Consider the following 54,485-nt stretch of genomic DNA (forward strand, 5'->3'; position numbering starts at 1 on the left):
GACCGGCAAGAAGGTCATCCCCGTCCCCGAGTACGGACACTGCTACGTCCACAGGCAGTTCACCCTTGAGGATGTCGAGCGCGCGAGAAAGCTCTACCCCAACGCCAAGCTAATGGTTCACCCGGAATGCGAGCCAGAGGTACAGGAGAGAGCCGACATCATAGTCTCCACGGGCGGAATGATAAGGCGCGCCCCCGAGCACGACGAGTGGGTGGTCTTCACGGAGAGGGAGATGGTCTACCGCCTTCAGAGGCTCTATCCGGACATCAAGTTCCACCCGGCTAAAGAAGACGCCATCTGCATCGGCATGAAGGCGATAACGCTCAACCACATCTACGAATCGCTCAGGGACATGAAGTACGAGGTTGAAGTTCCGGAGGATATAGCCGAGAAAGCCAGAAGGGCGATAGAGAGGATGCTGGAGATGAGCTAAGTCTGTAGGGAAAGATTCTACCATTTTTGTTAAGTACAGAGGGAAACTTTTTAAGGATTTTTACCTCTTTATCTAACATGAGCCGCGAGGAAACGATAGCCCAAATTGTGATGGACTATCTCAATCTCAGCGTTGAAGGTGTCGAGCGTGAGCTGAGGGTTTCTGAGGACATCCGAATAAACAAAGCAATAACAATAATCGGCCCAAGAAGGGCTGGAAAGACTTTCTACATTCTTCAAAAGTTTTCCAAACTGAGGAAGGCTGGTAAAGCAGCCGTCTTCTTCCCTCTCGACGATGACAGGATATACCCTCCAACGCCCGATGACCTTTCAACTCTCGTGAGGGTGTTCTACGAGCTCTTCCCGGATGCCGACGAGAAGTACCTTTTTCTCGACGAGATTCAGAACGTCCCCAACTGGGAGCTTTTCGTTAAGCGTGTCATGGAACGTGATGGGTTCAGGGTTTACTTAACCGGCTCCTCTTCAAAACTCCTCAGCAGGGAGATAGCAACGGCCCTTCGGGGAAGAACTCTAACATTCGAGATGCTACCCTTCAGCTTCCGAGAGTTCCTTAGAGCGAAGGGGATTGAGGTGGGTAGGTATCTCTCGACGAGAGAAGAGGCGGTTGTCAAGACTCTTCTGAGGGAATACCTAGAGTTCGGCGGCTTTCCAGAGGTTGTTCTTATCGAGGACACATACCTAAAGCGGAAAACGCTTTCCGAGTATGTGGATGTGATGCTGTATCGCGACGTTGTTGAAAGGCACGGGGTAAAGAATTTAAAAGCTGTGAGGCTGTTCCTGAAGCTTCTCATAACGTCCTTTGCCAAGGAGTTCTCGGTGAACCGAACGGCTAGGTACATGAAGGGCATTGGCGTGGACGTCAGCAAGAACACCCTATACAGCTACTTCGACTACTTTGAAGAAGCTTACGTGATCTTCCCGCTCAAGAAATTTTCCTACAACCTGAGGGAGGTTGAGAAGAGCCTTCCCAAGGTCTACGTCGTTGATACGGGTTTGATAAACGCCTACTCGCTTCGCTTCGGGGAGACCATTGGTAGGCTCATCGAGAACGCCGTTTTCCTTGAACTTAGAAGACGTGAGAAGGAGCTCTACTACTTCAAGGACGAGCGCGGGAGAGAGGTTGATTTCCTCGTGAAGGATGGAAAGGATATCTCGGAGCTCATACAGGTCAGTTATTCACTTGAAGCCCCCGAAACGTTCGAACGAGAGATCTCGGCACTGGTGAATGCCTCGGAGAAACTCGACTGCGAAAACCTAACGATAATAAACTGGAACAGAGATGACATTCTTGAGGTCGGAGGGAAAAAGGTCAGGCTCATCCCTCTCTGGAAGTTCCTGCTTGGAGGTGAAGGTAATGATTCACCTTAGTTATCTCATCCGCTTCATAGAGGAGGACGCCCCCTTCGGCGACGTCACGAGTGAGGCGGTCATTCCGAAGGAGTTGAATGCAAAGGCCGTAATCATCGCGAAACAAGAAGGGATAATAGCGGGCGTTGAGGAAGCCAAGGCCCTCTTCGAGTACTTCGGGGTTAAAGTTGAGGTCAGGAAGAGGGACGGTGAGGCCGTGAACAGGGGTGACGTCCTCCTTGAGCTCGAAGGGAACGCGAGGGCAATACTTCTCGTCGAGAGGACAGCGTTAAACGTTATGGGCAGGATGAGCGGCATAGCGACCGAAGTCAGGAAGCTGGTCGAGAGGGTGAGGGCGGTAAACCAGAAGGTTCGGGTTGCCGGAACGAGAAAAACCCTCCTCAAGCCGATAGACAAGAGGGCGATACTCATAGGTGGCGGTGAGCCCCACCGCTTTTCCCTTAGCGATGCCGTACTCATAAAGGACAACCACCTGGCTCTTGTCCCCCTGGAAGAAGCCATAAGGCGCGCCAAGGCCTTCAGCGTCTACGAGGTCGTCGAGGTTGAGGTCGAGACCCTCGAGGACGCCATCAAAGCGGCCAGAGCAGGTGCCGACGTTGTGATGCTCGACAACATGAAGCCTGAGGAAATAGCCGAGGTTTTAGAAGCCCTCAAGCGGGAAGGGCTCAGGGAGAGAGTTAAGATAGAGGTCTCGGGCGGCATAACCGAGGAAAATATCGAGGAGTACGCGAAACTTGATATTGACGTTATAAGCCTCGGAGCTCTAACGCATTCCGTCAGGAACTTCGACGTCAGCCTCGAGATAGTTGGAAAGGCCTGAGCGGATTTCCTTCTTTTCTCCTATCACTCGATCGAAGGTTTTTCGGAAACATCGGGGCGTTTCTGCGGCAAGGTTTATATTCAAGTTTTTTCTTGAGATTATTGCAAGTTACAGCTTGAAAAGGTGATACCGATGGGAAAGCTCCACGTTATTGAGGCTAAGGGCACGGAGAGGCTGAAGCGCGGTTTTGCCAGGATGGTTAAAGGCGGCGTCATAATGGACGTCACCAACGCCGAGCAGGCGAGGATTGCGGAAGAGGCAGGTGCAGTTTCTGTCATGGCCCTCCATAAAGTTCCGGCCGACATTAGGAAGGCCGGCGGCGTCGCTAGGATGGCTCCGATAGAGAAGATCCAGGAAATAATGGACGCGGTAACGATTCCTGTCATGGCCAAGGTCAGGATAGGCCACGTCGCCGAGGCTAGAGTCCTTGAGGCGCTCGGTGTGGACATGATAGACGAGAGTGAGGTATTAACTCCAGCGGACCCGTTCTTCCACATAGACAAGAGGGAGTTCAACGTTCCCTTCGTCTGTGGAGCGAGGAATCTTGGGGAGGCCGTCAGGAGGATATGGGAAGGCTCCGCCATGATAAGAACCAAGGGTGAGGCCGGAACCGGCAACATCGTCGAGGCAGTCAGACACGTTAGGCTCGTCGCCGACAACATAAGGCTTATCCAGCGCATGACGGACGAGCAGGTTTATGCCGTGGCTGAAAAGTTCGCCGAGCCGTACCTCAGACTGGCCAGACAGATAAGGGAAATAAGCGGCCTGCCGGAGCAGATTCTCGAGAACGAGCCTGTTTACGGCCACTACACCTATCGCGAGATAGTTGACGGTCTCTACAAGATTCTCCTGGAAATAAAGAAGCTCGGAAGATTGCCCGTGGTTAACTTCGCCGCCGGAGGAGTTGCCACTCCAGCCGACGCCGCCCTGATGATGCAGATGGGCATGGACGGCGTCTTCGTTGGTTCAGGCATCTTCAAGAGCTCCACTCCGGAGAAGATGGCCAGGGCAATAGTTGAAGCCGTTAACCACTGGGACGAGCCGGACGTTATAGCCGCGATAAGCAAAGAGATCGGCGAGCCCATGAAGGGCCTGGAGATTGAGGAGCTCGAGGTCCGCCTCGAGGAGAGGGGCGTCTGAGCTTTTCTTTCTATATTTATGGGGGTGAGAAGGTGCTCAGAGTCGGAGTTATTGGTGTTCAGGGGGCAGTTAGCGAGCACATCGAGGCGGTGAAGAGGGCCTTCGAGAGGCTCGGCGTCGAGGGGGAGGCATTCTGGCTGAGGAGGCCCGAGCAATTGAATGCTATTGATGCAATAATCCTGCCAGGCGGAGAGAGCACGACCATATCTCGGCTGATGCAGAAGAATGGTCTCTTTGAGCCGGTTAAGAAGCTCGGTGAGGAGGGGCTTCCAATAATGGGCACCTGTGCCGGTTTAATCCTTCTCGCAAAGGAGGTCGAGGGAGCCGTTGAGGGACAGCGCTTTCTGGAGCTCCTCGACGTCAGGGTTAACAGAAACGCCTACGGCAGGCAGGTGGACAGTTTCGAAGCCCCGTTAAAGCTGTCCTTCAGTGATGAACCGTTCCCGGGTGTCTTTATTCGTGCTCCAAAGATAGTCGAGCTTCTGAACGATAAGGTCAAGCCCATAGCCTGGCACGGCGATGAGGTCGTTGGCGTAGAGCAGGGGAACATCATTGGCTTAGCGTTCCATCCTGAGTTAACCGACGATGCGAGGCTGCATGAGTACTTCCTCCGGAAGGCTCTTTGATATTCCTCTTTTTCAACCCTCACTCTTCAGGGGGAGGAGGTAAGTTTACAAATTTCATAATACTCAGAATAAGGAAACTCAGAAGCGGAAGGTTCACTCTGGATACTCGCTGGTGAGGCAGGCGGTGCAGAGCCTCTCTTTCCCACCGCCTTTTTCAGCCCATCGACGCTTAGATAATTCAGACTATCAACCCCAATGGCTTTTTTGACCTTCCTGGTGTTCCACCTCGATAAAGACGACCTAATAAACGCCCATAAGGGGCTCTACGGGTGTCTTATTGGGCGGGCCTAAAGTTAGACTCGTAGGTTATGAAAACTGTGTAGCAACCCTTCTCATCTTCAATTATTTCTATCTTCTTCAGTTTTGGGCCATATTCCCTAACGACGTCTTCCACGATCTTGGGCAGCTCCTCAAGGAAGGCCTTTCTTTTAATGGTCATTTCCATCAGGTTCACCAAGAAAAGTTGGGTGGAGGAATTAAAGCCTTATCCTAGAGCTCTCCACGACTATTTTGCGACTCACTTACAGCTGGCAAGATACAAGGGACATATCAGCACCGGACGAGAGATGTTGATAAGATAAGGCAAGCTCTAGACGAAAACCGGCTCAATGAAATATTGACACAAATTTGGAAAACATTGTGTGAATAGGTTTATAAATTGACAGTATTATGCAGAGCAAAAGGTGGTGCTCATGTGGGAGAGCTTCATTGATGAGAAGGTTAAAGAGATAAGGGAAACGGTTGGAGATGGGAAGGCCATCATAGCGCTCAGTGGCGGCGTTGACAGCTCAACCGCTGCTGTTTTAGCCCACCGGGCCATCGGGGATAAACTTCACGCGGTCTTCGTGAACACGGGCTTCCTAAGGAAGGGCGAGCCGGAGTTCGTCTTGAAGACCTTCAGGGACGAGCTCGGTATGAACCTTCACTACGTTGACGCTCAGGGGAGGTTCTTCGAGGCCCTCAAGGGCGTAACTGACCCCGAGGAGAAGAGGAAGGTAATAGGCAGGGTCTTCATAGAGGTGTTCGAGGAGGTTGCGAGGGAAATCGACGCAGAGTTCCTGATTCAGGGGACTATAGCACCTGACTGGATAGAAAGCAAGGGCAAGATAAAGAGCCACCATAACGTCGGTGGACTGCCGGAGAGGCTGAACCTCAAGCTCATCGAGCCGTTGAGGGACCTCTACAAGGATGAAGTCAGGGAACTGGCAAAGGAGCTCGGCCTTCCGGAGAAGATATACAACAGGATGCCCTTCCCTGGTCCCGGACTGGCCGTCAGGGTTCTTGGGGAGGTTACCCCCGAAAAGGTTGCCATCGTCAGGGAGGCCAACGCCATCGTGGAAGAGGAGATAGCTAAAGCTGGACTGAGACCGTGGCAGGCCTTCGCGGTTCTCCTTGGCGTCAAGACCGTCGGCGTTCAGGGTGACATAAGGGCCTATAAGGAAACGATAGCTATTCGCGTTGTTGAAAGCCTCGACGGCATGACCGCCAACGCCATGAACGTTCCCTTTGAGGTTTTGCAGAGGATAGCCTTCAGGATAACGAGCGAGATTCCAGAGGTTGGCAGGGTGCTGTATGACATCACTAACAAGCCACCGGCGACGATAGAGTTCGAATGAGGTGAAATGAATGATAATCATAATGGATAACGGCGGCCAGTACGTCCACAGGATCTGGCGCACTCTTCGCTACCTCGGCGTTGAGGCGAAGATAATCCCAAACACAACGCCTCTCGAGGAGATAAAGGCAATGAAGCCGAAGGGTATAATCTTCTCCGGCGGCCCGGACATCGAGAAGACCGGCAACTGCAGTGCTATACTCGATCACTACGACGAGTTCAACGTGCCTATCCTCGGTATCTGCCTCGGCCACCAGCTCATAGCGAAGTACTTCGGCGGTAAAGTCGGCAGAGGCGAGAAGGCCGAGTACAGCCTCGTAGAGATTGAGATACTCGAGGAGAACGACATATTCAGGGGACTTCCCAAGAGACTCAAAGTCTGGGAAAGCCATATGGATGAGGTGAAAGAGCTCCCGCCCGGTTTCAAACTTCTGGCAAAGAGCGAGACCTGTCCGATCGAGGCTATGAAGCACGAGGAATTGCCAATCTACGGCGTTCAGTTCCATCCAGAGGTCGCCCACACCGAGATGGGGAGCGACGTTTACCGCAACTTTGCTCAGCTCTGCGGAGAGCTCTAATCAGCTAGTCGATCCTCTCCTCATCTTTTTATCGGCAACGGGTTTAGTCATCATCCCCCAGCTATTCTCCTTCTTTGTCTTAAAGCATTTCCCTGATTACGACAGTACATTGCAAAATCAAAAACTTTTTAAAGTTTTACTTCTTACTCTTTGTGGTGATATTTTGGGACACACGGTATATTATCGCACTCGAATCGAGCGGTGGGATGACTTCAAGCGGTTCATCGAGAGAATCTGCGATGGCCTCGGATACGAATTCGTGGAGATGGGGGAGTCTGTACTTGTGGTCTCAGGGTGTCTTCATGTTGAGCCCCTACAGATAAAAAGAGAAGGGTTCGGGTTTGCCAAAACCAACCTGGTTGAGCCCTGTCACTCGATTTACCTGTTAATCCTTCATTCACTTTCTTCTTTCGGCTCCGTTGAGGTCTGGGAGGACAGATAGACCTCTATGATCTTAGTCGGCACCGCGCCTCTCAGCCGTCTGTCTTCCACGATTAGCTTCACGACCCTCCCGACCTCTAAATCATCGACGGCATCGACCCAGTAGCGGCCTGGCTTGACGTTGGCGGAAATGTCATCATGGACGAATACCTTCACAATGTCCCCACGGATTTCCTCCACAACGCCATAGGTCCAGTCACGTCCGTATTTAGTCTTGAAATACCATCTGAATGCCATGACTGCTATGAACACCAGCACAAGGTAGCCGTAGTAATAGTAGATGCTTGTGGCGATTCTCCTGATGAAGGAGTAGCCAAGGAACGCACCAAAGGATATCAGGGAAATGAAGTAGTAGAAGAATCTGTACGGCTCTGGTTCTATAAAGAATTCCCTGTTTCTTGTGAGCAGGTAGCGAAGGTAGAGGAAGTATATCAGGGCTATCACAGCGAGCCAGAGGGGATTAAGCTTTAGGAACAGGACTGCGAGGTTTGTTAGGAGATATATTAAGAATGCAATTTGGAGCTTAAGGCTGAGGAACTCGTGGGTTGTTAAATCCTTCTTTATCAGCCGTGTAAGGTATCTGAACGTGGGTGGGTCTTCTGATGGGGAGGGGTTGATAAACTCAATTAGTTTGTGAATTCCGGAGTCCACCGCTTCACCTATATTATAAAGGAAATCTTCCAACGACATGATTTCACCTCTTTAGTAGGTCTTGTGCACCCGTCGGTCCCAGTATGGCGGCGGCGGTTTCGTCGTCAATGAAGAAAGGCACCACGCTCAGGTCTCCTGTAAGAGCGCTGGTGCCGTATGAGATGCCCCAGACACGGTAGCCTGTCTTTTTAGCTATCCTTCCAAAGTAGTAGTTAAGGAAGTAGTAGTCCACGCTACTTTGTCCATCTTCTACCAGTATCCCAAGGCTGCTAAAGAGGTCAAAGAGCTTTTGGTCATAGTTTGTGTTTGGAACCATAAAGCTGACCAGCCCGATGGGGTAGTACTCATCCCCGTATTTTATTCCGAGTTCATCCTGCATCTTCTTTGCTAGCTGGAAGTAACGGTCGTGATTGGTTACACTGTTTTCAAGGCGTTCAAAGAAGGACACTCCCTCGTATGTTCCGAAGTACTTCTGACCGATTATACAGGATATCAACGGCTGGAGGTCGTAGGCGCGAGCGTCGTATGCTCCCTTGGTCTCTGGGGCGGATTCGATTCCGCTGCTTCCCACATCTATGGGATCCACAGTGTAGTAGGGCATCCTGCCGATAACTATCCAGTCGAAGTATGCTGTGTTGAGAATGCTGCCCTGGCTGTCTATGACTATTCCCACTTTAACTGGAGAGCTCACCTGCTTGTCCAGAGTGTAGGACACGCTCCTGGCGGTGCTATCGATGTCTTCAAAGCTGAGCTCTATGTTGGTAGTTCCTGGCCTGAACACAACCTGGTATCTATGGTAGTCGGATAGCACCGAGGCACTGCCGGATATTAAGCTGTCCCCCCAGTTCTCCAGGATGGCAAGGGTGTCTCCTCCGTGATCCTCGTTCTTGTAGAATGGGTTGTCATCTATGAATTGAATTCTAGTACTGGAAGCTCCTTTGGTTATTTGGTAAGATAGCTGAGTATCATCTATCAATTTGCGGACAAATATCCAGTCAAACACGGCTCCTCTATTTTTGTCTCCACTGTCTATGACGAAGTATATGTACTCCAGCGGACTGTTTATTGTGATTGGAGTTCTGTCATAGTTGTTTACTATTTTGCGAGTTAGATCTAGGAACTTAACGCTTGTTCCAAACGTCATCTGTATCTCGTAGGTGTGATAGTTGAAGTCTCTGTCTTGCAGTCCTGTATTATCCAGATTGTCGTTATTAACCCACCAATTTTCAAGCCACACGCTTTTTCTGGTATACCCCCATTCTGCCCAATGAATCGCTAGAGGATTTCCATTTCCAATAATGTCGTCAGTAAACAACTGCTCTTCCAGATAGTAAACTATCCCCCGTGATGTACTGTAGTATCTTCTGTCTTCATCCCATATTCCGATCCCAGCATTCCAGTCTTGAGCTTCATTGAAGTTGGGTCTCATTCTGAACCTTATTGCAAAGCTGTAGTCTACATCGAGTCTGGTATTTGTGCGCATTGCAAATATTGAATCTCCCCCTTCTATCGTAACGGTTCCTTCTCCAGCGGGATTAAGTATTGCAGTTGCACCTTGACTGTAGGGATCAATTGCCCATTTTGAGAGTGTTTTATTAAAGTCATCGAAAAACTCAAAGACTTCATCACCATTGCCTCTCTTATATGTCCCAGTGTTGTATCTGATGTAGAACGTCCCAGGTAGGTCTCCCCGTATCCAGATGAGGGCGCCGTTGTCGTTCCAGTACTCTATCCAGAATGGGAGTGGAGACGTCATCTGGGGATCGGAATACACTTCTATCTGAGCCTGGCTCAGGTCGTTGTGGAGTATCATCTGGGCGGTGGTCGAGTCCAAGTAAACGGGTATCTGGACGTCCTGAACATTTGACGGATAGTTTACGGTAACCTGGAGGTAACCTTCACTGGAATCCGTTGAGGGCGCCACCTGAACCCCTGCGTCGAAGTCGGTGACGGCGCTGTCAGGGGCCATTCTGAACCTCACGAAGAACGTTCCGTCTATCGCCTCTGCCGTCTGGAGGGCAAGCTTCTCTGTTCCACCTGGAACTACGAGATGGCCATTTCCATCGAGGTAAGCGTCCGCGAGATCGTTCCAAAGTACTGGGTTGATGCTCGTTCCATCGAAGGTATCTATGAGCCAGAACAGGTACTCCTTATTGTAGCCGTCCGTTGCGTACACGGGATCGTCTGTGAAGTAGATGGTGTAATCTGTACCGCTTGCCTTGATCCACACCCAAACATATGTCGGGCCCCAGTACTCTATCCAGAACGGAACCTGAACGCAGGCTGTGTCGGACTTCTCGTATATCATCATCGAGGCTTCTCCGTCGGTATGATAGATGTTGGGGAAGATGCTAGTGGGAAGTTTAAGTAACACAAGGCTGCCATCGGGAAACTTGGGTATTGTGATGTTGACCCTCCATTTGTAGTTTAGACTGCACCAGTGGACTGATGGTCCAGTGTTCCCAAAGACGAGAACTCCAATGTCGCTATCCTGAAAAACTAGCTTCGGCGAGATTGGAACTCCTTTTAAGGTAGTGTTCACTACTACTGGGGCGGTAATCTGGTTAATGTCTCCTGTACGCAGCACATATCCTGTGGCGCCATCCCCGGGATAGTACTCACCGAAGAATATGAATCCCTCGCTCCAGGTTACGGAAGAATATTTGCCCAGAACATGGTCAGTATCACTGCTTCCGTTACCGTAAAGAACCTTTACCGGCTTGTCTATGAGCTCAGGGAAGGTGTACTCACACGGCTCTATCGAGCGGTAGTATCTTCCGTAGGTTAATGCTGAGAAGAGCGGGTCCTCGAGGTTTTCCAGTGTGATTATTGAGTACACGTGTCCTTCCCTAGGTATTGGGCCGGTGTAAACAACCTTCCCCGCCAAATCAGATATAGTCACATCGTTCATCTTGGCCTTTATCACAATCCTGAATGAATCGAGGGGAGCAACGACCAGCTCAACATTCTGCCTCAGGAAATCAGCCCGCTCGGCGGGGCTCATGGCTCTTATCTGGGAGACGCTGATATTCGCTATCTTGAAGTCGTATCCCTGCTTTTGGAGCTCTGCTGACATGTTGCCGAGCCATCCAATGATGGTCTGATCCTTCATGAGATTATCAGAGTAGTTTTTCGCTATCTCATTGGCCTCTCCGAAAAGGACAAGGTCACGTATGGTAGCGTTCGCCATGTTGTCGGGGTTATTTGGGTCTAGAAAGTCACGCGTGTTTGCTATGTAGTCGACTATCGTGACTATAGCCCTCTTTCCGGATATCTCGAGAGTTCTCTGGAAGTCCATCTCAACGTAGGATACTACCCTGTAAGTTTTTTCAATCTGTATTCTCTCGCTCTGAGAGATGATTATCTGTGATGATACGTCCTCATACGTCGCGAGAAGAAGCATAAGGGGGATTAGAAGAAGGATAACCGTGGAGTTAAGAACGAATGCGCGCCGCTTTCTCATCAGTCTTCCCTCCAGATCCTCAGGGTTATTGTTATCGGTTTAAAGAGACCCGGAATGTTGCCCATGGAAACAAAGACTACGTTGACGGTTGGGGGCAGCTTTATCAGTATTGGGTTAGTCTGGGTTCCATCGCCGCCGAGGTTGCGGAAGAGCCTTATTATCGCGTCGTCAACGGCGTATCGCTCCATTCCATCGAGGAGATCCTGGGCGGTGATATCACAGTATGGGGCATCTCCTGCGGTAACGTAATGCGGAGAGCTGTCTCCGGTCCAGTAGTAGGTGATGTTGTATCCGGAACAGCCGCTCCTCAAGAGTTCTGGGAAGACGTTACCGTATCCAGCAAAACCCTGAATAACGTAGGTTAGTTCTCCGTCTCCATTTTGGGGTTGTATCCAGTATCCGTATTCATCTCCATTTTCGTCTGTGTCCTTTCCTAGGCTTATGTGGACTTTATTTTCTCCGGGAATAAGAGCGTTGTTTAGGAGTCTAAATTGACTGTCAAAGGTGTTTCTAGTATACCCTATTCTTGCAAGGGCATATATGAACGGATTGGGTGGATGCTGGTATATATATTGGCTTCCGATGTAATCATTAGTTATTTCAATTTCTTGGGTGGGAGTCTTTTCTGAGGAAGTATCTAGATAATACCAGGGGAACTGGAACTTTACCCAAAGAGGAGTGGTTCCATAAGGAATTTCAAATGTCCAAGTAACATCTCTGCACCAGCTAGATGGATCGTCAACATCCGATGCATCACAGAGAGATGCAGTGTACTGATTTATCGGTTCGGTTATGTCGATGGTGTAAGAAGTAAGCAGCACGCCGGGTGTGTAGTCCGCATAAACAAAGGATTCATTGCCTATGAGGTGGATGTTTGGAACGTACTCAGTATTCTCATAGCCTGCCCTAACTATTATCGTGGTATATCTGCTTGAGATGTGGGTATAGTTGTACCCAGCGTTTTCAAGGGCAGTTGCTATGGTGGTGTTGTCCCAGTAGCACACCTTCGTCATCGTGGTGGCGTTATACTGGCACGGTGCGCTTAGAGGTATGGGTATTTCTTCGTTGAACATGAACGATAATGAGACTGGAGTCTGAGCGGAAACGTTTCCAACGGCGATCTGAATACTCAGGGCATTAAGTTTTCCAGGGATGAAGAGATATTTCCATGCTGTTATTCCGTGTTTGGCCGTAACGTCCTCGAAATAGAACTTGTCGTTAAATTTAAGCGTGGAGGGAATTGATGTGGTATACTTTATCTTAATGTATTGGGCACCTTTTTCACCACCATCGTACCCGCTCTTGTAGACCCTCACTTCGAATACGTTGGTCTCTCCAGGTTTGAAGTTCTCTATTAACTCCAGTCCTCCGGATGGGTTCGTGTCTACGAGCTTTTCGTTGTTGTCAACGTACCCTGACCATATGAGTTGGCCATTAAGATAGACCTCATAGTTAGAACCGACCCGTGCCGGCTCAAGGAACCAATTTATTTCCTGAATTTCGGCATCCTTTGGAATAGCATCCGCGGGAATTATGTATTTTATTATGACGGCGTCATCTTGGTTATCCGTTCTTGCATATATGTATCCTCCCCTGGCTGTATAGGTGTTTTCCTTGCTTCCTAGATTGTTGAGAAACGCCCTCGCCATGTATCCCCTCGGCGTCTGGTTGTAGGCATAACCACTGAGTAGGAGTGTGGCGGGGGTCACGTCCGAGGCCGTTGAATAGTTGGCTCCAGTTTTTCTTAGATATGGGCTTGTGTAGTTGTTTATCATGAGTTCATAGTTGTAGTCCGTTAAGGTGTTGTTGAGGACGTAACCCATTATTACCTCCGCTTTGTGCTTAAGGTTTGCATCTGGAAAAACCGGTGCTGTGGCCCAGTACGTTGCCACGATATCGATTGGGGACATATCTGGAGTTACAAGCGTTGTGTTGAGAGTTCCATCGCTTATCCACTCTTCGAGCTTCTCTGGAGGAACGAGCTCCCTAAGGGGAAGGGTTCTGAACATGGTTAGGGTATCTTCTGCCACATATTTGGACTGAGAACGCATGTATGTTGAGTAAACTTGGGCGTTCGGGTTAATCTGGCTTATGCTAACCACAAATATTGTTACGAGCAGGAGTGCAAGTATGGCGTCGAGTGTGAATACAAAGCCCCGTCTCTTCATGAGTCATCCCACACCCACAGCTTTAACACGGCGAGGCTCGCCTGGGGCTTCATTATGGTATCTATTCCATTGAGGTCAGTTATTACGGCCTCATCGATGTTCTTCATCTCGTAGACCCAGACGTATATATCCAGGCTTTCACCTTGGTTTATCTGGGTCAGAAACTCCTTCCAGGGTATTATCGCGTAGTAGGGGCTCTCAGAGATGTACGATTTTATGTAAGTTTTTCCGTTGATTGTCTGATTGACGATTATCTTCATTGTGGAATCGGCGGCGGTCCTGTAGGCAGCCATAACGGAGTAGCCAGAGATATTGGTACCCCTCATCCAGGCAACCATGACGATGTAGCCCGTGTTGTTGAACGCGATCTTGAGAGCCATGTAGTCTGGGATGGTCGTGTATATCGTTCCAATGTAGAGCTCCTCAGGAAGCGCGTCCGAAGTCACAGTATAAGTTTCGTTGTACAGCATCTTGGTCATCGGAACCCTTCTCTCGGTGTAGGTTATCCACGGAGAGCGGTCCATAGAGGCTTTTATGATTGAGGGGTTGTCAACAAAGGTGCCGTTTATCATTGTCATGTTGTAGTCGGCGTTGACGACCTTCGTTGCGTAGACGTATCTAATTGTAAGGTTAGTAGACGATACGCCTCCCTGCTGGCCCCACCATATCGTCCCTGTCCATGTTGTCGTGACTTGTTCTCCTTCCCTATGATAGGGTATCCACAGTTCGTAAGTTCCGTCGTTGAGACGGTTCCATCCTATGAGGAGCCACCCACTGTCCACATCTATATAGACCGTAGCGCCGGCTGGTATGTTATAGTTCTGGGGGCCACCGGGAGCGGGGATGTCAACTCTCACGTCTGCATCCTCGGCGAGTTTGAATACAAAGCTTTCCCCCGCTGTCAGGTTGGTTATATTTGCTATGCCTCCTGTACCGCGAAGGTCTGTTCTGAGTGGATAGGCCCACACGATGTCCACTATTGGGTTTCCATAGGCGTATCCATGCGTGGGTGTGATGGATAGGCGCCCTCCCCAAGGGATATCTACGGAACCATCCACGTTGGGAGGCACTACTGTCACGTCTCCTTCAATTTCAATTCTAGTGAGGTAAAATCCGAGGGTAAAGTCTTTCCCCATGCTTAAGTTGACTAGTGCACTCTTCAAAGAGGCCTCACCATTAGTATAGGCCTTATTTAGGGCCTCTATCTTTTTGTAGTCTATTGTGTTGGGATATTTTGTGTTCTCTAGCCCGAGATAGGCTAGATTTGAAGGGTTCGACTCCCAGTCAGATGGAACTCCGGGATTTTTTACGATGATATCGAGCATGTTGTCTCCTATATTAGCCCTCTCGTACCAGCCCAGCATGATGGTTATATCATCTTTTAGTGCACTGGATGTGCTGGTTATCATTCCCAGCATGAGTATAACTATGACCAATGAGAGCATCGCGTCAAAGGAAAGTAGCTGACCTCGCCTCATTTTCTCACCACATCCACGTTTATCTCAACTTCTTTTCCACCAAAATACAGCTTGCCCCCGCTCAGCCGAACGTTCGTGTTTGAGGCAAGGTCATTGACTATGTACTGCTTTATGTTGGTTTCTAGGGTTGCTTCAGGGACGGCGCTTCCCGAGTACGTTATGATGATATTGACCTGTATCTTGCTATCCAGCTCGTTCATGCTAATGGATGTGAGCTGGAATGTGTGGTAAGTGTAGTTGTCAGCCTTTATTATTACGTTCAGGGGAGCGTAGCCAGCTTCGTTGATCACAACCCCTGTGTTCAGGTACGCACAGGCGTTGGACGCAGAATTCCTTGCATAGACTACTAGTGAGATATCTCTGTTCTCATTCAGGTAGGGGGGTACTATTATTAGAACACCGGCCAGGATTATGGCAATTATGAAGAGAGCCTCAATCGCGGTTTGAGCCCTACGACGAGATATCGACATACAGCCTTCCCTCCGCCTCGTTGTACGTTGCCACTATCTGGAATTCTCTATCTGCCTCTGTGAGGGTCACTGAGCTTTCCCGGTAAATTGGCACGGGACTGTTCTGAATGACGAGGTACTTCCTGCCAGCTATCGTGGCGCTTATCATGATGGTATCGTTGGATGGTACGAGTGTAATCGTGACTTTGTCGCCTGAATCGAGGTCCATGGGAAGTTCTTTCTTCACGCTGAAGCCGTCCCCAACAGCGTAGACTTTTACAACCGAGTCTCTCACGTCTATCGAGAATGCTTTGAGCTTTGCAACGGCATCAAAGGTCTCGGCGTGGGTTGTCTCGCTACTGGCAATATAAACTAGGTTAACCATTGTTAAGGTTATCAGAGTAACCGCAAAGAGGAGGTCAATGCTTATCTGTCCCATCTTCATGTTCAGCCACCAGGATTAATGTTTATTCTCAGCTCGCCCTTTGTGGAATCAAACGTCCAGCTGTTGGGATTGTCAGGGTTCCACTCGACGACTATTTTCAGGGTCACAGGGAGGTCATTGGGGTCTATCTCCAGGCCGTAAATGGTATCCGCGCCAATAGTGATGTCTCCTATGGGAGACCATATGGACGAGTTATCGTACAGCACAGCTTGATACATTGCCCTGCTCCAGAATATGTTCTTATCTCCGCCACTAAGAACGATGTTAAAGCCCGTGCCAGTGACTGTGACGTAAGTACCGTTGCCATCATTGCTGTAGTTGCCGTAGGTTATGAATATTCTCGGACTCTCCAGGTTCAGGGCCTTTTCGAGCAGGCCTGCATCCCTTAAGTATGTCAGCCTGACGTAGGTGGTGGATTTGGCACCGGGTCCCTGGGCATAAACTTGGCTTATGGTGTTGGATATGGCGTTGGCGAGGTTCTTCTCCTCGAGACTTACCTGAATACGGAGAGTTTCAGTTGAAGTTGAGCCTTCCCGGAAAGTAACGTTGTTCACAGAGTAAAGTAACAGTATAAGCATTATACCGAATATGAGCATAAACTCCAGTGAAACCTGGCCACGCTTCGCTTTTTTCATCATACATTCTCCCCTCAGTATTGATATGGTGTGAACATCTATTTAATGGTTACTCTCGGATTTTTCAGCTTTTATTACTGCAAAAAGGCCCGTTCCGGCTTTTCTGGTTGTAACTCCGAAGTAATCGCCGCTGAATATCTTGAACTTGTACCTTTCGGGGGGTAGGGAATGCTTCTCCACAAGTTCAGTCAGCTCATCGATGAAGAACTGTGTGAGCTCGTAGTAAATCAAGTCGAGCTTCTCCTTCGTGTAGTCCCTGATGAAGAGAATCACTGGCAGCATCGCGAGGCCGAGAATTAAGTAGGGCTGTTTTAGCAGCAGGGAGGCCACTGCCGTGGCTGCAATGACACCTCCTACGGCGGCGTATGCTGCTTTTTCCTTTTTCTTTATCCCCTTGATTTCCTCTACCTTCTCTTCCCAGATGTCCAGAAGCGCCGGATTGTAGAAGTCAAAGGCGGTGTGACGCTTTCCCTTTGCAATCCTTTCCCTGATTAAATCGTCCCAGTCGTCCCTGTAATAGATGATCTCTCCATGGAGCCTGGCCCTTTCAGCATCGAGGGAGGAGATTATCCTGATTATGTCCTCGGCGCTTTCGTGGGCTATGTGTGCGTAAACCTCCTTCTCGTCGAGCTCCAGCGCGACCTCGACGGAGTCCTTTATTGGCTCGGTCATTCCCCATCACCGGGATATATGTCGTCGAAGTCAGGCAGACCGCTTAGCAGCTTCTTCTTCTTAGCCTCAGCCTCTTTCTTGGCCTTCATGAACGACTGAGCGTAGCGCTTGGCAGTTAGTACTATCTCTTCGATGCTCTTGCTTTCGTAGATGCCGCTCAGCAGGGTTACAACTTCAACCTCTCTCTCGCGCGGATCTGGATAGAAGCCGCGGAATATCTGCTTACCTCGTATCTTGTTGGTGAGGTAATCGAGGGCCTCGAATATCTCCGTAGCTTTGAGCAGCTCCGGCGGCCCATGAATTGCAACGAGGCCGTAGAGCGCTGACTCTATGTTTGCATCCAGATAAAGCCCCTCGTTCTCGAAGGACTTCATTATGAGCCTTGAGAGGCTCTTGACCTTGTTAGCGTCAGCTTTCGCGTAACCAATGGTGGCAAAGCTTCCAAAGGCCTTGAGAACGAACTTCAGATCGCTCGCGTCAAGCGTCTGCTCGCCGGGAACGTCGACAAGTGCCAGCAGGGAGGCTATGCGCTCGACTATCGTGTAGTTTATCCTCTCGTAGGCCTTTGTTATGTCGTCGCCGCTCTCTTTCAGCTTGTTGTTGTCGATGGCTATGATGGAGTCGGCGATCTTAGAGAGCTTGTCTATAGTTATGGCCGCGTTTATGGTCGGCCTTATGCCCTCCTCCCTGAGTGGAAGTGCTCCAATGGCCACGACGAGCGAATCGGGGTACTCCTCTTTTAGAGCCTCTGCCAGAACTGGTGTTCCTCCGGCTCCAGTTCCACCGCCGAAGCCAAAAGTTAAGAAGAACACGTCTATGTCTTCGTAGCCGATTATCGACCCTATCTTGCGCATTACCATTGGTAAATCGCGCTTCATTGCCTCTCTGCCAAGTAGTGGATTGGCGTTGACACCCTTTCCACCGGTGAGGCCCTCTCCTATGAGTATTCTTCTCTCGTGAGGAATGTGTTTTAGGTAATCTAGGTCTCCCCTGGAGGTGTTTATCGCCAGTGCCTCAAAATCAACTAGGGCGAAGAGGTCGGCTATCTTCGTTCCGCACTGGCCGACCCCTATGATTAGAGCCCTCACCTTTTAATCACCCCACTACGATGACGCGCACCTTCCCATTCTCTCTGAGGAGTACCATTGCCTCTCCCCTAATGTATCTGATGAAGCCCGTGGTGAATATCTCCTTCGCTATCTCCACGTTCTCTGGTTCGTAGAATATGAAGAACACGACACCCTTGGGAGTCTTGCCGGGAACGAGAACCACTGCTTTGTCGGTCGGAACCGTGACGTTGCCCACAGTAACTGTACCATCCTCAATGTAGAACCTTATATAGGGGTTGTAGTCTCTGATGCAGTAGTCGCCGAAGTTTGCCATCACTATGTAGCTCTCCTCGCCGATGACCGTCGAGTTGGCCGGTATGAAGCCTCCGCTGAAGAGATCGTTCAGCGTGGTTATTATCTCGTTCACGCTCTCCGGATCCATTCCGGGTGCAATGATCTGGAACACGTCGGTGTTAAGGGCCCTCTCGATGTCGTAGAGGTTAACGGGCGGTATGTACTGGAAGCGCGAGAGGTAGAGTATAGCGCTCGCTGTCTCCAGGGTCTTGTCCTCTATCAGTCCGCTGTCCCTGGCTTCCATCACGAAGTCGAGGGTCTCATTGGTGTAGTTGTGACCATACTTGATGAGCAGGTCGGTGACCCTGACGGTGAGCTCGACGCTCGGGGTTCCCGGGAATTCTTTGTTCTTCTCCCAGACGTAGTAGGTCTTCCAGTAGGGCCAGCCGCCATTAATCCTCTGTTCTATGAGCCACTCAATGTGGGGTTGAAGTTCTTCGGGCGTGGCTATTCCGTCGAGGGCCTCAAGGACTGTGAGCGTGGTCAGGACGTCAGGCTTGAGCATGTAGGCAAAGTACCTCGTTGTCACGTAGGTTCCCCAACCGTCGTTGGTTATGCTCAGGAGCCAGTCCTTAGCCTTCTGGATTAGCGGGTCGTCCGAAGGAACGCCCAAATCGCGGAGGGCCTTAACGGCCAGAGCGGTCTCGTAGGGCTGAGGCCCGAGGACTGTGTTGCCCCAGAGGCCGTAATCGAGCTGAGCGCTGCGTATGAGCTCTATTGCCTGAGCTTTTTCTTCCTCGGTAAGATCGTTGTACATGAGGAGTATCTCGAGAGCGTAGTAGTAGCCGACGGACATCCTGCCGTCCTGCTCTATCCAGAGGGCATCCTTCTGGAATGCTTCCCTTGCCCACGCCACTGCCTTATCTATGGCCTCCTTCTCGGGATAGCACTCCTTGATTGCCATAAGGGCGTAGTAGGTAGCCTTCTCGTCGGAGGGTGAGTTCAGAGTCAGACCCCATCCTCCATCGGGGTTCTGCATGTTCTTCAGGGCTTGGCAGGGCATCTCGTATGGGTTTTTAACCTCGCTTGGAGGCAGTATCTCAAAGGACGTGGAGAGCGCCATCAGGGCAAAGGAGGTTGTCGCTATGAGCTCGGTGGAAGAGAACAGATTCGGAGTGTTCATCCAATAAACGAGGTCGTTGGATGTTTTGCTGTAAGATTCGAGTTTTATGAGTATTCTCGCGGTGTCAAAATCGACTGGGGTGTGGAGAACCAGGGCATATGTGAGCATCGCCCTCTCTTTCATAGTTATCTCGCCGTTGAGGAGGACGTCCTTGACTTCATCTATAGTCTCTTTGTCGACGGGATATCCTGTGCTGTGATATGCGATGAGCTTAAGGGCGAGGGCTTCGTAACCGGGAATCTCACAGGAGGCGTTTTCAAGATATTTAATCGCATCGCGAACAATCTGGCTGTTGTAGGTGTAGCCAGCCTCACCGAGGGCCCACACAGTCATGACCGTCGGGTAGCATGAAACAGGTGTTCCCGGGATATAGCCCCAGCCGTTCTCGCTCTTCGCAGAGAAGAGATAGGAAATTCCATTTTCGAGGGCTGGCCTTATCTTCGTCTTGGTCATTGTATCCAGATGGGGATACGCTCTCTCCAGCGCTATGACGGCATATGCAGTGTCGAGGACGTTGCTTGTCTCACCTGGATAAAGACCCCATCCCCCATCCGGGTTCTGATATGAGAGAAGCGTCTCCAAAAGGGTTGAGATGTCCGGGACAATGCCCCCGTCCAGGTCGCTGGTAGCCCCGGATAATGCCATGACTGCCAGGCTTATTTCCCTCGTCTGCTTTGTAGATTCAGCCGAGTCACCAAGAAACTTTACAGAGCCATCTATCGTTCCGGCACTAACGGCTGGAATCAACATGAAAACAATCATCATTAAAGCCAGAACTTTCTTCATCATCTTACACCCCTAGGTTCATTCTAAGCGGCCAGAATAAATAAACTTTTTCCATAAAAAGGGGAGAGAAAGCTCAGTGCTTTATGAAGCGTTCTGTTTTGTCCACATCATCGCGCATTATAAGAACGACACGGCTCGGCTCGTACTCGTCCTCGATGTGGTAGCCGGGCAGGTGCTTGACAAGCTCCTCTGCGAAGGTCTTGATTTCTTCATGGCGCGGCATGTTGTTTATCGTGAGTCGGTTCCTCGAGAAGCCGACGAACATGTAGGCTTTGGCCTCGACGAACATTGGTTTGGCCTTCATTATGAGCTTTGCGTAGCCCTCTGGATTGTGCATGTTCTCGTCCTTGACGAGCGTGAGTCTTATCACCGTCCTCGTTGGCAGACCGTTCATGAGCTCGAGGGTTCTTGTTATTTTCTCCCAGCCGTCGGGAATCATTGGGACATTGACGCGGTTGTAGGTCTCTATGTCTGGAGCGGTGAGCGAGACGTAGAGCTGGGTCGGAAGCTTGTCCTCCTTAATCATCTCTTCGAGTCTCTCCGGAGCGGTTCCGTTTGTGACTATGAAGGTGGTGAATCCGCGCTTGTGGAACTCCTCAACTAGATCGCCCATGTATGGATAGAGCATCGGCTCACCGGAGAGACTTATGGCGGCGTGCTTCGGATTCCAGGCCTCCTCGAACTTCTTCATGTTTATTCCAGGCATGCCCTTGTAGCCGACGAGGAGCTTGCGCTGGGCCTTTATGCTCTCCTCGACTATGAAAGCCGGGTCGTCCCAGGGTCCAGGAAGCTCGGTTCCAAGGAAGCCCTCCATGGGACGCCAGCAGAAGATGCAGTTGTGGGTGCACCATGCAGTAACCGGCGTCATCTGCAGACAGCGGTGGGAGTGTATTCCGTAGAACTTCTGCTTGTAACAGAACCTGTCGTGCTTTATGCTCTCTTTGAGCCAGTGGCAGAGCTTGACTGAGCTGTGTCTGCCCACGAGAGCGTAATGCTGCTTTTTAAACAGTCTCGCAATCTCGCCCGGCATGTTTGGATTGGACTTGAACGTTATCGCCATTAGTCTCACCTAACTCCACTTCAGACACCCTTTTAAAAAGATGTTGGGAACAAAGCTGTCCCATATTTTATCGTCGAAAAACTATTCGTCAATCGGAGAAAAGTTTAAAAGGAAAAGTTCGAGGTTAAGCCCATGTTCGAGCGGGTAAAACCGATTCCAATGCTCAAAAAGGAGGAGTTCGAGATCTTTCCTACGGAAGAACCAGAGGTCGAGAACAAGCCGAAGGTTAAGTTCCTGTTTGAAGTTAAACGTCACCATTTGGCTTAATCCTCAAGCAGGGCGTTTATCAGGACTATGTCCTCAAAGAAGACATGATTCTTAGCGGCTATTTCTCCCTTTAGACCCACTTCTTTCAGCCTCTCGAGAGTCTCTTTTATTCCTGTTATGGAGCTCTGAACTATTTGAACGATTCCACCGGGCTTTAGATAATCGGCAACTTCATCTATGAACCTGTCGAGGACTTCCCTTCCGGTTTCTCCCCCCACCAGTGCTAGGTCTATAGGCTCCTCGGGTTCGCCGGGCAGATACGGCGCGTTGAAGGTGATGACGTCAAACTCCCCATTAACCCCCTCGAAGAGGTTGCTCTGGATGAACTCAACGTTTTCAATGCCGTTGAGCCTCGCATTTTCCCTTGCCAGCTTAATGGCGAGGGGATTTACGTCAACGCCGAGGACGTACTCTGCCTTTCTCGCCATCAGAAGTGCTATTATGCCCGTTCCGGTGCCCATATCGAGGGCAACGTCGCCATGTTTAACCGCCAAGTTCTCGGCTAAGAGAAACGTATCCTCCGCTGGCTCGTAGACTTGCGGATGAAGTTTGAGCTTTAGTCCCTTGTAATATATCATCATGAAAGTAGATATCTTCAGAACCTTTTTGTGTTTAACCCTGTGTCTTTTTGGCTTTTTGGGATATTTTTCGAATATCTTTCGAACATTTTGAAAATATTCTTATGTTTTGTATACTTGTCAACGTATTGTCCTGTAGAAATGCCACATGACAGAACTTTCTTGCATTTGATGACGATTTGTCATATGTAACCTACGAAAGACTTAAGTATGTGTGCCTTCATGTATAGGTGCATAAAATCGTACTGGGGTGTTGTTGAATGAACAGGAAAGTGACTATAGGTAGTTTAATGGCCCTGTTGCTTCTGGCAGCAATCTTTGCCGTCCCCGCTGTCGCTGAGAAGCCAGAGACTATCAGGGTTGTCGCACACATAGACAGGGGCCACTTCAAGGCCGATGCCGTCAAGGGAATCGGGGGTAAAATCGTCTACGAGTTCAAGCTGATCGATGCCGTTGTCATTGATATCCCAGCTAATGCCGTCGGCAAGCTGGCTAAGCTCGACGGCGTTACCAAGGTCGAGTACGACCACATGGCTCAGGTTTACAGGGGCGGTCCGCCGTGGCTCATCAGCCAACCGACCCAGCCTGCTCAGACGGTTCCGTGGGGAATTGAGCGTGTTCAGGCCCCAACCGTCTGGAGCATAACCGACGGCTCCAGCAACGGCGTCATTGAAGTTGCAGTCCTCGACACTGGAGCCGACTGGGACCACCCGGACATTGCCGCCAACATTGTCTGGGGAATTAGCACCATTGGTGGTGTTGTCAGCACGGATCCTGCTGACTGGTACGACGGAAACGGCCACGGAACCCACGTTATAGGAACCATAGCGGCCCTTAACAACGACATTGGTGTCGTCGGAGTTGCTCCGAACGTTGAGATCTACGCCATCAAGGTCCTTGATGACAGGGGAAGCGGAACCTACACTGACATAGCCATTGGTATAGAGCAGGCCGTTCTCGGTCCGGACGGAGTCCTCGACGCTGACGGAGATGGAATAGTCGTTGGCGACCCGGATGACGACGCTGCCGAGGTCATAAGCATGTCTCTCGGCGGTCCGAGCGATGACCAGTACCTCCACGACATGATAATCCAGGCCTACAACTACGGCGTTGTCATAGTTGCTGCCAGCGGCAACGAGGCCGCTGACCAGCCGAGCTACCCGGCTATCTACCCGGAGGTCATCGCCGTTGGTGCCACCGACTCAACCGACGCCATAGCTTACTTCAGCAACCTCCAGCCTGAGGTCAGCGCTCCGGGTGTTGACATCCTCAGCACCTATCCGGACGACACCTACGAGAGCCTCAGCGGAACCAGCATGGCTACTCCGCACGTCAGCGGTGTTGTTGCCCTCATCCAGGCTGCCTACTACAACAAGTACGGCAAGGTTCTCCCGGTTGGAACCTTCGATGACATGAACACCAACACCATCAGGGGAATCCTCCACGTTACGGCCGATGACCTTGGAGATCCAGGATGGGACATATACTACGGTTATGGAATAGTGAGGGCTGACCTGGCCGTCCAGGCGGCCCTTGGTTGATTCTCTTATTTTTCACTACTTTTCACTTTGAGATAACACATATGTAGAATATTTAGCTTTGAGGTCTTTGTAATTGCTAATTTGGAATACGCTGACTCCAACTTTTCTGTGTTTAACGCTCGTTCTCTTGATTTTGTGCATATCTTGGTATCCATTACAACGTTTGATCTTTGTGTACTCGTCGATGTATTGACAATGATATTCCACGTTCTGCGGCGTTGTGTCATGTTAGTTCCAGAAAGATTTAAGTATGCATTTTATTAGGTATTGCTGAACTAATATGTACTGGGGTGGTGCTGTATGGTCAGTAAGCATGCGATCAGTGCGCTGCTTCTTGCCCTGCTGGTCTTGTCGCTGCTCGCGGTTCCGGCAACCGCGGAGAAGCCTGAGATGATCAGGGTGGTAGTGCACATTGATAAGGCCCAGTTCAAGCCGAACGAAGTCCTTGGAATTGGTGGCCACGTTATCTACCAGTTTAAGCTCATAGATGCCGCGGTTGTTGAGATACCCTCAACTGCGGTGGGCAAACTTAGAAAGCTACCGGGAGTCAAAATGGTTGAGTTCGATCATCAAGCGGTTCTCCTAGGAAAACCCCCGGGAGTCGGAAAGCCTGGGAGTTCCCAGCCTGCTCAGACGGTTCCGTGGGGAATTGAGCGTGTTCAGGCTCCAACCGTCTGGAGCATAACCGACGGCTCCAGCAACGGCGTCATTGAAGTTGCAATTCTCGATACTGGAATAGACTATGATCACCCAGATCTTGCGGCTAATCTGGCTTGGGGCGTTAGCACCTTGAGGGGCAAAGTTTCTACAAAGTCGAGAGACTACTACGACCAGAATGGCCACGGAACCCACGTCGCAGGAACCATAGCCGCCCTTAACAATGACATTGGCGTCGTCGGAGTCGCCCCGAACGTTGAGATATATGCAATCAGGGTCCTTGACGCCAGCGGAAGGGGTTCTTACACCGACATTGCCATTGGAATTGAGCAGGCCCTCCTCGGTCCCGATGGAGTTCTCGATGTCGATGGCGACGGAGTAATAGTCGGTGATCCCGATGACGACGCTGCCGAAGTCATAAGCATGTCCCTCGGTGGTTCGGTCAATGACCAGTACCTCCACGATATTATAATCCAAGCCTACAACTACGGTGTCGTCATCGTTGCCGCTAGCGGTAATGAGGGTGCATCCAGTCCCAGCTATCCGGCAGCTTATCCAGAGGTTATAGCCGTCGGTGCAAGCGACATCAGCGACCAGATTGCCTACTTCAGTAACCTCCAGCCCGAGATCAGCGCTCCTGGCGTTGATGTGCTCAGCACTTACCCGGACGATTCCTACGAGACCCTCAGCGGTACGAGCATGGCTACTCCGCACGTCAGCGGTGTTGTTGCCCTCATCCAGGCTGCCTACTACAACAAGTACGGCAAGGTTCTCCCAGTTGGAACCTTTGATGACATGAGTACCAGCACTGTCAGAGGAATCCTGCATGGCACTGCTGATGATCTCGGTGAAGCTGGTTGGGACATCTACTACGGTTATGGAATAGTAAGGGCTGACTTGGCAGTTCAGGCGGCCATCGGCTGATTTCTCTTTTTTATTTCTCTGTTTTGATAGTCTGAGCAAGGTTTTCTTAACTGGAACAGAAGCCTTAGTTGTTCTCAGGAAACGTTCAAGGGATTAGAGAGAAAAAGAAATCACTTCCTCTTCCATTCGGTGTAGCCGCACCTTCCGCAGCTCCAGCGGTCCTTGTGCTCGGCCATGAAGACACCCGGACCACAGCGCGGGCAGAACTTGTTCTTCCTCTTGACCTTACCGCCCTGAACCTCATAGAGCTTCCACTTCTGTCCCATCTTCACTCCTCCTCCTTGGTTATTATTCCGTCCCTAACAAGGATGTACTCGGGCTCTATGTAGAGCATCCTCTCCTTGCTCTCATAAGCCTTAGCGTAGCCCTTGCTGACCCTGCTACCGAAGTAGGACTTTATGTACTGGAGGACGGTAGTCTCGGGGTCGAGGTCGAGCATGGCGACGAGCTTGCCCTTGACGTCCTTCCTGCTCGGGGTTGGCTCACCCTCGTGAATGACGTCGAAGTATATCTCCTTTCTTCCGAGGAGCTTGTTCTCCTTAATCTCGGTAACCTTAATCTCCATCGCGAACCACCTCCATCTTAGACATGAGCCTCCCGCACTTGAGCTTGCATTCGGGTGTTACCTTTATAAGCACTACCCCCTCGTCGGGCTGGCCGTAGAGCACCACCGAGCCCTCGGGGGCGTAGAGCACGGCCGGAATCGCCGCGAGGTCTTCCTCTCCGCACACCTTTATGTAAACCTTTCTGCCCCTCTCGGCTAGTCCAAATCCCTTTTTGATTGCGTTTAATAAAGCTTTCGTTATTGTTCCGGGCGGATTCTGCACGGTCATTATGACCGCATCGCTCTCAATGTCCGGACTGTATTCCTGTCTTTTAGTTTTATGATCGTAGATGGCCAGGCTCGGCTTTATCCCGAGCCTGAGGACGTTTTCTGTAACAACGTCGCCGACGGTGACAACGTGCCTGGCCCTTTCAAGCTCTTCCCTAATCATGAGGTATGGCTTGGGTATCTCCCCCCGGATGAGCTTTCCGAGGGGATCCTTTAACTCCTTCCTGAGCTCGGGGGTTAGCTTGAAGTGGAACATCATCTAACCCTTATGGCGTACTTTCCTGGGACTTTGACGCCCAGCTTCTGGGCTATTTTCGACTTCTCGGGTTCAGTGATTATGACGAGGTCGAACCACTCGTCGCTCAGATCCCTGCTGCCGCAGACAGGGCAGCGGTCTTCCGTGGTTATGTAGTGGCAGTGCCTGCAGGCGCGCTCCTTCATGCCTCCTCAGCCTCCTCCTTGCGCTTCTCCTTAGCTATCCAGTCGGACTTGCCAAGGCCGGGCTGGCGCATGGTGAGGCCTATCTTATTCTCCCTGATAACGCGGCTCTTAATGCTTATCGCTATAATTCTCGCTTTGACCTCGTCTCCAAGCTTGAGGATTCTCTTGGTCTCCTTACCGAGGAACTGCTTGTTCTTCTCGTCGAAGACTACGTAATCGTCCATAAGCTGTGAGATGTGAACGAGACCGTCCATCGGACCGATCCTTATGAAGGCTCCGTAGGGAGCGACGTCTATAACCTCTCCCTCAACAACCTCGTGCATCTCGGGCTTCCAGACGAGGACGTCGAAGACAACCTCGTGGTAGGTTGCGCCATCGCCGGGAACGACGACACCCTGGCTTATCTCTTCAACATCCATGACGGCTAAAATAACCCCCTCATCCCTGTCGTAGATACCCTCGTAAGTTTCCCTGAGGACTATCTTTGCCGCCTCCTTGGGATCCATGGTGAACATCCGGGGGGGAATCCTTACAACATCCTTAATCTTCAGGAGCTTGTACATGCCTTTACCTCCTTGGTGAAGGGAATAAGAGGAAAGAAATCACTCCTTCTTACCGAACTTCTCTTTGTACATCTCGATGGCCCTGAGGATTTCCCTCTTGGCCTCCTCGGCGGTGCCCCAGCCTTCGACGGTGGTGACTTTGCCCTGGAGCTCCTTGTACCTCTGGAAGAAGTGGGCTATCTCGTCAAGGAAGGCCTTCGGAACGTCGTCGATGTCCTTCCAGTCATTGAAGTACGGATCCTCGACGGGAACGGCGAGAACCTTCCAGTCTTTGTCTCCGCTGTCCTCCATCTTCATGATGCCTATCGGCCTGGCCTCGACGATGGTGAGCGGGTAGACCGGCTCGCGCATGATGACCATTATGTCAAAGGGGTCGCCGTCGTCGTACCAGGTCTGCGGGATGATTCCGTAGTCAACCGGGTAGAAGAACGGGCTGTAGAGCACTCTATCAAGCTTGAGAAGGCCGGTCTTCTTGTCGAGCTCGTACTTGTTCCTGCTTCCCTTCGGAATCTCTATAAGAGCGTAAACGACCTCTGGAACCTCCGGTCCGGGCTCAAGCTCGTGGAACGGGTTCATCCTTACCACCTCTTACTCCTTGTAGAACTTCTAGGTTAGGCTTTCGGATAGGGCTTTTAAAGTTGTTGGTTGTGAAACCGAGAAAAAAGCAGTGGGGAGAAGGAAAGGGCTTCAGTTGTCCTTCTTCTCCTCTTTGGGCAGAGGTTTTCTGTACTCGTAGGAGATGCCGTCGTCTATTATTGCGTAGACCTCTTCCTCACCATCTATATAGTGCAGTATCGGCTTGTCCAGCAGCTCGAACGTCGTCTCCAGGTCCTTGGGAGTCCTCGGGACGATTGAGTCCCCATTCAGAAGCTCTTTCTCTATCGTCGGGCCTCCCGTAATGATAAGCTTTATGGGACAGGTCGATATAATTGCGTCTCTGCCTTCCCAGTGGGCGTACATCGTGATTGGTATGACGTAATCCCCAGGTTCAATATCGCCGACGGTTACGTGGCCGCTGAACGTGTATTCATCTTCCGGGGCTATCATCCTCTCGACGCCGCTTTCTGTTTCTACAAACATGTCAACCTCGCTTGGAAGGTTGGAATAGCCCGTTTGGAGCCATATCCAAACGTCTTTCATTTCGTTCAGGTAGTTCCTGACGGTTAGTGCGTCAAAGTCCGTTTCGCTGTTAACATCGTACCTCTACAATGGCGGCGTAATCGTCCTCGCACAGAAAACCTATGTATTCTTCTTCTGGGGTACTACATTGACCCTCACTTACCTACTTGCATCAAAACTCATGAACGTTCCACTTGAACCCATGAGAATCAACGACGCTAGAGCAAATGTTATTATCACTGAGAAAATACTCTTCATCTCTTAGGATGTCATTCCCTAAGGTCGGTAATGCTGTTGATTTTTCCACCTCCATATTGGGCAACTAGTTTGGAACACTATTATGTATATTGTCTCTCATGTTATTTAAACGTTCCTAAAAAGTATTATTTTCGAATTTTCTCTGCTTTTATGTCTGTTATAGTAAAAAGGACCATTCATCTTCGAGAAATTGCTAAAGAAAGTCTTTCTTGTTGTTTTTTGAAATGGCGAATTCCTGGATCGCTGGAGAATATTCAATATTTTGATAAAGATTCTATCAGACATAAAAATGACTGTATTTTATCGGATAAGGATCCAAAAGGCCAAATCCCAGAATGCTGAATGCCCACCACAAAATACGTTTTGTGGTACAACATGCGGGTTGAAGAAGAAACTTTGGAAAGCAGTAAAGGGATGGGGTTCGAGGTCTGGAGCCCAGTTGGATGGTAGCCCCGCGGGGATTCGAACCCCGGTCGCGGGATCCAGAGTCCCGCATGCTTGGCCGCTACACCACGGGGCTGTGCCCGTTGATAGGTTCAGGTATTGATTTATAAATTTTATCCTCTTCCCTGGAATTTCATACTCCTAGTGGGGCTTATGCAAAATTTATATTTTTCTCTACTTCAATAGTAACCAGTGAGGGTAATGGACTTCGCCCTCTTCATGGAAAGGTACGGCTACCGAATTTTGGTGCTGGTTTTTGGCGCCGCTATACTCGGAATCATGCTCGCGCCCTTTGTGATGACTTTCTGGGCCTTCAGCAGCAGCGGCATTGCGGCCGCAGTTATCGCGGTGATAGTGCTTGCAATAGGCATTGCATTGATGGTCGTCCTGAAGTTCTGGAATTTTGCTGACAAGATGAGACAGACCCACGTCATTGAAGACTGGAACGAGGAAAAGTAGCGCCAAACTTTTCTAGTGAAAAGGTTGATCAAAGAGCAAACTTCCCGCTAAATAGGCTATTGAGTTCGCATGTCTTTCAAGATTGTAAGTTCAAAGTGGGTTTGACTCAAAAAACAAGCAATCCAAATGGTTTCACTTTCCTCTTAACGCCTTTCGGGCGTTATATTTGCAGTGAAACACTGTAAAACTGGCAATTGAGGGAGTAAACCCATTTAAGAACCAGCCATTTTAGAATTGACATGCGAACCTTGATCAAACTTCGCGCAGGTGAACAACCTTTGCACTGCAAAGGTTGATCAAAGTTTTAAACTCACTCAAAACTTAACTGGAAAGAGTTCGTATGTCTTTCTAAAAGTGGGAATCACAAATTGGTTTTGTTTTAAGCTTGGCTTTTTAAATTGTTTCTATTTTCTTTTGGCGCCCTTCGGGCGTTTTCTTGAGTGAAACACTGGAAAAGAGCCTTTGGATTAAAACCACTTGAGAATTAGCAATCCAAAAGCGACATACGGACTTTGATGAAACTTCAGCGGAGAACGAAGTTCTCCGTGTGTTGGGGCGAAGCTCCAACATTGCTTGGCAAAAGTTTCTAATGGTGGGGCCGCCGAGATTTGAACTCGGGTCCCCGGCTCCCGAAGCCGGAAGGATAGGCCAAGCTACCCCACGGCCCCATGCCCGCTGATAAGGGGACTCGCAGGACTTATAAAGTTTACGGAGTAGTCTAGTGTACATGGTGGAGGAGTGGAGAACATGAAGGTCTCGGTGATAGTACCAACGTACAATGAGCGAGACAATCTTGAGGAACTCTTCGAGAGAATAAGCACAGCCCTTACTGATTACGATTATGAAATCATCGTTGTTGACGACGATTCCCCTGACAAAACCTGGGAATTTGCCCAGAGGCTCGCCGAAAAGTATCCAGTTAAGGCTATCCGCCGGACGAAGGAGAAGGGTCTCTCCTCAGCGGTCATCCGCGGCTTCAAGGAGGCGAGTGGCGACGTCTTCGTCGTGATGGATGCCGACCTGCAGCACCCTCCGGAGGTGATTCCCCGGCTGCTGGAGGCAATCGAGAACGGCGCGGACATAGCCATAGCCTCCCGCTACGTTAGGGGAGGAGGTGTTAAGAACTGGTACTGGTACAGGAAGCTTATCTCCAAAGGGGCCATAATGATCGGCCGCATCGCCCTGCCGAAGATAAGGGACGTTAAGGATCCCGTGAGCGGCTTCTTCGCCCTCAAAAGGGAAGCCGTCGAAAACGCCCAGCTCAACCCCATCGGCTTCAAGATACTTATGGAGATACTCATCAAGGGGAACTACAAGAAGGTTACTGAAATTCCATTCACCTTCGGCCTCAGACACGCCGGCGAGAGCAAGCTCGGCGGAAAGACGATACTCAATTACCTCAAGCACGTTTACAGGCTCATGAAGTGGGAGGGCGAGCTTGACAGGCTGATCAAGTTCATGATAGTTGGACTCTTGGGCGTTCTCGTGAACCAGGGATTTCTGTGGTTCTTTGTCTCCAAACTCGGCTGGGACAAGATACTGGCCAACATTCCGGCCACGGAGCTGGCCATACTCAATAACTTTACCTGGAACGACCTCTGGACGTTTAGGGATCTTAAGATGAGACCGCTTCATCTCCGACTCCTGAGCTTCCACCTGGCAGCGCTGACCGGAGCAGTTGTTCAGTGGATAATTTACGCTGGTCTGGTCCTCCTCGGGATGCACTACCTGCTGGCGAACATGGTCGGCATTGTGGTCTCTTTCATAGTCCGCTTCCTTGTGAACAGGCACGTTACTTGGGGCTGATTCTTTGTTCTTTTCCGGACAACCTTAAATATACCCAGATTTATTCTCCCGTTGGGGATTAACATGAGACGCTTTCTGAAGGAGACTGAGGTTTTTGACTCAACGAACGTTCTCCACTACATTGCCGAGATAAGCCAGTTCCACAGGATACAGGGCTCGAAGGAACTCCCCGAGGCAGTGAGGTTCATTAAAGAGGAGCTGAGGATCTGGGGAGTTAACGCCCAGCTCTTTGAGGAGTTTTACGACGGGAAGAGCTGGTATCTGACATTGAAGTCTCCGATAGCCTGGGATTTGGTCTATGGAAAGGTTGAGCTCCTCGGAAATACCCTAACAACATCTCTAAGCCCACTCGTCGTCATGGCTCACTCCCCAGGCGGAAAGGCAGAGGGCGAAGTGGTTCACATAGTCCGGGAAGAGGACTGGGAAAAAGCGAAGGAGAAGATAGTTCTCGTGGGAAGGGAATGGCGTGAGGCTTACAGAAAGGCCAACGAGGCTGGTGCTAGGGCTTTCATAGCTTACCGTGAGGGAACCGGGGATGCAATCCCCTACATCGGCCTCTTTCTCACTAAGGATGAACTCGAATGGGCAAGGATCCCTGCCGTTGCAATTTCGGAGAGCCTCGCCAATAGGGTCATAAACAAGCTGAATTCGGGAGAAACAGTTAAAGCGAAAATAGAGGTCGAGACCCAGATAAACGAGCGTCAGGTTCTCCCGATCCTCTACGCCGAGATAGGTAAGCCTCCTTTCATACTCTTCACCGCCCACATCTGTCACCCAAAGCCTGGAGCCAACGACAACGCCAGCGGAAGCGCAATGCTCATAGAGCTCGCGAGGGTTCTGAACGGCCTATACAATGACTCCTTCCGCTTTGGCTTTGCCTTCCTTTGGATACCCGAGTACTACGGAACCCAGGCCTTCATCGAGAAGTACGCCAAGCTTGACAAGTACTATGCTGTCATAAACCTCGATATGGTTGCCGGGAGCGAGGACAGGGCAGGCTCGACGGTGATGCTCGTCAGAACGCCGGCTTCGAGATTTTCCATAGTTTCCGGTGTTCTGGAGTACTTCCTCGAGCTTTCCAATGGGGCCAGAAAGAGCTTCTCTGGCAGTCCGATGCCGAGGCTAAAGCTCAAGTCATACCCCTATGAGATGGGCAGCGACCACGACGTCTTCAACTTCTTCGGGATTCCTTCGGTTATGCCTATAACCTGGCCTGACCGCTTCTACCACTCCAGCGAAGATACCATCGATAAGGTGAGCAAGGCAACCATCGAGCTGATTGGTAAGGCTGTTCTGGCGACTGCCCTAGCACTGGCAAAGGCAGAAAAGGAGGAGCTCCAGCGCTTCGCTAGGGGCTATGCCATGAAGTACCTAGGAGAGCTGGGTAGAGACAGAGACACGGAGAGAATAGAGCGGCTTGTCATGACTGGCCTCGCTAGGGATTCGCGCTTCCTCGGGATCGAGAGCGGCCACGAGTTCGAGAGGAGACCGTGGCTCAGGTGGGTCAAGAAGGGAAGAGTATCCGGTGAGTTGATTAAGGAAGCGGATAAGGAAGCCTACGAGGAGTTTAAAGAGCTGACTAGGGACAGGAAGATTCTCGTCCACCTCCACGAACTCCTGATGCTCGGCGAGTTTCTGCCGAAGGAAGAGGCCTTTGAGGCTTTAGAAGAGGAGTTCGGAGAGGTGAATAGGGAAAAGCTCAAGAAGCTGGTCGATGTGCTCGAAAAAACGGGAGTCATTGAGCTCCTCTAGTTCCTCTGGCCTGAGGGACTCTTCAGCTCTTTTTCCAGCTCGTTTATTCTCTTTACAAGGTTCTCTTTAATGTGTTCGAGAACCTCACTTGGGGTCACGGCGGTGTAGACGTAGCCGAGCCAGCCCTGCTCTATCAGTCTCCTCCTGAGGATACCTTTGCGATAAAGGCTCAGCACGTGCTCTCTGACTGAGCGCTCGCTTATTCCCAATTCTCTCTGGATTTCGGTTATCCTCATAGGCTCGCTCTTCTCAAGAAGGAGTCTGTATATCCTCAGCTCCGTCCTCTTGAGCCCCAGTGAGCGCAGCAGCGCCTCGAGCTTCTCATAGACGTCGCTCATTTCACACCACCTGATGTACTTTCATCCTACCTATGAAATATTATCTTCATATACATTAATAAAGCTTGCCTATCTGAAGGGAACTTCGCCCACGTAGATTCCTTCTGGTAGAAAAGCTTTTCCACTCTTGGTGTCTTTCAGGAAGGGTATCATCTTTATACCTTCTCTCACGTCGAAGCCCTCAATGAACGGGTTCACCGAAGGTAGAATAAGGAACCTTCCAACCCTGAGGAAAATCTTGGTTTTCTTGGCTACCCCTCCGGATTTGAAAGTGTATGCGGGATGAATGTGGCCGAGATATGCCTCGCAGAACTCTACCTTCGGCAGATTTGTATGGCCGTGTAGAAGGAGTATATCGTCGGTCAGGATGTGTTCCCTGACCTCAACGTTCGGAAACTTTTCGGCAACTTCCTCTATTCTTCCGTCATGGTTGCCCTTGGTTATAATCGTCGGAATTTCCTTCAGTTCGGAAAAGAATCCCATTAAGAGTCTTTTCATGGTGAAACTCATCCCTATTGGCTCCTTAACGTCCCCCAGAAGAACCAGCAAGTCTGGGTCCTTTTCGACTATGAACTGAGCCAGTCTCTCCTCGAAATGCGTCCTTATCCTCAGCCCGCGGGAAAGCTCGAATCCTATATGCGGATCTGCCATGAGAAGAGTTCTTCCACGTGAAGTTTCAATTTCCAGTGAGAGCCTTTTAAATGCTTCAAAAGAGTTCATAGCACCACCAAAAAGGAAGCAATAGAAAATGAATGGAAGGGCGTCAGATGAGTCCGCGCTCCTTCCTGCGCTGCCTCTTGAGGCGCCTGATCCTCTTCTTGATCCACTTCCACCTCATCCTTCCCTTCTTCTTCCACTTCCTCGGTCTCCTCTTCATGAGCATCACCCCTGAGCTCTAACTCCACCCTTAGCTCCAGCGGCTCCTTTTTAAGCTTTTCCGTGGGGAAAGGTTAACTCCCTTTGGACGGTCGAAAAGATGCACCAACGCTCTAACCTGCCCGAAAAGCCGATAGAGGATGGGTTCTTGCTTTCCAATTTTTCCAGCATGTGTGGGGCTTTTATATTTTATCTGTGGCCTGTTATGGGTCTTCAGGCTGAATGCGTTGTCAACTATATAGCAACTGTCCAGATTGGTCTTGTAAGCTGGAGTAGATTAAATATGGCTGTTTTCAAGTTTGAAACACTTCTCCACTAACCTTATCTACTTCTCCGGATAAAATCCCACGGTGGTGGTATGAGGGTCGCCTATGTCCAGATGGAGCCGAAGCTTTTGGAGCCTGAGAAAAACTACTCCAAAGCGGAGAGGCTTATAAAAGAGGCCGCCAAGGAAGGGGCGAAGCTGGTGGTTCTCCCTGAGCTCTTCGACACCGGCTACAACTTTGAGAGCAGGGACGAGGTGGAGAGCGTCGCCGGCCAGATTCCGGACGGAGAAACCACTGAGTTTCTTGTTGAGCTTGCCAGGGATCTTGAGGTCTTCATCGTCGCGGGAACTGCAGAGAAAGATGAGAAAGGAAGGCTCTACAATTCCGCAGTAATAGTTGGCCCGATAGGCTGGGGCTATATCGGGAAGTACCGCAAGGTTCACCTCTTCTACCGCGAGAAGCTCTTCTTCGAGTCCGGAAACCTCGGCTTCCACGTTTTCAATATCGGCATCGTAAAGGTCGGAGTTATGATATGCTTTGACTGGTTCTTCCCAGAATCGGCAAGAACGCTCGCTCTGAAGGGAGCGGAGATAATAGCCCACCCGAGCAACCTCGTCATGCCTTATGCGCCGAGGGCCATGCCAATCAGGGCCTTGGAGAACCGTGTTTACACTATAACCGCTAATCGCATAGGCGAGGAGCGGGGCCTTAGGTTCATAGGCAAGAGCACAATAGCCTCACCGAAGGCCGAAGTTTTGGCGGTGGGAAGTGAGGATATGGAAGAGATTGGTGTCGTCGAGATTGACCTGAACCTCACCAGGGACAAGAGGCTCAATGAGCTCAACGACATATTCAAGGACAGACGGCCTGAGTTCTACCTCCTGTGATAATCTTCCTTTATCTTTTCTTGGATGTTGTGTAAATGTCTCACTCTCCGGGAACGATATCTTGGATGATCATCAGCGATGTTGCAGAATCCCCAAACATTACTATTTTGATTTCCACAACCTACAATGGTTGGCTATTTTCGTTGGATAAATCACATAAAAAACTCTCCACAGCCCTCCGTTTCAGTTTTGGAGGCTTTTTTCGAAAGGGTTTTAAGAAATAAGGTTACAGATAATAACAGGTGCTTAAAATGAGAAGCTCAATCTTCCTAGGGCTTGCACTAGTGGTTGCCTTGGTGGTTGGCTTCGCAGTGCAGGCTGAACTCTTCCCGGCCAACTATGTCTACCAGAAGAGCTATCTTTGTTCTGACAAGATACAAGCTGAGTTTATCCCAGCTGACACTCACGTCACTGGCTACATACGGGCAGAGAACCCGTTCTCGGCCTACGTCGTTGTATCAAACTCTGGATACTTTGAGAGCCTTGAAAAGAGTGAGGTCGTCCACAGTTGGGAGAACGTGACAGAAGTCAAACTCGATTTTGATGTGCCGGGTGAGAACTGCTACCTCGTAGTGAAGAACGGGAACACGAACCAGATAGTCGAGATAAAGTTCAAAGCTGAGCGCTGAATGAAAAACAGAGGATCAAAAATCAGCGAGCACCTCTCTAGCGGTGTTCTTCTTCGGCCTTCTGAAGTAGAGCAGGTGGGAAACACCGTTGATCCCATGCTCGTTTCTTGTGATGAGCTTCCATTCCCTGAAAAAGATGCTCCCTATAGCCAGCTGGGAAGCGAGATCCCAGAGCCTATGCTCCTCTTCGGTGATCTTCTCGAAGCCCGGTAGCTTGTAGTACGTCCTCTTGAAGGTGCCCCTCTTGAGGTTGTAGCCCTCGTGAACCGAAATCAAGGTGTAGTCTTCCGTTTTGGATTCAACGAGGAAGTCCTTGTAACCTACTTGGTAGAGGATTCCGTAGACCCTGTCAGTTTCCTCCATAACGAAAACTCCGTCTTCGTTCAGGCTCAGGGCCACGTTTGCGAATATTCTTATCACATCGAAGGGGTCAAAGTGCGGCATTGTGAGTCCCCAGAGCAGGGCCAGGTCGTGCTCTCCTACGAGCTTTGAAACTTCCCTCACATCCCCGGTGACGAGTCTGAGCTCAGGACTTATCCCAGCTATCTCGATCCACTTCCTGGCCTTCTCAAGATCCTCCTTCCTTGCGTCCAGAACCGTTAGCAGCGGGGCATTAGTGGCTCTAGCAGCAGCGGCCCCAGCAATCCCCGTGCCGGCGCAGAGGTCGAGTACTCTGGGCTCTTCTGGCAGGAGCCCCTCCATGAACTCGAAAACCTTCATTATCCCCCAGAACCTCCCAACTGCTAGCTCATCATCGGGATCCATTCTCCAACGAAGGTAGCGGTAGAGCTCCTCCAGTGACATGGTATCACCACAGCCAATAATACATGAAGTTATTTAAATCCGTCGAAAGACTTAAATATTTTGTCAACTTACATAGGTTGACAGAGGTGAAGACCATGGCCCACTTTCATGGCCACTGGATTGAAGATATCCTCATTGTTGCGATAGGTCTCTTGGCCCTTGCCTCCCTGCTTACGGGCGTTAAGTGGCTGACAACCTTGGCCGGCATCCTGTTCTGGGTCAGCCTTCCAACGCTCCTGTTCGGCAGGGGGATAAAGATTGAGAACGGGATAATTCTTGAATTTGGTTGGCCACTGAGACTGTTTAGGATTAGGATAGCTCCAGATGACATAGTGGAGATAGTTGACCTCGAAAGGGCTGAGGGCATACCTCCAATAAGATACTACAGACAGATAATAATTTTTACTGCTCTGTGGCTTGTTGTCGGCTTCACGGGGCTTATTAAAAGGCCTGAATGGGCCTTCATGTGGTTTGGCTGGATATACTGGGGGCTCGCGTCGACTGTTCCTCTAATTTTCCCAGGGAGAACCAGAAAGCTGGGAGCTTTAGCTCTCCTTCTCTTTGGCGTGCTGATGTCGGGTGTGGCATATCATCTTGGCGTCAACGTGTATCAGTTCTATGCCATTGGAGGTGCCCTTCTGGCCTTTGTATACCTTACCGATGTCCGCGAGAAGACAATCGTTCTGGTAACCGAGAAGGGCACGTATTTTGTGTGTTCCTACAACTATGATGAACTGGAGGAATTCCTCGAAAGGATAGGCAAACTGGTAAGCGGTGGTGCTGATGCTCAGGCTACCTGAGGGTATGGAGAGGATCTGGTTCCTGAGGGCGAGGGGGTTGAGCGAGGCTGAGATCGCCCGCTCGCTGGGGGTATCGCGGCAAGCCGTGAACAAGGCGCTGCGCGATGCCAGGGTAAAGCTTTTTGAGGCCTTCTTTAGGCTCGCCGAGACGTTCTCATGGAAGGTCGTTAGGATAAATGCTGAGAAGGGCTTCGCGGTCTTTGAAGGGAACTGCAATGGTCCGGTCAAGGTCTACGCCCTTTACATTCCTGGGAAAGGGGTTAGGGCCGTCATCAACGTCGATTTTCCAGACTACATCTTAGAGCATGCCGTTGAGGTTGGTCTGGTTGAAAGAAAAGACCTTGAGGAGCTTGTGAAGGTCATTGAGGGCTAATAGTACCCCTCCTCGTAGGCGCTTACGATGGACTTAAAGACGGCGTAGAACACTGCACTGAGGGAAAAGAACGTGAGAAAGATTGCTTCGATCGGCCCGGTTCGTAGCCTGTGACAATTAGGAAAAGCCAGAGGGTTATCACAGCTGAAACTACGGTTAAGGCCCTGGCGAAGCCGAGTGCCATCTTCCCCTTGAAATTCGGCGCCAGCTGGAAAACGAGGGGCCGGGAGAAGAGGACCGTCAGCGCGAGGAGGAAGAGCTGGGTGAAGACGATGACGGCGATTCCCGCTTCTCTTGGGAGTTTCCCGGTAAAGAGGAGCGCAAGGGAGATGCCGACAAAGGCCGACTGAAGGACCACGCATTTCCTTACTTTAGGAGGTTCTATCCTCCTTCTGGGTTTCTCTGGAACTTCTTCCGAGAGCTCTTCAAGCTCGTACTCGCGCTTCGCCACGAGGTAGGCGATAAGAACCGTTCCGCCGAGGCCGAGGACGATAACTACCGCCAGCCAGGCCATCGGGAGAAACGGCGAAAGGAGTATTATGAGAACTCCCGTTGCAATGGTTCCGATTCCTGAGACGCGATTAGCTTTTCTCTTGCCTGCTTGGAGAGATAAGTGTAGCCGATGCGAAAGCCGATTCCAGGCTCGTCTCTGGCCGTGAAAGTCAGCATTCCCATAGCTATCAGAAATGCTCCCATGAAAAGGGCATAGAGGATCCTAAGGAGCAGATAGGGCTCCATCATATCACCTCGCCGATAGTGTCCTAGATATTCCGACGAAGGTCACAGTGAGGAATACGAAGGCACCGTAGGTTATCCAGTTACTTGGAATTAGGCCTGCATTGTAGAGGAGTGCCATTGAGGCTATCGCCGCGATTCCCGCTCCAACGAGTGTCATCAGCTCTGCAAAGACCATCCAGCCTTTCTCGCTGAACTTAAGCTGTGGTGCAAAACCCGGCTCCCTGAGGAGAAGGGTCATCGTGATTGGGAGGACTTGGGCAATCAGGGGGAGGATAATTGCTCCCACGTCTTTAGATGCGAAGTTGTCCGGTTCTCCGCTCGCGTTGAAGTGGATGGCTACCTTTTCCGGCAACTTGTCCCAGAGGAGAATCGTTAGTACGAGATAGAAAACCACTGCTGAGAGCTGAACGATTATGTAGGGTCTGACGTTGACATTTATGGGCTCAGTTGGTCTTTCCGGGGCATTATTAGAGAGATCCTCAATCTCGTAGGCTTTCTTTGCAATTAAAGTGCCAAGAAAAAGGAGCAGGAGGATGCCGGCTATCATGACAAGGACGAATACGTTGAGGGAAACGCCCGCGATGGCCAGGACGAGGAGGAAGAGCGAGAGTGCTATCGTGAATATTCCAGCGAAGGTGTTTGCCTTCCTCCAGGCATCGTCTGACTGATAGGTGTAGCCTATCCTGAAGCCTATGAAGTACTGCCTTTTGTTTCTGAAGGCGAGGGTCAAGAGACCAGCAACGAAGAGCGTCATAACGATGTATAGTTCTACCCACTCCATTCAAATCCCTCCACACGCTCAAGAATTGCACGTATCTCCTTTATTTCACCCCTCAGCTCGGTTAGAACTTCCCTTCCAAGATCCGTAAGTCTGTAATACTTCCTCGGCCTTCCGCCGACCTCGGCCCAGAAGTCCTCAACGAGCCCGTACTTCTTCAGGCTCTTGAGGAGGTCGTAGAGAGTTCCCTCGCTCGGAACAAGCCTTCCACTGCTCAGCTTCTCAAGCTCCTTCCTTATCACATATCCGTGCATCTCTCCTCTCTTTTCTAAGAGAGAAAGGACTAAATAGGAGTAAAGACCGGAGCGTAGGTCCTTGAGAAGCTTTTTGAGTGCCCTCTCCTTTTTGTTACCAAGCAATCACTTCACCATATTACTTTTTCTTCCTCAGGCTTCTCGACCTCCACCCTAGGGATTATGTAGTACATGAGTGCGAGCGCTATTACGGCAAAGATTGCCTCAGTGGCGTACATAAATGTCTCGCTCCCCCTCAGCTGGTAGTAGGCTGCCATTGAATCAACAATCGTATGCAGACCGACGATTGCGATCAGTCCCTTCTTTCCGAAGCCTTCTCTGTATGCGTGGGCGAGGAAGACCGTTGTCCCTACATGGAAGAGCACGGCGAAGTAGCGCTCGACCAGAGAGAGGAGGGCCGCGCTGACCGGAACGTCCAGTGGGATCTCGCTCGCTATCGCGGCAACGGCGGCAATTATTCCCACAAAGAAAGCCTCGGTGACGCCAAATCCAAGTCCCACGAAGAGAGCAGTCCTCAGGTTCTTTCCTTTAACGAGAAGATATTTGGTGCCCTCCTGGACGAGGCCGGCAACAAAACCCAGCCACAGCGAGGCCGCTATGGTAAAGGCCGCTCCCTTGGCTATGACATCTGCGTTCGAGTGTATTCCCAGAGCCAGCAGGGGCAGCTGCTGGATTGGATTTTGGACGATTATCGCAATGAAGAATATCGCCAGCCCGAATATGAACTCCGACCACTTCGTCCTTTTGAAGCCCAGAAAGTATATCGTGGCCCAGGCGAACAAACCTCCCATTATTGGGAACGGGAGGAGGTACATGGCAATCACTCCTTTTCCACGACTACCGCAGTACCGTAGGCGTAAACCTCGGCAACGCTAGAACCAATGTTCGCAGTAGCGAAGCGGACATTTACAACGGCGTTGGCTCCGAGCTCCTTGGCGTAGAGTATCATCCTTTTCAGGGCCTCCTCTCGGGCCTCGGCCATCATCTGGGTGTACTCCTTCACTTCTCCTCCTTTGATGTTCCTGAAGAAAGCCGTTATGTCCCTGCCCAGGTGGGTGGCCTTGACTATTCCTCCTCTGGCTATTCCTTTGATCTCAACTATTCGGTATCCGGGCACGCTTTCGGTCGTAACCACTATGATGTCCTCCATAACGTCACCCCCAATACCTCGGACTTCGAGGTATATTGGGTGTGAAAATATAAAAATGTTTCCTCCCTTTCTGGGGAAGAATTTTAAGGCCTCCTTATGAAGGCTCATTGGTGAGAGGATGCACGAGATAGATGAGCGAGAGATATTGAAAGTACTCGGAGAGCTTAAAGCTAAGCGCGTCCTTATCCAGACCCCTGAGGGGCTCAAGCGCGAGGCTCAGTTCCTGGCTGACTTTCTTGAAGATAACGGGATAGAGGCGATAATAAGCGGCGACATCAATTACGGAGCCTGTGATCCGGCTGACAGAGAAGCGAAGGCTCTTGGTTGTGATGCACTGATTCACCTCGGACACAGCTACATGAGGCTTAACCTTGAGGTTCCCACTATATTTGTTCCAGCTTTCGCCAAAGTTGACGTTCTTCCTGCGCTGGAGAAGAATCTGGACGAGATTAAAAAGCTCGGGAGGAAGATAGCGCTCGTTACAACCGCCCAGCATATACACCAGCTGGAAAAGGCCAAGGAGTTCCTTGAAAATGCCGGCTTTGAAGTCCTTATAGGTGCGGGCGACGGAAGGGTAAGCTGGCACGGCCAGGTTCTCGGCTGCACATTCACCGCCGCCAAAGTTGACGCCGATGGGGTGCTTTTCATTGGAGCTGGGTATTTCCATCCGATAGGAGTTGCCTTGGCAACGAAGAAGTCCACTCTGGCAGTGAATCCCTACAGTGGCGACGCGATATGGATGGAGAAAGAGGCTGAGCGGATTATTCGGAAGAGATGGGCCCAGATAGCGAAAGCCTATGATGCCAAAAAGTTTGGTGTCGTTGTAAGCACCAAGAAAGGCCAGCTCCGCTTGGCTGAAGCCAAAAAGATTGTAGAACTCCTGCGTGAGCATGGCAAATACGCCGGGCTAATAGCTATGAACTACATAAGCTACTCTGCGCTGGAGGGTTTTGACTTCGATGCCTATGTAGTCGTTGCCTGCCCGAGGGTGCCCATAGACGACGCCGAAAACTGGAGAAAGCCAGTTCTAACGCCTCCAGAGGTTGAGATTCTCCTAGGTCTTCGCGAGGACTACCAATTCGATGAAATCCTTGGCGGGAAGCGCGAGAAGGACGAGCCGCTCGGCATAGCCCTCCACGGGGTGAGAGGGTGAAAAAGAAGCACCTTGCGATGATACTTTCAAAGCTGAAGGGCTTCCCCGAGCCGAAGCCCGAACTTGAACAGTACAGGACCCCTGGCGATGTCGCGGCAGAACTGCTTTGGCTGGCTCACTCTCTCGGAGACATTGGGGGAAAAGTTATAGCGGATTTAGGTGCCGGAACGGGAGTTCTGAGTGCCGGCGCATGCCTGATGGGGGCTGAAAGGGTCTACGCCGTTGAAATCGATGAGGAGGCTTTAAGGGTCGCCAGAGAAAACATTGAATCTCTCGGTATCGAGGACTGCGTTGAGTTTGTGAACTCTGACGTCTTAGATTTCTCCGCTCGGGTTGATACCGTGATAATGAACCCTCCCTTTGGCAGCCAGGTGAAGCATGCCGACAGACCCTTTCTTATGAGGGCCTTTGGGATAAGTGACGTTGTCTATTCCATTCACCTCGCGAAGCCTGAGGTGAGAAGGTTCATTGAAACGTTCGTTAGAGATGCTGGTTTTTCAATAACTCATAGAATAACCCTCACCTTTGAAATTCCTGCCCAGTTCTTCTTCCATAGAAAGAAACTGGAAAGGATTTTGGTAGATATTTATAGGTTTGGAAGAACTTGAAACACTGGTGAGCGAAAAAAATATATTGGATAACCTCCAACTAATAGCAGTTGCTATAATCGGTAATGGTGGCTATAATGACGGGGGTTTCCGTTGATAAAATTAGGGAGTTAATACTTTCTTGGCAGATGAGAGATGTAGTAAAGTTGTCTCAAGATAGTGAAGGGGTTCTCTTGACTCTCATTGAACTCCTAAGCGAGGAAGACAGTATCACAAAGATACGAGCTCTATCCGCTCTGGAAGAGATTCTCAAGGGGGCCGACAAAAAGACAAAGTCCTTAATACTGAGGAATGGCTTCGATGCAATAGTTGGTACCCTCCGGGAAGAAGATGAACGGCTGAAAGTGAGAGCTCTTAGAGTTTTAAAACGTCTGCTTGAGGGAAATCCCCTAACGAAAAATCAGCTATCTAAGCTTGTGGATGCACTTGTTTCGCTAGGTTCTGATAACGACGGTCTTTCGTGGCTCGAAGCAGTGGAACTCACAGAAAAGATTTCTACGGCGTATCCCATCGATGGAGTGCTGTCTAGGATTAACTCCCTTCTCACTTCGTTTAATCTTCGTGAAAAGGCTCTGGGTATTCGGTTGCTCCTGGCCTTAGGAGGGTTCTCAGAGGAGAACTGGGATCCCATAGTCAGCGGAATCTCTGAGCTCCTGAGGAGCGAGGATCCCCTCCTTGTGGAGGTTGGTCTTGATGCTGCGGCCAATATGCTAAAGCTTCCCATTGTCCTTCCTATGGAAAGGATCCTTGGGAATATTCTTCCTGCCCTCAAGAAGCTTACAAAGGGTGCAGATACTCTAGTCCTGCGCGCAAAAGCTAGGAAAGTCATGAGTCTGTTGGAAGGTGCACTCTACAATTACTACCGCTCTAGGCCCATTGAGGCACGGAACGCCGTTAGGAAGTTCCTTAGTGAGGGCTTTGTTGAAGAGGCTATGATACTTTCCTTGGTCGTGGGGGACTCTTCGCTACTGCTCGGGACGAGCAGTGGTGTGGGATCATTCAGCGTGCCGGGACAGAGATTTGATGAGATGCCGTAGTCCAGGATAGGTCGTAACTTCTATGTATTCTCTTACGGATCAGTTAAATGAACCTTGAAGTTACTTTGAAATTCGGAAAGCGAAATCAATATATGTAAAGATTCAAACTCTATAATATAATGTCCGAGAATAACCCCATATCAAAGACTGAGCTTAGGGAGTTAGTGCTTTCGTGGCAGATATTGGACGCAGTTAGTCTAGCCTTAGAGGATAAGCGGGCACTTTTTCTGATTCTGGAGCTTGCAGGAGAAGATGATGAAACCACACGCCTTAGAGCTTTCGTAGCTTTAGGTGAGATTCTCAAAAGGGCCGACAGTGATCTTAGGATGATGGTTCTGGAAAGACACTTGGATGTGTTTATCAATGCACTATCCCAAGAGAACGAAAAGGTTACTATCAAGGCCCTTCGTGCCCTGGGATATCTAGTTAAAGACGTCCCCATGGGATCAAAAACGTTTCTGAAGGCGGCGAAGACTCTGGTTAGCTTGTTAGAAAGCCCGGACGACATGATGAGGATAGAGACCATCGATGTCCTTTCAAAGTTACAGCCCTTAGAAGATTCGAAATTGGTGAGGACATACATAAACGAACTTGTGGTTTCCCCTGATCTCTACACAAAGGTGGCGGGGTTTTGTCTGTTCCTCAACATGCTGAATTCGTCCGCTGATAGTGGCCATTTGACACTTATACTTGATGAGATTCCTTCTCTTCTCCAGAACGACAACGAGTTTATTGTGGAACTAGCTTTGGACGTGCTTGAAAAAGCTTTGAGTTTTCCTCTTCTAGAAAACGTGAAAATCGAACTCTTGAAGATTTCCCGGATTGTGGATGGTTTGGTTTACCGGGAAGGAGCACCCATAATACGACTGAAGGCCAAAAAGGTTTCTGATCTGATTGATTCTGTGATTTCCACTTGACTCCAGTTGTTCGCAGACTTTAAAACCTCAACCAGAAACACCCAATGAGGGGTTGAAGTGGGAAAGCTTAAGCTGAGTGACAGGCAGCTCTATGCTATCATTGAAGCTGTTAAGCTTGGTGAGGAGCTTAAGCCGAGTCAGCAGGCTAAGAGAAAGGCCTTCGCCAAGTATAAGATTGAAGGCTGGGAAAATTCTAAGCTAACGGGTATATTCTACTCCATTCAGCGTAGACTTGGTTTGATAGATGAGATAATAGAAGAACTAATTGGCGTTTCTCCACTCATCCTTGACCCCTGGCTGAGGGCTACGCTGAGGGTTGCCATTGAGGTGGCGATCTTTAGGGATCCAAGCGAGAGAACGAGGCAACATCTTAAGGGGCTCGCCCAGTTTCTATCGAAGAAAACGCACCCCTTTGTGGGCTATTACTACTACGACCTTCTCCCGAGGATTCTTGAGTACGTTCCAAAGCTCGATACCGAAGAGAAGCGCCTGAAGTGGGACTACCTTTTTCCCGAGTGGTTCATAAAAAGAATGAAAGAACTCATTGGAGACGAGGCGGAGGAGCTTCTCAAGGCCCTCAACGAGACCCTGCCTATGAGCATGAGGGTTAACCTGCTGAAGACGAGCGTTGACGAGGTCGAGGATTATCTAAAAAGCAAAAATGTCCGCTTTGAGAGGAGTGAGCGCGTTGGAACAGTTTTGAGAATCCTCGACTCCTTCAACCCTGAGTGGCTCTTCAACAAGGGCTGGACAATTCCCCAGGAGGAAGCGGCGGCGGTTGCCTCACTAGTTTTGGCTCCAGAACCCGGCGAAACCGTCGTTGATCTGGCTGCCGCCCCGGGTGGAAAGACCGCACACATGGCAGAGCTGATGAACAATACTGGCAAAATCTACGCTTTCGACATTGACTCGGCGAGGATAAAACGCATGAAAGAAGTTCTCAGGAGAGCTGGAGTTGAGATAGCCGAGACTATAAAGGCCGACGGCAGAAAAGCCCCAGAAATCCTCGGGGAGAAGATAGCTGATAGAGTCCTTCTTGATGCACCGTGCACGAGCGACGGGACTATAGTCAAAAATCCAGAGCTCCGATGGCGCCTGCGCGAGAAGAATATTCCAAAGGTCGTTCAGCTTCAGAAAGAGCTCATTGAGAGTGCCTGGAAGCTTTTGAAGCCCGGAGGGAGGCTGCTTTATTCAACTTGCTCGATGCTGCCAGAAGAAAACGAGGGGGTTGTGGAGTGGTTCCTGACGAGGCATGAGGATGCTGAACTGATACCACTAAACGGCCCTTACGATGGAGGATTTCTGTCCGGAACGATGAGGGCGTGGCCTCACAGGCATAGGACGATAGGCTTCTTCTACGCGCTGATAGAAAAGAAAGGGGATTAGGACTCCTTATCTACCTTTACTCTCAGCTCGTTGGCGAACCAGTTCACTCTCTGCGGGAACGGTATCTCTATTCCCGCCTCGTCCAGAGCCTTCTTGATTCTGGATACGGCCTCAGTCCTGACGTCGAACCATCTCTCGCTCGGCGCCCAGGCTCTGATTGAAAGCACCACCGCGCTGTCCCCAAGTTCCTTTACGAACACGACCGGCCCTGGCTCGGCTAAAACGAGGGGCATCTCATTGAGAGTCTTTTTTATAACCTCGATAGCCTTCTCAGTATCGGCACTGTAGGCTATGCCGATCTCAATCTCTACCCTTCTCGCCGGATATCTCTGAAGGTTGATGATATTGCTGTTGAAGAGCTTCTCGTTCGGAATCCTGATGAGCGTTCCGTCCCAGGCGCGAATTCTCGTTGAAAGTATCCTTATGTCCTCGACAATGCCCTCGAGTTCACCTATTTTCACTTGGTCACCTATGTTGAGTGGCTTGTCGAAGTACATGAAGATTCCTGAGATGAAGTTTGCAACGACGGTTTGTGCCGAGAAACCGAGGATGATACCAGTTATTCCTGCCGCTGCCAGAAGGGCGCTCAGCTCAGCACTTATTCCGGCAAAGCTGAGAGCCAGAAAGAAAGCTATGGTGATGAAAGTGTAGTAGAATATCTTCGCCTTTACCTGAACGTCGGAGGAAGGTTTCTTGCCCGCGCTCATTATGAGGTAGTCCTTGGATTTTTTGGCGATGAGGTATGCAAAGTAGAAGAAGCCGACCGCGAAGGCGATGTTTCCAACGCTGGTGGATCCTATCTGGTAGTTCATCACGCCTATCACGTAGAGCGCCCATATCATGCCTCCGAGCACGAACATGCGGAACACTATATCAGCGGTGTCCTCGTTGATTATCCAGGTGAGAGTGGTTTCCTTTGACTTTCGAATTATGAGCTTTCTCAGAATTCTCCCGAGAATTATCATGCCTATTACGATGAGAATCGCCTCAATGCCCGTCCAGAGACTTATCTCAATAGGTATCAGACTTCCCACGCCTCTCGGTGAATTTGTGGTCGTGTTGCCCGTCACGTTAGCCATCGTCACCACCTCATCTTGAAGTTCGGTAGAGGTTCTGCTTTATGGGTGGCCTTGAGCGTCCCATCGGGCGGGTTGCCGGTGTTATTGACCTCGTAGGGCTCTTTCGTCGTCAGTATCACGAGGGGATAGTAGGCCTTTTCGCTGGAGTAGAACATAACACTGTTCCTTATCGGGACGGTTATCCTTTCCACGAGCTTCCATTCGTCAGTGGGGTTGTTTATCACGAGCTTCATGATTCCTAGCTCGTCGGGAATTTTATCGTGGAACTCACTCACGTGATAGCGCGCTATCACTCCGATGTTATTCTCACCATAGAGGGCGTATTTCTCCCTTCCTACAACAAAGCGGTCTATCGTGGCGTTTCCGCTCTTGACTTCAATGTCCACGGGGGCGGAGAGGTATCCGGTCAGTCTTTTCCTGGGGGGAACGGCTATCCTTGGTGAGAACCTTATCATGAGGAACTTGACGCCATAGCCCTCAGCTGGGGCCGGGAGTACCTTGAGGGCGCCATCGCCCTTCTTTATGAGAACTCGAACATCATCCCGAGTGTAAAGCACGCTGTCATCGGCCCTTTCGAGGAGGTGTATCTTCTTGTTGAGGATTTTGATGAACTTCGTTCTGAGCTCGTGCTCTCCGAACATGAAAGAAAATAGGTTTTGAAAGATTTAAAGTTTGCCTGAAAGTGGAAAACTGAAAAGCAAAAAAGCCTTGGACCTTCTCAAAACCGATGTCCTCGATTTGAAGTGGGTGAAAACGTTGGCACCGCCTGTTCGATGGAGACTCCCCTGGCCTCAATGGGTACTGACAGGTTGGCCGTTGGAACAGCCTCCCCCTGTCCGGTGACGTCGCCAAAAGTGTACGTCTACCTGACCGTTGATATTTTGAAGTTTTTGCCTCCAAGTGCAATCGTTCCATCCGGCTCTCTCGTAGTTGTACTGTCGGCCCGGTATTCTCCAGCTATCCTGTCTTGTAGAGGTTTTCACCCTCCAGCACAGCCCAGAAGCTGAAGTTGCAGAAGCCGAACCAGCTCATATGGATAATCTCCAGATTAGGTATGTTTGAGATCATATCGATGTCTCCTTCCTGGTACGAAGTTACCCCCTCATGTTGCCGACCGCTTCGGGGTTGTAGAACTCGAATTCCTGATTACCATACTTCATTCAGATGTCCACAGCGTCCCTCTCCGGCGTAAAGTGGTTAGTAAAGGTTTTCAAAAGTTTCAAGTGAGCCTGTAACTGTTCGAAGAAAATAAATCTAAGTGTTAAACCTCCTCTGAACACATTTTCCCCATAAACTCAACGAATGGCCTCGCTCCCTTTCCGAGCTTCTCGCCGACGTATCCAGCGAGGTCAAAGACGTGGGGAACTCTGACGATTATCCCCACATCCGCGGTGGCAACCACCTCAAAGGCCTTGAGCTCAAAATCTGGGCTTTTAACCAGTTTTACTTCCCCAGGAATATCAAATTCCTTCAGCTTCTCCTCGGTCAGCCTCTTGACCTCTCCGCTTCCCGGCACGTTCTTCCCGTAAAAGAAGACCGTCTTCTTAATCCCCAGTTCCTTCAGGGCCATCGCGATTTTAGTAAGCAAATCACCGGTCCTCTCGTTGATTCTATACCTCCCCTGGTACTTCAGGTCCCTTATCAAGCCGTCCTCGCAGAGTATTGCTTTCCCATCGAGGAGAGATTCGAGGGTTATGAGGACGTTGAAACCGTCTACCGCCAGAACCTTCCCGACAAGTTCTTCGGGTTTTAGGAGCTTTCCCTCAACTTCCCTGATCCATCCATCAGAAAAGACGCATCTGGCCAGAAGATGCCGCTCTTTTTTCGTAAGCCTGTAGTGGTTGGCAACGAATTCTAATGCATAGCTTTTCCGGTAGCCCCTGTTGAGCAGATATTTGAGATCAATGTAGGCATCTCGAAGCATGGAGAAGGTTGGGAGGGAAGGTTAAATAACCTTCTCCATTATCTCTTCGCCGACGTAAATTCTTATCCTAACCTTTCCGCTCAGTACTGAGCTTTTGACCTTCTTGGTGAGAATTTCGTCCACTTGGAAGACTCCTGCGAGGTGCTTCATCCATATCTCAATGAGTATCGGCTGCTCCTCGTTTCCTTCCCTTATTTCGACCTTCTCTATTGCCAGGGCTGAGACGGCGTGTATGTCAACGCGGTCCTTCTTGTGGACGAGCCTGCTCCTTCCGGCTTCCATATCGCAGCCGTCCGCTATGGTGACGAGGCTCCCCTCAATGGTTGTGCACGGCACGTGCTCATCGTGCGTGTAGATGGCGTTCAGCGTGAGCGCTTTGAGGAGAAGCCAATCATCCGTTTCAAACTCCCTGGCGAGCTTGTCTATTATTGGCTCCGTAAGCAGGGCACTGAACTCGTAGTGGTTTATTCTGTGTATCATGTTGCCGACGTCGTGGAAGAGCGCTCCAAAAGCAACGATGAACTTGCTCCAGCGGAAAGGCTTGCCGAGCTTCTCCGCTGTGGTCTCAATTCCAAACTTTTTGATAATTTTCAGTAGCTCCAGGGCCCGTCTCGTTGTGAGGAGAACGTGGATCGGTCCGTGGTCGTTGAACTGGTAGATATTCAGCACTATGTAGTTGGTCGTCTCGAAGTAGTAGATGTGTTCCCTGAAGGCCCTCTCGTACATCTGGTAGAGTTCGTCGTCCTCCATTAGTTCCCTAATCTCTCTCAAAAGATCCTCTTCGGTGTACATATTTCCCACCCAAATGCATGGAGAAAAGGAAGTTTTAAGGGTTTTGAACGCCCAGGCGAAAAGAACTCTTTGAATGGTTGTTGGGCTTGGACAGAAAATAGCTCACTCCAGCATTCCTTCAAGCTCCAGAATCTTCTTGGAGCGGAGGTACACGACCGGAATGCCCTTCGCGCGGAGCCTCTTTTTCAGCCCCTTATCGTTGGTGCAGACCACAACACGCTCGTTATTCAGGGCGAAGTCAAAAATCTGGTCGTCTATTGGCCTCTCCCCAAACCAGCCTATATCCACGGTCTCGAACCTTTCAGCCAGCTTCTTCGCCATTCTGATGGCCATCAGATCTTTCCCGCGGGACTTTCTTTCGATGACGTCCAGTTCCTGAAGGACAACGTTTGGAATTACAATCCTGAACTTCACATCGAGAACCCTGTTCAGCTCGGATATTATGTCGACGCCGAACTGTCCCGGGACGAGGAGAAAGTTGGTATCGGGAATAACGAGCCATTCGCGGTGCATGGAGACCACCAAATGAGAAAAGAGAGGGTCACTCCCTGATGAAGCCGTAGCCTATGAGGCGCCACCTGCTGCCGACCTGCCTGCTGATGGCAACCCTGTCGCCGACCTCGGCGCAGATGGGTATCTGGAGCTTGAGCTCGATCTCGTCCTTGCCGAGTCCGGTGACGAGACCCATCGTTCTTGCCGTTCCAACGTTGAGGAGCAGGACTTCCCTCCTTTTGATCGGCTCGACCTTGAGCTCCTCCTCGGTTCCCACAACCCTCTCGAGGAGATGAACCTCAAGCCTGAGCTCGTCCCACACCGGCGGAAGCTGGCCAGGTTTTCCTACGACGTTTCCGGCCATGAGGTCGCCCTTGGTGAGGTACGGATCGAGCTTGGTGCCGACGCCGACGAGCCCACCTGGATATGCCTCCTCGACGAACCTTCCTCCTGCCTGAAGGGACACTATCTCGGTGGTTATCGGCTCGTACTTGATCCTGCCGTGCTCCTCGTAGGGAACGCCCGGGCGGATCTCTATCTCGTCGCCGACTTTGAGCTTGCCCTGGACTATCGAACCGCCGATGACTCCGCCGACGAGCTTTTCCGGCTTGGTTCCTGGCTTGTTAACGTCAAAACTCCTCAGAACGAGCATCTTGGGCGGCTTGTTCGGATCATGCTCAGGTGTTGGGATGAACTCCTCTATTGCAGCTAAGAGAACGTCAACGTTGGCTCCATGCAGGGCTGAAATCGGAATTATTGGGGCGTTCTCGGCGACGGTGCCTTTGACGAACTCCTTTATCTCCTGATACCTCTCAATGACCTTCTCCCTGTCGACAAGCTCGATCTTGTTGAGGGCTATGACGATGTTCTTATTGCCGACTATCTGAAGGGCCATGAGATGCTCCCTGGTCTGGGGCATTACACCCTCGTTGGCCGCTATGACGAGAACGGCACCGTCCATGAGGGAAGCTCCAGCGAGCATTGTTGTCATCAATGCCTCGTGACCGGGAGCATCGATGAAGGAGACTCTCCTCTCAAATTCGGTTTCATGGCCGCAGTAAGGACATATCGGTGAAGTTGAGTATCTGCCGCAGCTCGGGCACTTCCTTATCTCTGCATCGGCGAAGCCTATCTTGATGGTGATTCCTCTCCTTAGCTCCTCGCTGTGGGTGTCAGTCCAGATTCCGGTCAGGGCCTTCGTGAGTGTCGTTTTACCGTGATCAACGTGACCAACCATTCCGATGTTAACCTCGGCCTGTCTAAACTCCTTCTTCTTTGCCATCTTCTCTCACCCCTAAATTTAGAGAGTTTGGGCATTTATTAAGGTTACCTCAGGGGAAGAACTCGAAGGACATACTCCAAGGCAAGCAGAAAAGCAGTAAGTTGGGGAAAGGAGGAAGCTCAGAAGACGAGCTTCATGTTGATCTGGACGATCTCGGGGCTGATGGTGTTGCCCCTAACGGTCTTCTTCCTCCTCTCACCCTTCTCCTTAGGCCTGAAACCCGGCCCCCTAGAGACGAGGATCTTGACCCTCCTCGGACCATGGACATCGGGCCTCATGGGGAAGCCATCCTTGTCGGTTCCGCCGGTTATCTTGAGCTTGGTATCGGCTGGAATCTCCTCGCCGAATATCTCGGTGAGGTTGAGGCCAAGCTCCTTGGCGGAGATCTCCTCTCCGATCCTCTTTCCGATGAGCTTCTCTGCCTCTTCGCCGCTTATCTCGACCTGCCTGGCTATCCCGTTCTTCGGGTTCGATATGACAAGCTTAAAGGTCGCCATTTCCTCCCACCTCCTATGTCATTAGCGGGATTCATTGGGGAAACCCCTTATCCACCATGGGCTGTGGATTACCTTTTAAAAAGTTTCCCCTATCAAAACTTTTTTATACCTCTCTGGTGGTAGCCATCTTAAGAGGTGAGAGAGATGGCAAAGGAAAAGGCCACACTTCCTCCGACCGGTGCGGGTCTCATGAGGTTCTTTGATGAGGACACCAAGGCAGTGAAGATAAGCCCAAGGGGCGTTATAGCCCTCACGCTGATACTCGTTGCCCTTGAGATACTTCTCCACGCCTTTGGGCCTCAGATCTTTGGCTAAATGAAGCTCGTTTTCTTTAATCCCCTTGCGTTCAGCTCTTCGTTTATTATTGTCCTGACGATTTCTTCAAGCTGACTCTGGATGAGCTTGTCAACATCGTCCTTTATTTTGTCTATGTCGTGCCTGAGACCTTCGAGGAGCCTTATGTAGTCCTTGGCCATTTCGAGCTGGCCTTCCTGTCTGACCAGTTGCTCTTTGAGGTGTTCGAAGTCCTCTTTCATGACATGGAGCTTTCTAAGCTCTCTCTGAAGCTCATCCAGCTGCTTGGTAAGTGAGTAGTTCTCCTCCTTGAGCTTTTCTATGAGCCTCTCCTTGGTCTCGAGCTCCCTAACCAGGGCGTTGTACTCCTCGGCTATCTGGGTGAGCCTCTCTATCTCTCTTAGTGGGGGCACCTTACCGTTTCCGAGGATTATAACGTCTGGACCAACGTTGACTATATCGCTTGGCCTTATTTTCATCTTCTTCTCGTTGGAGAACATTCCTGGGTGTTCACCCTTTCCAAGGTTCTCCACGAGCTTCATCTTCAGGATGAAGTAGAACTGGTCGCCCTCAACCTCGACGTTGATGTCCGTCACAAACCCGAGTATCTTTCCCTCCGTGAGGGATATCACAAACTTGTTGATGAGCTGGTTGGCTTTAGCTTCACTGCCCTCTACCATAAACACCACCGCGATTATTTATCGCTCGGCCTACTTAACTTTTCCGCCAAGCCTTATAAGGTGAAAAAACTTCAACTCCCTTCGGTGAGAGCCATGATAATCTTTGTGGGACGGTCGAACGTTGGAAAAAGCACGCTCATCTTCCGTCTTACTGGAAAGTGGGTCAGGAGGGGCAAGAGGCCAGGAGTTACGAGAAAGCCTGTGGAGGTTAGCTGGAGGAACCGAAAGGTCGTCGACATGCCTGGCTTCGGCTTTATGAGCGGTCTGCCGAAGGAAAAGCAGGAGAAGATTAAAGATGAGATAGTGCACTTCATAGAGAACAACGCCGATGAGATAGACCTGGCAATCCTCGTCATAGATGGCAAGAGTGTGCTGGAGATAATAGAGCGCTGGGAGAAGCGCGGTGAGATTCCGATAGACGTAGAGTTCTTCCAGTTCCTGCGGGAGCTGAAGATACCGACGATAGTGGCGGTGAACAAGATAGACAAGGTGAAGAACGTCCAGGGGACCATAACGAGGCTCGCCGAGAAGTTTGGAGTTCCCTATAGCGAGATAAACGAGATTTTCGTGCCAATCTCAGCTAAGTTCGGAAAGAACCTCGACGAGCTTAGAATGCTAATAGAGAAGAAGCTAAGGGAGGGCAGGAAGCCCTCAGAGGACTTCAAGGACGATGTGGGTAATGGTCTCCTTGACGCCGTCGAGTGAGGCTATTTCCTCGAGAATCTCGTCGAGCCGGGTCTTGTCTGCCTCGATGATGAGGTCGATGTCGCCGGTGACGCGGTATATCTTCTTTATCTTGAGCCTCTTTATCTGTTCGTAGACGTGCTTTCTCTTGGTTGGCTCTATCCTCACAAAGACGAAAACATCCCCCTTCTTCTCGCCGAGGAGGTCGAGGGCCTTGTCGGTAAGGTCGATAAAGCCCCTACCGGTTCTTATATAGCCAAGCTCCTTGAGAACTTTGAGATGATTGCTTAAGGCCTGTCTGGTTATTCCGAGTTCCTCGGCGAGCTCGTCTTGGGTCTTCTCAACGGTATGAACCTCTATGGTCTTTCCTTCCTCGTAGAACTTCCTGAGCAACCTAATCTGTCTTGGGGTGAGAGTGGGTTTTTCTTCCATTTTTAAAACCTCCTTTGCAAGGTTAGCATTTGCACCTTGTATTAAACCAACTATTTTCAAGGTCAATGTCAAATTTTTCTGGCCTTCACACTGATAGCCCCCGACCACACTTATAAGTTTTTCTCAAAGTTAGCTTTTTAATTCCCAGCTCTAATCAACTCACATGAACAAAGCAGGCTATACTGAGGACGTTCCCCCCGACAGGTTTGAACTCCTTGACAAGATAGCCCAGTCAGAGAGACCCATTAGGGTAATGCTCATCGGCGGAACCGACAGCGGAAAGACGACCCTCCTGACGTTCCTTGCGAACGGTCTCATTG

General features: G+C 50.4%; 63 protein-coding genes and 2 tRNA genes (2 of these 65 running past the window's edge). 25 read left to right on the plus strand and 40 right to left on the minus strand.

The genetic code is table 11. The features are described from left to right. The 5 genes from nadA to pdxT all read left to right on the plus strand — a co-directional run. A protein-coding gene (gene nadA / locus TON_RS09630) for a quinolinate synthase NadA (RefSeq protein ID WP_012572850.1) crosses the window boundary here: on the plus strand, window positions 1–433 show its end. The gene continues 476 nt to the left of window position 1, outside the view; only the last 433 of its 909 coding nucleotides appear in the window; its start codon lies off the left edge, out of view; it ends in the stop codon at window positions 431–433. A 77-nt stretch (window positions 434–510) separates the two neighbouring features. Then, window positions 511–1,821 carry an ATP-binding protein gene (locus tag TON_RS09635; RefSeq protein WP_012572851.1) on the plus strand — a complete coding sequence of 437 codons (1,311 nt, stop codon included), beginning with the start codon at window positions 511–513 and terminating at the stop codon, window positions 1,819–1,821. Then, a complete protein-coding gene (gene nadC, locus TON_RS09640; protein ID WP_012572852.1) occupies window positions 1,808–2,641 on the plus strand; it encodes a carboxylating nicotinate-nucleotide diphosphorylase in 834 nt (277 codons plus the stop codon). The genes TON_RS09635 and nadC overlap by 14 nt, the downstream gene beginning before the upstream one ends. 132 nt (window positions 2,642–2,773) lie before the next feature. After that, complete coding sequence (pdxS, locus tag TON_RS09645) at window positions 2,774–3,781, plus strand: pyridoxal 5'-phosphate synthase lyase subunit PdxS (protein WP_012572853.1); 1,008 nt, start codon at window positions 2,774–2,776, stop codon at window positions 3,779–3,781. A gap of 32 nt (window positions 3,782–3,813) precedes the next feature. Next, window positions 3,814–4,407, plus strand: coding sequence for a pyridoxal 5'-phosphate synthase glutaminase subunit PdxT (pdxT, locus tag TON_RS09650; protein WP_012572854.1), 594 nt, complete (start codon window positions 3,814–3,816; stop codon window positions 4,405–4,407). A gap of 274 nt (window positions 4,408–4,681) precedes the next feature. On the opposite strand, the gene TON_RS10510 is transcribed toward pdxT, so the two are convergent. Next, window positions 4,682–4,852, minus strand: a complete 171-nt coding sequence (locus tag TON_RS10510) for a hypothetical protein (protein WP_012572855.1) — start codon at window positions 4,850–4,852, stop codon at window positions 4,682–4,684. A 247-nt stretch (window positions 4,853–5,099) separates the two neighbouring features. Between TON_RS10510 and guaA the strand changes: the two genes are divergently transcribed. Both guaA and TON_RS09660 read left to right on the plus strand, forming a co-directional pair. Then, window positions 5,100–6,023 (plus strand): glutamine-hydrolyzing GMP synthase, encoded by a 924-nt coding sequence (guaA, locus tag TON_RS09655; RefSeq protein ID WP_012572856.1) that lies wholly within the window; start codon window positions 5,100–5,102, stop codon window positions 6,021–6,023. A gap of 10 nt (window positions 6,024–6,033) precedes the next feature. Beyond that, window positions 6,034–6,600: a GMP synthase subunit A gene (locus TON_RS09660; RefSeq protein ID WP_012572857.1), complete on the plus strand. Its 567-nt coding sequence runs from the start codon at window positions 6,034–6,036 to the stop codon at window positions 6,598–6,600. A 393-nt stretch (window positions 6,601–6,993) separates the two neighbouring features. On the opposite strand, the gene TON_RS09665 is transcribed toward TON_RS09660, so the two are convergent. The 11 genes from TON_RS09665 to twy1 all read right to left on the minus strand — a co-directional run bounded on the left by TON_RS09665 (window position 6,994) and on the right by twy1 (window position 21,374). Continuing rightward, window positions 6,994–7,731, minus strand: a complete 738-nt coding sequence (locus TON_RS09665; RefSeq protein WP_012572858.1) for a DUF2101 family protein — start codon at window positions 7,729–7,731, stop codon at window positions 6,994–6,996. A 4-nt stretch (window positions 7,732–7,735) separates the two neighbouring features. Further along, window positions 7,736–11,155, minus strand: coding sequence for a DUF2341 domain-containing protein (locus tag TON_RS09670; protein ID WP_012572859.1), 3,420 nt, complete (start codon window positions 11,153–11,155; stop codon window positions 7,736–7,738). Then, window positions 11,155–13,323 carry a hypothetical protein gene (locus tag TON_RS09675; protein WP_012572860.1) on the minus strand — a complete coding sequence of 723 codons (2,169 nt, stop codon included), beginning with the start codon at window positions 13,321–13,323 and terminating at the stop codon, window positions 11,155–11,157. Before TON_RS09675 ends, TON_RS09670 begins: the two co-directional genes overlap by 1 nt. Beyond that, window positions 13,320–14,801: a hypothetical protein gene (locus TON_RS09680; RefSeq protein WP_012572861.1), complete on the minus strand. Its 1,482-nt coding sequence runs from the start codon at window positions 14,799–14,801 to the stop codon at window positions 13,320–13,322. The genes TON_RS09675 and TON_RS09680 overlap by 4 nt, the downstream gene beginning before the upstream one ends. Further along, window positions 14,798–15,271 (minus strand): hypothetical protein, encoded by a 474-nt coding sequence (locus TON_RS09685; protein ID WP_012572862.1) that lies wholly within the window; start codon window positions 15,269–15,271, stop codon window positions 14,798–14,800. Before TON_RS09685 ends, TON_RS09680 begins: the two co-directional genes overlap by 4 nt. Next, complete coding sequence (locus TON_RS09690; protein ID WP_012572863.1) at window positions 15,252–15,695, minus strand: hypothetical protein; 444 nt, start codon at window positions 15,693–15,695, stop codon at window positions 15,252–15,254. The genes TON_RS09685 and TON_RS09690 overlap by 20 nt, the downstream gene beginning before the upstream one ends. Before the next feature lie 2 nt (window positions 15,696–15,697). Further along, window positions 15,698–16,333 (minus strand): class III signal peptide-containing protein, encoded by a 636-nt coding sequence (locus TON_RS09695; RefSeq protein WP_012572864.1) that lies wholly within the window; start codon window positions 16,331–16,333, stop codon window positions 15,698–15,700. Between the two features lie 39 nt (window positions 16,334–16,372). Further along, a complete protein-coding gene (locus TON_RS09700; protein ID WP_012572865.1) occupies window positions 16,373–17,002 on the minus strand; it encodes a hypothetical protein in 630 nt (209 codons plus the stop codon). Continuing rightward, window positions 16,999–18,090: an FtsZ/tubulin family protein gene (locus TON_RS09705; RefSeq protein ID WP_012572866.1), complete on the minus strand. Its 1,092-nt coding sequence runs from the start codon at window positions 18,088–18,090 to the stop codon at window positions 16,999–17,001. Before TON_RS09705 ends, TON_RS09700 begins: the two co-directional genes overlap by 4 nt. 7 nt (window positions 18,091–18,097) lie before the next feature. Next, window positions 18,098–20,314, minus strand: coding sequence for a prenyltransferase/squalene oxidase repeat-containing protein (locus tag TON_RS09710; RefSeq protein WP_048055128.1), 2,217 nt, complete (start codon window positions 20,312–20,314; stop codon window positions 18,098–18,100). Window positions 20,315–20,387: 73 nt separating this feature from the next. Then, a complete protein-coding gene (gene twy1 / locus TON_RS09715; protein ID WP_012572868.1) occupies window positions 20,388–21,374 on the minus strand; it encodes a 4-demethylwyosine synthase TYW1 in 987 nt (328 codons plus the stop codon). A gap of 132 nt (window positions 21,375–21,506) precedes the next feature. Between twy1 and TON_RS10700 the strand changes: the two genes are divergently transcribed. Further along, the gene (locus TON_RS10700) at window positions 21,507–21,641 is read left to right on the plus strand and encodes a hypothetical protein (RefSeq protein WP_255452935.1); all 135 of its coding nucleotides are present in this window, start codon (window positions 21,507–21,509) and stop codon (window positions 21,639–21,641) included. Here the strand turns inward: TON_RS10700 and TON_RS09720 are convergent. Continuing rightward, window positions 21,638–22,222, minus strand: a complete 585-nt coding sequence (locus tag TON_RS09720; RefSeq protein WP_012572869.1) for a HemK2/MTQ2 family protein methyltransferase — start codon at window positions 22,220–22,222, stop codon at window positions 21,638–21,640. The genes TON_RS10700 and TON_RS09720 overlap by 4 nt on opposite strands. Before the next feature lie 257 nt (window positions 22,223–22,479). Between TON_RS09720 and TON_RS09725 the strand changes: the two genes are divergently transcribed. Continuing rightward, entirely contained in the window at window positions 22,480–23,760 is a 1,281-nt protein-coding gene (locus TON_RS09725) for a S8 family peptidase (RefSeq protein WP_012572870.1), read from the plus strand. Between the two features lie 300 nt (window positions 23,761–24,060). After that, window positions 24,061–25,341, plus strand: a complete 1,281-nt coding sequence (locus TON_RS09730) for a S8 family peptidase (RefSeq protein ID WP_012572871.1) — start codon at window positions 24,061–24,063, stop codon at window positions 25,339–25,341. A gap of 110 nt (window positions 25,342–25,451) precedes the next feature. Here TON_RS09730 and TON_RS09735 read toward each other — a convergent pair whose 3' ends face one another. The 8 genes from TON_RS09735 to TON_RS09770 form a co-directional block, all read right to left on the minus strand. Then, entirely contained in the window at window positions 25,452–25,607 is a 156-nt protein-coding gene (locus TON_RS09735; protein WP_012572872.1) for a 30S ribosomal protein S27ae, read from the minus strand. A 2-nt stretch (window positions 25,608–25,609) separates the two neighbouring features. Next, window positions 25,610–25,906, minus strand: coding sequence for a 30S ribosomal protein S24e (locus tag TON_RS09740; protein ID WP_012572873.1), 297 nt, complete (start codon window positions 25,904–25,906; stop codon window positions 25,610–25,612). Then, the gene (locus tag TON_RS09745) at window positions 25,896–26,429 is read right to left on the minus strand and encodes a GTP-dependent dephospho-CoA kinase (RefSeq protein ID WP_012572874.1); all 534 of its coding nucleotides are present in this window, start codon (window positions 26,427–26,429) and stop codon (window positions 25,896–25,898) included. Before TON_RS09745 ends, TON_RS09740 begins: the two co-directional genes overlap by 11 nt. Next, window positions 26,429–26,614 carry a transcription elongation factor subunit Spt4 gene (spt4, locus tag TON_RS09750; RefSeq protein ID WP_012572875.1) on the minus strand — a complete coding sequence of 62 codons (186 nt, stop codon included), beginning with the start codon at window positions 26,612–26,614 and terminating at the stop codon, window positions 26,429–26,431. Before spt4 ends, TON_RS09745 begins: the two co-directional genes overlap by 1 nt. Next, a complete protein-coding gene (locus tag TON_RS09755; protein WP_012572876.1) occupies window positions 26,611–27,177 on the minus strand; it encodes a DNA-directed RNA polymerase in 567 nt (188 codons plus the stop codon). The genes spt4 and TON_RS09755 overlap by 4 nt, the downstream gene beginning before the upstream one ends. Window positions 27,178–27,216: 39 nt before the next feature. Further along, window positions 27,217–27,753, minus strand: a complete 537-nt coding sequence (locus TON_RS09760; RefSeq protein ID WP_012572877.1) for an inorganic diphosphatase — start codon at window positions 27,751–27,753, stop codon at window positions 27,217–27,219. 111 nt (window positions 27,754–27,864) lie between these two features. Beyond that, on the minus strand, window positions 27,865–28,317 hold the full coding sequence (locus TON_RS10200) for a hypothetical protein (protein WP_012572878.1): 453 nt from the start codon (window positions 28,315–28,317) through the stop codon (window positions 27,865–27,867). 681 nt (window positions 28,318–28,998) lie between these two features. Next, a tRNA-Gln gene (locus tag TON_RS09770) sits at window positions 28,999–29,074 on the minus strand. A gap of 125 nt (window positions 29,075–29,199) precedes the next feature. On the opposite strand from TON_RS09770, the gene TON_RS09775 reads away from it, so the two are divergent. Then, window positions 29,200–29,457 (plus strand): hypothetical protein, encoded by a 258-nt coding sequence (locus TON_RS09775; RefSeq protein ID WP_012572880.1) that lies wholly within the window; start codon window positions 29,200–29,202, stop codon window positions 29,455–29,457. A gap of 590 nt (window positions 29,458–30,047) precedes the next feature. On the opposite strand, the gene TON_RS09780 is transcribed toward TON_RS09775, so the two are convergent. After that, a tRNA-Pro gene (locus TON_RS09780) sits at window positions 30,048–30,125 on the minus strand. Between the two features lie 79 nt (window positions 30,126–30,204). On the opposite strand from TON_RS09780, the gene TON_RS09785 reads away from it, so the two are divergent. Beyond that, the gene (locus TON_RS09785; RefSeq protein ID WP_012572881.1) at window positions 30,205–31,263 is read left to right on the plus strand and encodes a glycosyltransferase; all 1,059 of its coding nucleotides are present in this window, start codon (window positions 30,205–30,207) and stop codon (window positions 31,261–31,263) included. 63 nt (window positions 31,264–31,326) lie between these two features. After that, window positions 31,327–33,015 (plus strand): DUF4910 domain-containing protein, encoded by a 1,689-nt coding sequence (locus tag TON_RS09790; protein ID WP_012572882.1) that lies wholly within the window; start codon window positions 31,327–31,329, stop codon window positions 33,013–33,015. Here the strand turns inward: TON_RS09790 and TON_RS09795 are convergent. Beyond that, window positions 33,012–33,353, minus strand: coding sequence for a transcriptional regulator (locus TON_RS09795; RefSeq protein WP_012572883.1), 342 nt, complete (start codon window positions 33,351–33,353; stop codon window positions 33,012–33,014). The genes TON_RS09790 and TON_RS09795 overlap by 4 nt on opposite strands. 69 nt (window positions 33,354–33,422) lie before the next feature. Beyond that, entirely contained in the window at window positions 33,423–34,073 is a 651-nt protein-coding gene (locus TON_RS09800) for a metallophosphoesterase (RefSeq protein ID WP_012572884.1), read from the minus strand. A 514-nt stretch (window positions 34,074–34,587) separates the two neighbouring features. Here TON_RS09800 and TON_RS09815 point away from each other — a divergent pair. Next, the gene (locus TON_RS09815; RefSeq protein WP_012572885.1) at window positions 34,588–35,382 is read left to right on the plus strand and encodes a nitrilase; all 795 of its coding nucleotides are present in this window, start codon (window positions 34,588–34,590) and stop codon (window positions 35,380–35,382) included. Window positions 35,383–35,633: 251 nt separating this feature from the next. After that, complete coding sequence (locus tag TON_RS09820) at window positions 35,634–36,011, plus strand: hypothetical protein (protein WP_012572886.1); 378 nt, start codon at window positions 35,634–35,636, stop codon at window positions 36,009–36,011. 15 nt (window positions 36,012–36,026) lie between these two features. Here TON_RS09820 and TON_RS09825 read toward each other — a convergent pair whose 3' ends face one another. After that, window positions 36,027–36,815, minus strand: a complete 789-nt coding sequence (locus TON_RS09825; protein ID WP_012572887.1) for a methyltransferase domain-containing protein — start codon at window positions 36,813–36,815, stop codon at window positions 36,027–36,029. A 95-nt stretch (window positions 36,816–36,910) separates the two neighbouring features. Here TON_RS09825 and TON_RS09830 point away from each other — a divergent pair, with 95 nt between their 5' ends. Both TON_RS09830 and TON_RS09835 read left to right on the plus strand, forming a co-directional pair. Then, window positions 36,911–37,615 (plus strand): hypothetical protein, encoded by a 705-nt coding sequence (locus TON_RS09830; protein WP_012572888.1) that lies wholly within the window; start codon window positions 36,911–36,913, stop codon window positions 37,613–37,615. Then, window positions 37,599–37,988, plus strand: coding sequence for a sigma factor-like helix-turn-helix DNA-binding protein (locus TON_RS09835; RefSeq protein ID WP_012572889.1), 390 nt, complete (start codon window positions 37,599–37,601; stop codon window positions 37,986–37,988). The genes TON_RS09830 and TON_RS09835 overlap by 17 nt, the downstream gene beginning before the upstream one ends. Window positions 37,989–38,010: 22 nt before the next feature. On the opposite strand, the gene TON_RS09840 is transcribed toward TON_RS09835, so the two are convergent. The 6 genes from TON_RS09840 to TON_RS09865 are packed head-to-tail and all read right to left on the minus strand — an operon-like array spanning window position 38,011 to window position 40,908. Further along, window positions 38,011–38,502 (minus strand): hypothetical protein, encoded by a 492-nt coding sequence (locus tag TON_RS09840; protein WP_012572890.1) that lies wholly within the window; start codon window positions 38,500–38,502, stop codon window positions 38,011–38,013. A 23-nt stretch (window positions 38,503–38,525) separates the two neighbouring features. Further along, window positions 38,526–38,726, minus strand: a complete 201-nt coding sequence (locus TON_RS10660) for a hypothetical protein (protein ID WP_012572891.1) — start codon at window positions 38,724–38,726, stop codon at window positions 38,526–38,528. 4 nt (window positions 38,727–38,730) lie between these two features. Next, window positions 38,731–39,507: an SdpI family protein gene (locus TON_RS09850; protein WP_012572892.1), complete on the minus strand. Its 777-nt coding sequence runs from the start codon at window positions 39,505–39,507 to the stop codon at window positions 38,731–38,733. After that, complete coding sequence (locus TON_RS09855) at window positions 39,495–39,863, minus strand: PadR family transcriptional regulator (protein ID WP_012572893.1); 369 nt, start codon at window positions 39,861–39,863, stop codon at window positions 39,495–39,497. The genes TON_RS09850 and TON_RS09855 overlap by 13 nt, the downstream gene beginning before the upstream one ends. A gap of 5 nt (window positions 39,864–39,868) precedes the next feature. Then, on the minus strand, window positions 39,869–40,573 hold the full coding sequence (locus tag TON_RS09860; protein WP_012572894.1) for a YhfC family glutamic-type intramembrane protease: 705 nt from the start codon (window positions 40,571–40,573) through the stop codon (window positions 39,869–39,871). Window positions 40,574–40,578: 5 nt separating this feature from the next. Next, a complete protein-coding gene (locus TON_RS09865) occupies window positions 40,579–40,908 on the minus strand; it encodes a YbjQ family protein (protein WP_012572895.1) in 330 nt (109 codons plus the stop codon). Between the two features lie 118 nt (window positions 40,909–41,026). Between TON_RS09865 and dph2 the strand changes: the two genes are divergently transcribed. The 5 genes from dph2 (at window position 41,027) to TON_RS09890 (ending at window position 46,009) form a co-directional block, all read left to right on the plus strand. Continuing rightward, a complete protein-coding gene (gene dph2 / locus TON_RS09870; protein WP_012572896.1) occupies window positions 41,027–42,061 on the plus strand; it encodes a diphthamide biosynthesis enzyme Dph2 in 1,035 nt (344 codons plus the stop codon). Beyond that, window positions 42,058–42,669, plus strand: coding sequence for an METTL5 family protein (locus TON_RS09875; RefSeq protein ID WP_012572897.1), 612 nt, complete (start codon window positions 42,058–42,060; stop codon window positions 42,667–42,669). The genes dph2 and TON_RS09875 overlap by 4 nt, the downstream gene beginning before the upstream one ends. A gap of 65 nt (window positions 42,670–42,734) precedes the next feature. Next, window positions 42,735–43,706: a hypothetical protein gene (locus TON_RS09880; protein WP_238516409.1), complete on the plus strand. Its 972-nt coding sequence runs from the start codon at window positions 42,735–42,737 to the stop codon at window positions 43,704–43,706. Between the two features lie 119 nt (window positions 43,707–43,825). Continuing rightward, on the plus strand, window positions 43,826–44,623 hold the full coding sequence (locus TON_RS09885; protein WP_012572899.1) for a HEAT repeat domain-containing protein: 798 nt from the start codon (window positions 43,826–43,828) through the stop codon (window positions 44,621–44,623). A gap of 57 nt (window positions 44,624–44,680) precedes the next feature. Continuing rightward, window positions 44,681–46,009 carry an RsmB/NOP family class I SAM-dependent RNA methyltransferase gene (locus tag TON_RS09890; protein WP_012572900.1) on the plus strand — a complete coding sequence of 443 codons (1,329 nt, stop codon included), beginning with the start codon at window positions 44,681–44,683 and terminating at the stop codon, window positions 46,007–46,009. Here TON_RS09890 and TON_RS10810 read toward each other — a convergent pair. From TON_RS10810 to TON_RS09925, 7 genes are all read right to left on the minus strand, one after another. After that, window positions 46,006–47,088 carry a mechanosensitive ion channel family protein gene (locus TON_RS10810; protein ID WP_012572901.1) on the minus strand — a complete coding sequence of 361 codons (1,083 nt, stop codon included), beginning with the start codon at window positions 47,086–47,088 and terminating at the stop codon, window positions 46,006–46,008. The two genes, TON_RS09890 and TON_RS10810, sit on opposite strands and share 4 nt — an antisense overlap. Window positions 47,089–47,090: 2 nt before the next feature. After that, entirely contained in the window at window positions 47,091–47,729 is a 639-nt protein-coding gene (locus tag TON_RS09900; RefSeq protein ID WP_012572902.1) for a DUF432 domain-containing protein, read from the minus strand. 620 nt (window positions 47,730–48,349) lie between these two features. Continuing rightward, the gene (locus TON_RS09905; RefSeq protein ID WP_012572903.1) at window positions 48,350–49,012 is read right to left on the minus strand and encodes a DUF434 domain-containing protein; all 663 of its coding nucleotides are present in this window, start codon (window positions 49,010–49,012) and stop codon (window positions 48,350–48,352) included. Window positions 49,013–49,033: 21 nt separating this feature from the next. Further along, window positions 49,034–49,804, minus strand: coding sequence for an HD domain-containing protein (locus TON_RS09910; RefSeq protein WP_012572904.1), 771 nt, complete (start codon window positions 49,802–49,804; stop codon window positions 49,034–49,036). A 102-nt stretch (window positions 49,805–49,906) separates the two neighbouring features. Then, a complete protein-coding gene (locus TON_RS09915; protein ID WP_012572905.1) occupies window positions 49,907–50,317 on the minus strand; it encodes a PIN domain-containing protein in 411 nt (136 codons plus the stop codon). A gap of 28 nt (window positions 50,318–50,345) precedes the next feature. Then, window positions 50,346–51,578 (minus strand): translation initiation factor IF-2 subunit gamma, encoded by a 1,233-nt coding sequence (gene eif2g / locus TON_RS09920; RefSeq protein WP_012572906.1) that lies wholly within the window; start codon window positions 51,576–51,578, stop codon window positions 50,346–50,348. Between the two features lie 119 nt (window positions 51,579–51,697). Further along, complete coding sequence (locus TON_RS09925) at window positions 51,698–52,075, minus strand: 30S ribosomal protein S6e (protein ID WP_012572907.1); 378 nt, start codon at window positions 52,073–52,075, stop codon at window positions 51,698–51,700. Between the two features lie 144 nt (window positions 52,076–52,219). Between TON_RS09925 and TON_RS09930 the strand changes: the two genes are divergently transcribed. After that, window positions 52,220–52,390 (plus strand): preprotein translocase subunit Sec61beta, encoded by a 171-nt coding sequence (locus TON_RS09930; RefSeq protein ID WP_012572908.1) that lies wholly within the window; start codon window positions 52,220–52,222, stop codon window positions 52,388–52,390. On the opposite strand, the gene TON_RS09935 is transcribed toward TON_RS09930, so the two are convergent. Next, window positions 52,387–53,049 carry a GAS domain-containing protein gene (locus tag TON_RS09935; RefSeq protein WP_012572909.1) on the minus strand — a complete coding sequence of 221 codons (663 nt, stop codon included), beginning with the start codon at window positions 53,047–53,049 and terminating at the stop codon, window positions 52,387–52,389. The genes TON_RS09930 and TON_RS09935 overlap by 4 nt on opposite strands. A 93-nt stretch (window positions 53,050–53,142) precedes the next feature. Here TON_RS09935 and engB point away from each other — a divergent pair, with 93 nt between their 5' ends. Further along, complete coding sequence (gene engB / locus TON_RS09940) at window positions 53,143–53,754, plus strand: GTP-binding protein EngB (protein ID WP_012572910.1); 612 nt, start codon at window positions 53,143–53,145, stop codon at window positions 53,752–53,754. On the opposite strand, the gene TON_RS09945 is transcribed toward engB, so the two are convergent. Beyond that, window positions 53,701–54,165, minus strand: coding sequence for an Lrp/AsnC family transcriptional regulator (locus TON_RS09945; protein ID WP_012572911.1), 465 nt, complete (start codon window positions 54,163–54,165; stop codon window positions 53,701–53,703). The genes engB and TON_RS09945 overlap by 54 nt on opposite strands. Before the next feature lie 163 nt (window positions 54,166–54,328). Here TON_RS09945 and TON_RS09950 point away from each other — a divergent pair, with 163 nt between their 5' ends. Further along, a protein-coding gene (locus TON_RS09950; RefSeq protein WP_012572912.1) for a Clp1/GlmU family protein crosses the window boundary here: on the plus strand, window positions 54,329–54,485 show its start. Its footprint extends 911 nt past the window's final position; only the first 157 of its 1,068 coding nucleotides appear in the window; its start codon is at window positions 54,329–54,331; its stop codon lies off the right edge, out of view.

Source organism: Thermococcus onnurineus NA1 (assembly GCF_000018365.1).
Classification (GTDB): Archaea; Methanobacteriota_B; Thermococci; order Thermococcales; family Thermococcaceae; genus Thermococcus; species Thermococcus onnurineus.

Bases quoted from the DNA above. Each gene is read 5' to 3' on its own strand.
- TON_RS09635 (WP_012572851.1), top strand. From the start codon at position 511: ATGAGCCGCGAGGAAACGATAGCCCAAATTGTGATGGACTATCTCAAT.
- nadC (WP_012572852.1), top strand. From the start codon at position 1,808: ATGATTCACCTTAGTTATCTCATCCGCTTCATAGAGGAGGACGCCCCC.
- pdxS (WP_012572853.1), top strand. From the start codon at position 2,774: ATGGGAAAGCTCCACGTTATTGAGGCTAAGGGCACGGAGAGGCTGAAG.
- TON_RS10510 (WP_012572855.1), bottom strand. From the start codon at position 4,852: ATGGAAATGACCATTAAAAGAAAGGCCTTCCTTGAGGAGCTGCCCAAG.
- guaA (WP_012572856.1), top strand. From the start codon at position 5,100: ATGTGGGAGAGCTTCATTGATGAGAAGGTTAAAGAGATAAGGGAAACG.
- TON_RS09660 (WP_012572857.1), top strand. From the start codon at position 6,034: ATGATAATCATAATGGATAACGGCGGCCAGTACGTCCACAGGATCTGG.
- TON_RS09665 (WP_012572858.1), bottom strand. From the start codon at position 7,731: ATGTCGTTGGAAGATTTCCTTTATAATATAGGTGAAGCGGTGGACTCC.
- TON_RS09670 (WP_012572859.1), bottom strand. From the start codon at position 11,155: ATGAGAAAGCGGCGCGCATTCGTTCTTAACTCCACGGTTATCCTTCTT.
- TON_RS09675 (WP_012572860.1), bottom strand. From the start codon at position 13,323: ATGAAGAGACGGGGCTTTGTATTCACACTCGACGCCATACTTGCACTC.
- TON_RS09680 (WP_012572861.1), bottom strand. From the start codon at position 14,801: ATGAGGCGAGGTCAGCTACTTTCCTTTGACGCGATGCTCTCATTGGTC.
- TON_RS09685 (WP_012572862.1), bottom strand. From the start codon at position 15,271: ATGTCGATATCTCGTCGTAGGGCTCAAACCGCGATTGAGGCTCTCTTC.
- TON_RS09690 (WP_012572863.1), bottom strand. From the start codon at position 15,695: ATGAAGATGGGACAGATAAGCATTGACCTCCTCTTTGCGGTTACTCTG.
- TON_RS09695 (WP_012572864.1), bottom strand. From the start codon at position 16,333: ATGATGAAAAAAGCGAAGCGTGGCCAGGTTTCACTGGAGTTTATGCTC.
- TON_RS09700 (WP_012572865.1), bottom strand. From the start codon at position 17,002: ATGACCGAGCCAATAAAGGACTCCGTCGAGGTCGCGCTGGAGCTCGAC.
- TON_RS09710 (WP_048055128.1), bottom strand. From the start codon at position 20,314: ATGAAGAAAGTTCTGGCTTTAATGATGATTGTTTTCATGTTGATTCCA.
- twy1 (WP_012572868.1), bottom strand. From the start codon at position 21,374: ATGGCGATAACGTTCAAGTCCAATCCAAACATGCCGGGCGAGATTGCG.
- TON_RS10700 (WP_255452935.1), top strand. From the start codon at position 21,507: ATGTTCGAGCGGGTAAAACCGATTCCAATGCTCAAAAAGGAGGAGTTC.
- TON_RS09720 (WP_012572869.1), bottom strand. From the start codon at position 22,222: ATGATGATATATTACAAGGGACTAAAGCTCAAACTTCATCCGCAAGTC.
- TON_RS09725 (WP_012572870.1), top strand. From the start codon at position 22,480: ATGAACAGGAAAGTGACTATAGGTAGTTTAATGGCCCTGTTGCTTCTG.
- TON_RS09730 (WP_012572871.1), top strand. From the start codon at position 24,061: ATGGTCAGTAAGCATGCGATCAGTGCGCTGCTTCTTGCCCTGCTGGTC.
- TON_RS09735 (WP_012572872.1), bottom strand. From the start codon at position 25,607: ATGGGACAGAAGTGGAAGCTCTATGAGGTTCAGGGCGGTAAGGTCAAG.
- TON_RS09740 (WP_012572873.1), bottom strand. From the start codon at position 25,906: ATGGAGATTAAGGTTACCGAGATTAAGGAGAACAAGCTCCTCGGAAGA.
- TON_RS09745 (WP_012572874.1), bottom strand. From the start codon at position 26,429: ATGTTCCACTTCAAGCTAACCCCCGAGCTCAGGAAGGAGTTAAAGGAT.
- spt4 (WP_012572875.1), bottom strand. From the start codon at position 26,614: ATGAAGGAGCGCGCCTGCAGGCACTGCCACTACATAACCACGGAAGAC.
- TON_RS09755 (WP_012572876.1), bottom strand. From the start codon at position 27,177: ATGTACAAGCTCCTGAAGATTAAGGATGTTGTAAGGATTCCCCCCCGG.
- TON_RS09760 (WP_012572877.1), bottom strand. From the start codon at position 27,753: ATGAACCCGTTCCACGAGCTTGAGCCCGGACCGGAGGTTCCAGAGGTC.
- TON_RS10200 (WP_012572878.1), bottom strand. From the start codon at position 28,317: ATGAAAGACGTTTGGATATGGCTCCAAACGGGCTATTCCAACCTTCCA.
- TON_RS09775 (WP_012572880.1), top strand. From the start codon at position 29,200: ATGGACTTCGCCCTCTTCATGGAAAGGTACGGCTACCGAATTTTGGTG.
- TON_RS09785 (WP_012572881.1), top strand. From the start codon at position 30,205: ATGAAGGTCTCGGTGATAGTACCAACGTACAATGAGCGAGACAATCTT.
- TON_RS09790 (WP_012572882.1), top strand. From the start codon at position 31,327: ATGAGACGCTTTCTGAAGGAGACTGAGGTTTTTGACTCAACGAACGTT.
- TON_RS09795 (WP_012572883.1), bottom strand. From the start codon at position 33,353: ATGAGCGACGTCTATGAGAAGCTCGAGGCGCTGCTGCGCTCACTGGGG.
- TON_RS09800 (WP_012572884.1), bottom strand. From the start codon at position 34,073: ATGAACTCTTTTGAAGCATTTAAAAGGCTCTCACTGGAAATTGAAACT.
- TON_RS09815 (WP_012572885.1), top strand. From the start codon at position 34,588: ATGAGGGTCGCCTATGTCCAGATGGAGCCGAAGCTTTTGGAGCCTGAG.
- TON_RS09820 (WP_012572886.1), top strand. From the start codon at position 35,634: ATGAGAAGCTCAATCTTCCTAGGGCTTGCACTAGTGGTTGCCTTGGTG.
- TON_RS09825 (WP_012572887.1), bottom strand. From the start codon at position 36,815: ATGTCACTGGAGGAGCTCTACCGCTACCTTCGTTGGAGAATGGATCCC.
- TON_RS09830 (WP_012572888.1), top strand. From the start codon at position 36,911: ATGGCCCACTTTCATGGCCACTGGATTGAAGATATCCTCATTGTTGCG.
- TON_RS09835 (WP_012572889.1), top strand. From the start codon at position 37,599: ATGCTCAGGCTACCTGAGGGTATGGAGAGGATCTGGTTCCTGAGGGCG.
- TON_RS09840 (WP_012572890.1), bottom strand. From the start codon at position 38,502: ATGGCCTGGCTGGCGGTAGTTATCGTCCTCGGCCTCGGCGGAACGGTT.
- TON_RS10660 (WP_012572891.1), bottom strand. From the start codon at position 38,726: ATGGAGCCCTATCTGCTCCTTAGGATCCTCTATGCCCTTTTCATGGGA.
- TON_RS09850 (WP_012572892.1), bottom strand. From the start codon at position 39,507: ATGGAGTGGGTAGAACTATACATCGTTATGACGCTCTTCGTTGCTGGT.
- TON_RS09860 (WP_012572894.1), bottom strand. From the start codon at position 40,573: ATGTACCTCCTCCCGTTCCCAATAATGGGAGGTTTGTTCGCCTGGGCC.
- TON_RS09865 (WP_012572895.1), bottom strand. From the start codon at position 40,908: ATGGAGGACATCATAGTGGTTACGACCGAAAGCGTGCCCGGATACCGA.
- dph2 (WP_012572896.1), top strand. From the start codon at position 41,027: ATGCACGAGATAGATGAGCGAGAGATATTGAAAGTACTCGGAGAGCTT.
- TON_RS09880 (WP_238516409.1), top strand. From the start codon at position 42,735: ATGGTGGCTATAATGACGGGGGTTTCCGTTGATAAAATTAGGGAGTTA.
- TON_RS09885 (WP_012572899.1), top strand. From the start codon at position 43,826: ATGTCCGAGAATAACCCCATATCAAAGACTGAGCTTAGGGAGTTAGTG.
- TON_RS10810 (WP_012572901.1), bottom strand. From the start codon at position 47,088: ATGGCTAACGTGACGGGCAACACGACCACAAATTCACCGAGAGGCGTG.
- TON_RS09900 (WP_012572902.1), bottom strand. From the start codon at position 47,729: ATGTTCGGAGAGCACGAGCTCAGAACGAAGTTCATCAAAATCCTCAAC.
- TON_RS09905 (WP_012572903.1), bottom strand. From the start codon at position 49,012: ATGCTTCGAGATGCCTACATTGATCTCAAATATCTGCTCAACAGGGGC.
- TON_RS09910 (WP_012572904.1), bottom strand. From the start codon at position 49,804: ATGTACACCGAAGAGGATCTTTTGAGAGAGATTAGGGAACTAATGGAG.
- TON_RS09915 (WP_012572905.1), bottom strand. From the start codon at position 50,317: ATGCACCGCGAATGGCTCGTTATTCCCGATACCAACTTTCTCCTCGTC.
- eif2g (WP_012572906.1), bottom strand. From the start codon at position 51,578: ATGGCAAAGAAGAAGGAGTTTAGACAGGCCGAGGTTAACATCGGAATG.
- TON_RS09925 (WP_012572907.1), bottom strand. From the start codon at position 52,075: ATGGCGACCTTTAAGCTTGTCATATCGAACCCGAAGAACGGGATAGCC.
- TON_RS09930 (WP_012572908.1), top strand. From the start codon at position 52,220: ATGGCAAAGGAAAAGGCCACACTTCCTCCGACCGGTGCGGGTCTCATG.
- TON_RS09935 (WP_012572909.1), bottom strand. From the start codon at position 53,049: ATGGTAGAGGGCAGTGAAGCTAAAGCCAACCAGCTCATCAACAAGTTT.
- engB (WP_012572910.1), top strand. From the start codon at position 53,143: ATGATAATCTTTGTGGGACGGTCGAACGTTGGAAAAAGCACGCTCATC.
- TON_RS09945 (WP_012572911.1), bottom strand. From the start codon at position 54,165: ATGGAAGAAAAACCCACTCTCACCCCAAGACAGATTAGGTTGCTCAGG.